The organism is Lentzea sp. NPDC036949 (assembly GCF_055608075.1).
Genome location: NZ_JBVJRA010000001.1, coordinates 1,008,296 through 1,063,783, shown reverse-complemented (window position 1 = coordinate 1,063,783; position 55,488 = coordinate 1,008,296). Strand labels below are relative to the sequence as shown.

At 70.7% G+C, this 55,488-nt stretch carries 54 protein-coding genes, 1 tRNA gene, 1 other RNA gene and 2 pseudogenes (1 of these 58 running past the window's edge); 17 read left to right on the top strand and 41 right to left on the bottom strand.

Translation table 11 applies throughout. The annotated features are described in order from the left end of the window. Nucleotides 1-233, bottom strand: the 5' portion of a protein-coding gene (locus ACZ7CD_RS05415) for a TlpA family protein disulfide reductase (RefSeq protein WP_470376063.1). 331 nt of this gene lie to the left of the window's left edge; the window shows 233 of its 564 coding nt (coding positions 1-233); it begins with the start codon at nt 231-233; its stop codon lies off the left edge, out of view. Continuing rightward, complete coding sequence (gene nth / locus ACZ7CD_RS05410) at nt 230-937, bottom strand: endonuclease III (RefSeq protein ID WP_360386595.1); 708 nt, start codon at nt 935-937, stop codon at nt 230-232. The genes ACZ7CD_RS05415 and nth overlap by 4 nt, the downstream gene beginning before the upstream one ends. A gap of 136 nt (nt 938-1,073) precedes the next feature. On the opposite strand from nth, the gene ACZ7CD_RS05405 reads away from it, so the two are divergent. The 3 genes from ACZ7CD_RS05405 (at nt 1,074) to ACZ7CD_RS05395 (ending at nt 3,788) form a co-directional block, all read left to right on the top strand. Then, entirely contained in the window at nt 1,074-1,313 is a 240-nt protein-coding gene (locus tag ACZ7CD_RS05405) for a hypothetical protein (protein WP_109630982.1), read from the top strand. A 207-nt stretch (nt 1,314-1,520) separates the two neighbouring features. Further along, the gene (locus ACZ7CD_RS05400) at nt 1,521-2,195 is read left to right on the top strand and encodes a Crp/Fnr family transcriptional regulator (RefSeq protein WP_030469453.1); all 675 of its coding nucleotides are present in this window, start codon (nt 1,521-1,523) and stop codon (nt 2,193-2,195) included. A gap of 339 nt (nt 2,196-2,534) precedes the next feature. Continuing rightward, nucleotides 2,535-3,788 (top strand): MFS transporter, encoded by a 1,254-nt coding sequence (locus tag ACZ7CD_RS05395; protein WP_360385086.1) that lies wholly within the window; start codon nt 2,535-2,537, stop codon nt 3,786-3,788. Between the two features lie 648 nt (nt 3,789-4,436). Here ACZ7CD_RS05395 and dnaN read toward each other — a convergent pair. From dnaN to ACZ7CD_RS05380, 3 genes are all read right to left on the bottom strand, one after another. Continuing rightward, the gene (dnaN, locus tag ACZ7CD_RS05390; RefSeq protein WP_470378346.1) at nt 4,437-5,531 is read right to left on the bottom strand and encodes a DNA polymerase III subunit beta; all 1,095 of its coding nucleotides are present in this window, start codon (nt 5,529-5,531) and stop codon (nt 4,437-4,439) included. A gap of 75 nt (nt 5,532-5,606) precedes the next feature. Beyond that, complete coding sequence (locus tag ACZ7CD_RS05385) at nt 5,607-6,413, bottom strand: MBL fold metallo-hydrolase (RefSeq protein WP_470378345.1); 807 nt, start codon at nt 6,411-6,413, stop codon at nt 5,607-5,609. Beyond that, complete coding sequence (locus ACZ7CD_RS05380) at nt 6,410-7,204, bottom strand: NUDIX hydrolase (protein WP_470369638.1); 795 nt, start codon at nt 7,202-7,204, stop codon at nt 6,410-6,412. The genes ACZ7CD_RS05385 and ACZ7CD_RS05380 overlap by 4 nt, the downstream gene beginning before the upstream one ends. Before the next feature lie 39 nt (nt 7,205-7,243). Here ACZ7CD_RS05380 and ACZ7CD_RS05375 point away from each other — a divergent pair, with 39 nt between their 5' ends. Both ACZ7CD_RS05375 and ACZ7CD_RS05370 read left to right on the top strand, forming a co-directional pair. Further along, nucleotides 7,244-7,600: a hypothetical protein gene (locus tag ACZ7CD_RS05375; protein ID WP_360385080.1), complete on the top strand. Its 357-nt coding sequence runs from the start codon at nt 7,244-7,246 to the stop codon at nt 7,598-7,600. Between the two features lie 14 nt (nt 7,601-7,614). Next, a complete protein-coding gene (locus ACZ7CD_RS05370) occupies nt 7,615-8,505 on the top strand; it encodes a Gfo/Idh/MocA family protein (RefSeq protein WP_458429687.1) in 891 nt (296 codons plus the stop codon). A gap of 27 nt (nt 8,506-8,532) precedes the next feature. Here the strand turns inward: ACZ7CD_RS05370 and ACZ7CD_RS05365 are convergent, their stop codons facing one another. The 4 genes from ACZ7CD_RS05365 to ACZ7CD_RS05350 are packed head-to-tail and all read right to left on the bottom strand — an operon-like array spanning nt 8,533 to nt 10,972. Beyond that, a complete protein-coding gene (locus tag ACZ7CD_RS05365; RefSeq protein ID WP_470378344.1) occupies nt 8,533-9,711 on the bottom strand; it encodes a hypothetical protein in 1,179 nt (392 codons plus the stop codon). Nucleotides 9,712-9,722: 11 nt separating this feature from the next. Further along, nucleotides 9,723-10,325: a hypothetical protein gene (locus tag ACZ7CD_RS05360; RefSeq protein WP_360385074.1), complete on the bottom strand. Its 603-nt coding sequence runs from the start codon at nt 10,323-10,325 to the stop codon at nt 9,723-9,725. A 42-nt stretch (nt 10,326-10,367) separates the two neighbouring features. After that, nucleotides 10,368-10,820 (bottom strand): RidA family protein, encoded by a 453-nt coding sequence (locus ACZ7CD_RS05355; RefSeq protein WP_360385072.1) that lies wholly within the window; start codon nt 10,818-10,820, stop codon nt 10,368-10,370. Beyond that, on the bottom strand, nt 10,817-10,972 hold the full coding sequence (locus tag ACZ7CD_RS05350; RefSeq protein ID WP_086668176.1) for a DUF4177 domain-containing protein: 156 nt from the start codon (nt 10,970-10,972) through the stop codon (nt 10,817-10,819). The genes ACZ7CD_RS05355 and ACZ7CD_RS05350 overlap by 4 nt, the downstream gene beginning before the upstream one ends. A 69-nt stretch (nt 10,973-11,041) precedes the next feature. Between ACZ7CD_RS05350 and ACZ7CD_RS05345 the strand changes: the two genes are divergently transcribed. From ACZ7CD_RS05345 to bagB, 3 genes are read left to right on the top strand one after another with little or no spacing between them, the layout of a single operon-like run. Next, nucleotides 11,042-11,293: a hypothetical protein gene (locus ACZ7CD_RS05345; protein ID WP_360385070.1), complete on the top strand. Its 252-nt coding sequence runs from the start codon at nt 11,042-11,044 to the stop codon at nt 11,291-11,293. A gap of 44 nt (nt 11,294-11,337) precedes the next feature. Then, complete coding sequence (gene bagA, locus ACZ7CD_RS05340) at nt 11,338-12,330, top strand: ATPase BagA (RefSeq protein WP_360385068.1); 993 nt, start codon at nt 11,338-11,340, stop codon at nt 12,328-12,330. After that, nucleotides 12,327-13,451, top strand: coding sequence for an ATPase BagB (gene bagB, locus ACZ7CD_RS05335; RefSeq protein ID WP_360385066.1), 1,125 nt, complete (start codon nt 12,327-12,329; stop codon nt 13,449-13,451). The genes bagA and bagB overlap by 4 nt, the downstream gene beginning before the upstream one ends. 33 nt (nt 13,452-13,484) lie before the next feature. Here the strand turns inward: bagB and ACZ7CD_RS05330 are convergent, their stop codons facing one another. After that, nucleotides 13,485-13,775 carry a WhiB family transcriptional regulator gene (locus ACZ7CD_RS05330; RefSeq protein WP_360385064.1) on the bottom strand — a complete coding sequence of 97 codons (291 nt, stop codon included), beginning with the start codon at nt 13,773-13,775 and terminating at the stop codon, nt 13,485-13,487. A 237-nt stretch (nt 13,776-14,012) separates the two neighbouring features. On the opposite strand from ACZ7CD_RS05330, the gene ACZ7CD_RS05325 reads away from it, so the two are divergent. After that, the gene (locus tag ACZ7CD_RS05325) at nt 14,013-16,454 is read left to right on the top strand and encodes a penicillin-binding protein (protein WP_360385062.1); all 2,442 of its coding nucleotides are present in this window, start codon (nt 14,013-14,015) and stop codon (nt 16,452-16,454) included. A gap of 61 nt (nt 16,455-16,515) precedes the next feature. On the opposite strand, the gene ACZ7CD_RS05320 is transcribed toward ACZ7CD_RS05325, so the two are convergent. The 3 genes from ACZ7CD_RS05320 to ACZ7CD_RS05310 all read right to left on the bottom strand — a co-directional run bounded on the left by ACZ7CD_RS05320 (nt 16,516) and on the right by ACZ7CD_RS05310 (nt 18,086). Then, nucleotides 16,516-16,992, bottom strand: a complete 477-nt coding sequence (locus ACZ7CD_RS05320) for a Dps family protein (protein ID WP_360385060.1) — start codon at nt 16,990-16,992, stop codon at nt 16,516-16,518. 16 nt (nt 16,993-17,008) lie between these two features. Then, complete coding sequence (locus ACZ7CD_RS05315; RefSeq protein WP_325512784.1) at nt 17,009-17,431, bottom strand: organic hydroperoxide resistance protein; 423 nt, start codon at nt 17,429-17,431, stop codon at nt 17,009-17,011. Between the two features lie 79 nt (nt 17,432-17,510). Beyond that, entirely contained in the window at nt 17,511-18,086 is a 576-nt protein-coding gene (locus ACZ7CD_RS05310; protein WP_360385058.1) for an NADPH-dependent FMN reductase, read from the bottom strand. A gap of 65 nt (nt 18,087-18,151) precedes the next feature. On the opposite strand from ACZ7CD_RS05310, the gene ACZ7CD_RS05305 reads away from it, so the two are divergent. Continuing rightward, nucleotides 18,152-19,204, top strand: coding sequence for an alpha/beta hydrolase (locus ACZ7CD_RS05305; protein ID WP_470369641.1), 1,053 nt, complete (start codon nt 18,152-18,154; stop codon nt 19,202-19,204). Here ACZ7CD_RS05305 and ACZ7CD_RS05300 read toward each other — a convergent pair. Beyond that, nucleotides 19,180-20,373: an MFS transporter gene (locus tag ACZ7CD_RS05300; RefSeq protein WP_470378343.1), complete on the bottom strand. Its 1,194-nt coding sequence runs from the start codon at nt 20,371-20,373 to the stop codon at nt 19,180-19,182. The genes ACZ7CD_RS05305 and ACZ7CD_RS05300 overlap by 25 nt on opposite strands. Nucleotides 20,374-20,457: 84 nt before the next feature. Beyond that, nucleotides 20,458-22,269, bottom strand: coding sequence for a prolyl oligopeptidase family serine peptidase (locus ACZ7CD_RS05295; RefSeq protein ID WP_360385051.1), 1,812 nt, complete (start codon nt 22,267-22,269; stop codon nt 20,458-20,460). Nucleotides 22,270-22,348: 79 nt separating this feature from the next. Here ACZ7CD_RS05295 and ACZ7CD_RS05290 point away from each other — a divergent pair, with 79 nt between their 5' ends. Continuing rightward, nucleotides 22,349-22,828 carry a GAF domain-containing protein gene (locus ACZ7CD_RS05290; RefSeq protein ID WP_458429695.1) on the top strand — a complete coding sequence of 160 codons (480 nt, stop codon included), beginning with the start codon at nt 22,349-22,351 and terminating at the stop codon, nt 22,826-22,828. A gap of 15 nt (nt 22,829-22,843) precedes the next feature. On the opposite strand, the gene ACZ7CD_RS05285 is transcribed toward ACZ7CD_RS05290, so the two are convergent. The 3 genes from ACZ7CD_RS05285 to ACZ7CD_RS05275 all read right to left on the bottom strand — a co-directional run bounded on the left by ACZ7CD_RS05285 (nt 22,844) and on the right by ACZ7CD_RS05275 (nt 24,534). Next, nucleotides 22,844-23,065: a hypothetical protein gene (locus tag ACZ7CD_RS05285; RefSeq protein ID WP_470378342.1), complete on the bottom strand. Its 222-nt coding sequence runs from the start codon at nt 23,063-23,065 to the stop codon at nt 22,844-22,846. Between the two features lie 423 nt (nt 23,066-23,488). Continuing rightward, nucleotides 23,489-23,562: transfer RNA gene (locus tag ACZ7CD_RS05280), tRNA-Pro, on the bottom strand. Nucleotides 23,563-23,580: 18 nt separating this feature from the next. Next, on the bottom strand, nt 23,581-24,534 hold the full coding sequence (locus ACZ7CD_RS05275) for a metallophosphoesterase (RefSeq protein WP_360385041.1): 954 nt from the start codon (nt 24,532-24,534) through the stop codon (nt 23,581-23,583). Between the two features lie 68 nt (nt 24,535-24,602). Here ACZ7CD_RS05275 and ACZ7CD_RS05270 point away from each other — a divergent pair, with 68 nt between their 5' ends. Further along, complete coding sequence (locus tag ACZ7CD_RS05270) at nt 24,603-25,073, top strand: GatB/YqeY domain-containing protein (RefSeq protein ID WP_470378341.1); 471 nt, start codon at nt 24,603-24,605, stop codon at nt 25,071-25,073. 33 nt (nt 25,074-25,106) lie between these two features. Here the strand turns inward: ACZ7CD_RS05270 and ACZ7CD_RS05265 are convergent, their stop codons facing one another. The 5 genes from ACZ7CD_RS05265 to ACZ7CD_RS05245 all read right to left on the bottom strand — a co-directional run bounded on the left by ACZ7CD_RS05265 (nt 25,107) and on the right by ACZ7CD_RS05245 (nt 30,956). Beyond that, nucleotides 25,107-26,279, bottom strand: a complete 1,173-nt coding sequence (locus ACZ7CD_RS05265; RefSeq protein ID WP_470378340.1) for an MFS transporter — start codon at nt 26,277-26,279, stop codon at nt 25,107-25,109. 61 nt (nt 26,280-26,340) lie between these two features. After that, a complete protein-coding gene (locus tag ACZ7CD_RS05260; protein ID WP_470376053.1) occupies nt 26,341-27,738 on the bottom strand; it encodes a gluconokinase in 1,398 nt (465 codons plus the stop codon). Further along, a complete protein-coding gene (locus ACZ7CD_RS05255) occupies nt 27,735-28,475 on the bottom strand; it encodes a class I SAM-dependent methyltransferase (RefSeq protein WP_470378339.1) in 741 nt (246 codons plus the stop codon). The genes ACZ7CD_RS05260 and ACZ7CD_RS05255 overlap by 4 nt, the downstream gene beginning before the upstream one ends. Nucleotides 28,476-28,629: 154 nt before the next feature. Next, nucleotides 28,630-29,694, bottom strand: a complete 1,065-nt coding sequence (locus ACZ7CD_RS05250) for an aspartate-semialdehyde dehydrogenase (RefSeq protein ID WP_360385031.1) — start codon at nt 29,692-29,694, stop codon at nt 28,630-28,632. Beyond that, nucleotides 29,691-30,956, bottom strand: coding sequence for an aspartate kinase (locus ACZ7CD_RS05245; protein ID WP_360385028.1), 1,266 nt, complete (start codon nt 30,954-30,956; stop codon nt 29,691-29,693). Before ACZ7CD_RS05245 ends, ACZ7CD_RS05250 begins: the two co-directional genes overlap by 4 nt. A 106-nt stretch (nt 30,957-31,062) precedes the next feature. Here ACZ7CD_RS05245 and ACZ7CD_RS05240 point away from each other — a divergent pair, with 106 nt between their 5' ends. Next, complete coding sequence (locus ACZ7CD_RS05240) at nt 31,063-32,283, top strand: hypothetical protein (protein ID WP_458429698.1); 1,221 nt, start codon at nt 31,063-31,065, stop codon at nt 32,281-32,283. Beyond that, a complete protein-coding gene (locus tag ACZ7CD_RS05235) occupies nt 32,283-32,843 on the top strand; it encodes a nitroreductase family protein (RefSeq protein ID WP_360385024.1) in 561 nt (186 codons plus the stop codon). Before ACZ7CD_RS05240 ends, ACZ7CD_RS05235 begins: the two co-directional genes overlap by 1 nt. On the opposite strand, the gene ACZ7CD_RS05230 is transcribed toward ACZ7CD_RS05235, so the two are convergent. From ACZ7CD_RS05230 to ACZ7CD_RS05220, 3 genes are read right to left on the bottom strand one after another with little or no spacing between them, the layout of a single operon-like run. Next, entirely contained in the window at nt 32,829-33,329 is a 501-nt protein-coding gene (locus tag ACZ7CD_RS05230; protein ID WP_470378338.1) for an NUDIX domain-containing protein, read from the bottom strand. The two genes, ACZ7CD_RS05235 and ACZ7CD_RS05230, sit on opposite strands and share 15 nt — an antisense overlap. A gap of 9 nt (nt 33,330-33,338) precedes the next feature. Further along, a complete protein-coding gene (locus ACZ7CD_RS05225) occupies nt 33,339-33,626 on the bottom strand; it encodes a hypothetical protein (protein ID WP_360385020.1) in 288 nt (95 codons plus the stop codon). Nucleotides 33,627-33,644: 18 nt separating this feature from the next. Continuing rightward, on the bottom strand, nt 33,645-33,941 hold the full coding sequence (locus tag ACZ7CD_RS05220) for a hypothetical protein (protein ID WP_360385018.1): 297 nt from the start codon (nt 33,939-33,941) through the stop codon (nt 33,645-33,647). Between the two features lie 399 nt (nt 33,942-34,340). Here ACZ7CD_RS05220 and leuA point away from each other — a divergent pair, with 399 nt between their 5' ends. After that, nucleotides 34,341-36,134: a 2-isopropylmalate synthase gene (gene leuA / locus ACZ7CD_RS05215; RefSeq protein ID WP_458429699.1), complete on the top strand. Its 1,794-nt coding sequence runs from the start codon at nt 34,341-34,343 to the stop codon at nt 36,132-36,134. Here leuA and ACZ7CD_RS05210 read toward each other — a convergent pair. The 4 genes and pseudogenes from ACZ7CD_RS05210 to ACZ7CD_RS05195 form a co-directional block, all read right to left on the bottom strand. Further along, nucleotides 36,124-36,990 carry a hypothetical protein gene (locus tag ACZ7CD_RS05210; RefSeq protein ID WP_470378399.1) on the bottom strand — a complete coding sequence of 289 codons (867 nt, stop codon included), beginning with the start codon at nt 36,988-36,990 and terminating at the stop codon, nt 36,124-36,126. The two genes, leuA and ACZ7CD_RS05210, sit on opposite strands and share 11 nt — an antisense overlap. A 6-nt stretch (nt 36,991-36,996) precedes the next feature. Then, nucleotides 36,997-38,201: pseudogene (locus tag ACZ7CD_RS05205) on the bottom strand (MFS transporter); the annotation flags it as partial. Between the two features lie 29 nt (nt 38,202-38,230). Further along, nucleotides 38,231-39,799 (bottom strand): discoidin domain-containing protein, encoded by a 1,569-nt coding sequence (locus ACZ7CD_RS05200; protein WP_470378337.1) that lies wholly within the window; start codon nt 39,797-39,799, stop codon nt 38,231-38,233. Nucleotides 39,800-39,951: 152 nt separating this feature from the next. Further along, complete coding sequence (locus ACZ7CD_RS05195) at nt 39,952-40,647, bottom strand: DUF4184 family protein (protein ID WP_470378336.1); 696 nt, start codon at nt 40,645-40,647, stop codon at nt 39,952-39,954. Between the two features lie 91 nt (nt 40,648-40,738). Here ACZ7CD_RS05195 and ACZ7CD_RS05190 point away from each other — a divergent pair. Then, nucleotides 40,739-41,161: pseudogene (locus ACZ7CD_RS05190) on the top strand (DedA family protein); the annotation flags it as partial. 20 nt (nt 41,162-41,181) lie between these two features. Here the strand turns inward: ACZ7CD_RS05190 and ACZ7CD_RS05185 are convergent. The 6 genes from ACZ7CD_RS05185 to ACZ7CD_RS05160 all read right to left on the bottom strand — a co-directional run bounded on the left by ACZ7CD_RS05185 (nt 41,182) and on the right by ACZ7CD_RS05160 (nt 47,704). After that, nucleotides 41,182-41,763: a TetR/AcrR family transcriptional regulator gene (locus tag ACZ7CD_RS05185; RefSeq protein WP_360385006.1), complete on the bottom strand. Its 582-nt coding sequence runs from the start codon at nt 41,761-41,763 to the stop codon at nt 41,182-41,184. 177 nt (nt 41,764-41,940) lie between these two features. Further along, nucleotides 41,941-43,047, bottom strand: coding sequence for an ABC transporter ATP-binding protein (locus tag ACZ7CD_RS05180; protein ID WP_360396894.1), 1,107 nt, complete (start codon nt 43,045-43,047; stop codon nt 41,941-41,943). Beyond that, nucleotides 43,044-44,042 carry an ABC transporter ATP-binding protein gene (locus ACZ7CD_RS05175; protein WP_458429703.1) on the bottom strand — a complete coding sequence of 333 codons (999 nt, stop codon included), beginning with the start codon at nt 44,040-44,042 and terminating at the stop codon, nt 43,044-43,046. Before ACZ7CD_RS05175 ends, ACZ7CD_RS05180 begins: the two co-directional genes overlap by 4 nt. A gap of 6 nt (nt 44,043-44,048) precedes the next feature. Beyond that, entirely contained in the window at nt 44,049-44,972 is a 924-nt protein-coding gene (locus tag ACZ7CD_RS05170) for an ABC transporter permease (protein ID WP_360396896.1), read from the bottom strand. 4 nt (nt 44,973-44,976) lie between these two features. Then, entirely contained in the window at nt 44,977-45,981 is a 1,005-nt protein-coding gene (locus ACZ7CD_RS05165; RefSeq protein WP_360396897.1) for an ABC transporter permease, read from the bottom strand. Nucleotides 45,982-46,024: 43 nt separating this feature from the next. Beyond that, nucleotides 46,025-47,704: an ABC transporter substrate-binding protein gene (locus tag ACZ7CD_RS05160; protein WP_360396898.1), complete on the bottom strand. Its 1,680-nt coding sequence runs from the start codon at nt 47,702-47,704 to the stop codon at nt 46,025-46,027. A gap of 216 nt (nt 47,705-47,920) precedes the next feature. Between ACZ7CD_RS05160 and ACZ7CD_RS05155 the strand changes: the two genes are divergently transcribed. Then, nucleotides 47,921-51,199: an AfsR/SARP family transcriptional regulator gene (locus ACZ7CD_RS05155; protein ID WP_360396899.1), complete on the top strand. Its 3,279-nt coding sequence runs from the start codon at nt 47,921-47,923 to the stop codon at nt 51,197-51,199. Here the strand turns inward: ACZ7CD_RS05155 and ACZ7CD_RS05150 are convergent. The 5 genes from ACZ7CD_RS05150 to ffs form a co-directional block, all read right to left on the bottom strand. Continuing rightward, nucleotides 51,178-51,651, bottom strand: a complete 474-nt coding sequence (locus ACZ7CD_RS05150; protein ID WP_458429706.1) for a uridine kinase family protein — start codon at nt 51,649-51,651, stop codon at nt 51,178-51,180. The genes ACZ7CD_RS05155 and ACZ7CD_RS05150 overlap by 22 nt on opposite strands. 41 nt (nt 51,652-51,692) lie before the next feature. Then, nucleotides 51,693-52,301, bottom strand: coding sequence for a recombination mediator RecR (gene recR / locus ACZ7CD_RS05145; RefSeq protein WP_458429707.1), 609 nt, complete (start codon nt 52,299-52,301; stop codon nt 51,693-51,695). Nucleotides 52,302-52,307: 6 nt separating this feature from the next. Further along, nucleotides 52,308-52,610: a YbaB/EbfC family nucleoid-associated protein gene (locus ACZ7CD_RS05140; RefSeq protein ID WP_360397099.1), complete on the bottom strand. Its 303-nt coding sequence runs from the start codon at nt 52,608-52,610 to the stop codon at nt 52,308-52,310. Nucleotides 52,611-53,260: 650 nt separating this feature from the next. Next, complete coding sequence (locus tag ACZ7CD_RS05135; protein WP_470378335.1) at nt 53,261-55,324, bottom strand: DNA polymerase III subunit gamma and tau; 2,064 nt, start codon at nt 55,322-55,324, stop codon at nt 53,261-53,263. A gap of 30 nt (nt 55,325-55,354) precedes the next feature. After that, an RNA gene (gene ffs, locus ACZ7CD_RS05130) (signal recognition particle sRNA small type) lies at nt 55,355-55,451 on the bottom strand. Nucleotides 55,452-55,488: the final 37 nt, after the last annotated feature.

The following is a 55,488-nucleotide window of genomic DNA, read 5'->3' as shown; positions in this document are numbered from 1 at the left end:
TTGAGCGCGAGGTCCGTCCGGGTGCCGTCGCGCAGGCACGTCACGCCGACGCCGCCCGCACCGCCCGGCACGCACGGCCGCAGCTGGGCCTGCGCGCGCAACGCCACCACGTCCTGCGGCGGGCGGTTCGACCGGACGGGCTGCTCCCGCGCGTCATCGCGCGGCCACAGCGCGACGACCCCGGCGACGCCGAGGACGAGCACGAGGACCAGCCAGCGGGTGCGGTTGTTCACCCCACCAGCTTCTCACCGGCCCGCACCCGCTCGGCGAGCTCGACCAGGTGCGGCTTCTCGTCGCCCTTCACGAGCTTCGCGGCCTTCACCGGGTCCTCGGGACCCAGGCCGTACGACGGGCAGTCCTTCATCAGCAGGCAGGCCCCGCACGCGGGGGTCTTGGCGTGGCACACGCGGCGGCCGTGGAAGACGATCCAGTGCGAGGCCATGGTCCAGTCGCGCTTCTCGATCAGCTCACCGATCGCGTACTCGACCTTGACCGCGTCCTCCTCCTCGGTCCACCCCCAGCGGCGCACGAGCCGGCCGAAGTGGGTGTCGACTGTGAGCCCCGGCACATCGAAGGCGTTGCCGAGAACCACGTTGGCCGTCTTGCGTCCTACACCGGGGAGCTTGACCAGCTCCTCCATGCTGCCGGGAACCACACCGTCGTGCTGCTCCACGAGAGCGGCACCGAGACCCAGGAGGGATGACGCCTTGTTCCGGTAGAAGCCGGTGGGGCGGATCATCTCCTCGAGTTCCACCCGGTCGGCTCCGGCGTAGTCGGCGGCCGTCGGGTACTTCGCGAAGAGCGCGGGAGTGACCTCGTTGACCTTCTTGTCGGTGCACTGCGCGGACAGCACGACTGCCACGACCAGTTCGAGCGGCGTGGTGAAGTCCAGCTCGCAGTGGGCGTCGGGATATCCCTCGGCAAGCGTGCGCACCATCCGGCGGGCCCTGCGGGTCAGGCCGAGTTTGGTTTCCGGTTTCTTGGTTGCGGGCACTGATCCAGAGTAGTCAACACGCCGCGACCACCCCCTAGATCCGTGCTCGAATCCCCCATGCGCCAGACTGCGGAGCATCATGACTGCCTGGTTTGTGATCGTCGTCCCGATCGTGATCATGTTCTTCGCGCTCTTCATGGAGCGCGTGGAAGCGAAGCTCCGGCACGTGGCCGTGCAGGAGAACGAGGTCGAGGAGTTCCTGGAGTCCGCCCGGCCCGACGAGGTCAAGGCGCTCTACGGACACGGCATCGGTCGCGCGCTGGAGCTGTTCCGCCTGCGCCGCCGCGGTCGCGGCAGCGTGCGCAAGCGCGTCCGCTAGCGGGCGGGTGCCGACCAGGCACCCGAATGGCGTAGACTGGTTCGTTGGGCTCTGGATCGAGTCAGTCGAGTTGTTCCCAGCGAGACGGCGAGCCGAACGGCGATCCACTACACAGCCCTTAGACTGCAACGCAGTGATCGGCGGCACGGCGCTGACTCCACCAAAGATGGTGGTAGGCGTGCCGTCGCGTCGATTAGGAGGGACGAGGTGGACGAGACCCTGGCGCGAGCGGGCATCTTCCAGGGAGTTGACCCGGCAGCCGCAGAGGCGCTGGCGCAGACCCTGGAGACGGTGGAGTTCCCGCGTGGCCATGTGATCTTCGCGGAGGGTGAGCCGGGCGACCGCCTATACATCATCCAGTCCGGCAAGGTGAAGATCGGCCGCAAGTCGCCGGACGGCCGCGAGAACCTGTTGGGGATCTTCGGGCCCTCCGACATGTTCGGTGAACTGTCCATTTTCGACCCCGGCCCCCGCACGTCGACCGCGACGACGGTGACCGAGGTGCGCGCGGTATCCATGGACCGCCCCGCGCTCCGTCAGTGGATCACCAACCGGCCGGAGATCGCCGAGCAGCTGCTGAGGGCACTGGCCCGCAGGCTGCGCAGGACGAACTCGATGCTGGCCGACCTGATCTTCACGGACGTGCCCGGCCGCGTCGCCAAGGCGTTGCTGCAGCTCGCGCAGCGCTTCGGCTCGCAGGAGGCCGGTCTGCTCCGCGTCACGCACGACCTGACGCAGGAGGAGATCGCCCAGTTCGTCGGCGCGTCCCGCGAGACCGTGAACAAGGCCCTGGCCGACTTCGCGCACCGCGGGTGGCTGCGGCTGGAGGGCAAGAGCGTGCTGATCCTGGACCCGGAGCGCCTGGCGCGCCGCGCACGCTAGGACTTCAGCAGTTCGACGGACAAAGGACCGGGCGCCACCCCCGACGTGGCGCACCGGTCCTTTGTGCTGCACGGCCCATCCCCCGACGAACCGTGCCTTCCCACCCTCCGGCGCGCAGGCCCCGACCCTCTGGCCGGAGGTTGGTCTTTCGATCGACGAGTCAACTTTCGCACGGCCCCTACCGTGGGACTCAAGCCTTTTCACCCTCAGGGACCTCGTTCGGGTGGTTTTGGCTGCATCTTTCACCCGGTCATCCCATTCCTGTGACCGAACCGCAACCGTGGTGACACCGCGCACCCAAACTGGTACTTCCGTACCACCTTTGTCATACTGGTACACATGTCCCACTCTGCCCGCCTGTCCGACTACCGTGCTGCCCTGACGACCCCCGGCATGCGCGGCCCCGTGGTCGCGTCCCTGCTCGCCCGCCTCCCCATCGCGATGGTCGGGCTCTCGCTGCTGCTCTACGTGGAGCGCGCCACGGGTTCGTTCGCGGTCGCCGGTCTCGTGTCGGCGGCGGCGCTGGTGGGCGTGGCGATGGGCTCGGTCGTGCAGGGCCGGTTGATGGACCGCTTCGGTCCCACCCGCCCGCTGATGACCGTGACCGCGCTCTTCACCCTCTTCGTGACCGCCTCCGTGATCGCTGTCGAGGCCGGCCTGCCGGTGCTCCTGCTGGTCCCGCTGGCCCTCGGCGTCGGCGCGACCGAGCCGATGGTGGGCTCGGCGTCGCGGGCGCTGTGGGAGCGGATGGTCCCCGCCGGCCCGACGCGGATGGCGGGCTACGCCTACGAGGCCATCTCGATGGAGGTCTTCTTCATCCTCGGACCGGGTCTCGCGGGCCTGCTGCTGGCGGCGCCCTGGGCGGGCACCGGCGTGGTCGTCGGCTCGGTGCTGATGGTCGTCGGCGCCCTGTGGTTCGCGACCAACCCGGTCGTGCGCGAGTGGGGCCCAGTCGTCCAGGCCCCGCGGCCGCTGCTCGGTGCGTTCGCCTACCCCGGCATGCGCACGGTGGCGCTGGCCGCGCTCGGCTTCGGCGTGACCATCGGTTTCGTCGAGGTGGCGGTGCCGGCCTTCGCGAAGGCGACGGGCCACGCCGCGATGGGCGGCCTGATGCTGTCGCTGTGGTCGATCAGCTCGGTGATCTTCGGCGTGCTCTACGGCATGCGCCCGTGGCCGCGCCCGATGCACCTGCGCCTGCCGGTGCTGCTCGGCGGCTTCGGCCTGCTGTCGCTGCTGCTCGCGATCCCCGCGTCGCTGGTGGGGCTGGGCCTGGCGCTGTTCGTGGTCGGCACCCTGATCACGCCCCAGTCGACCGCGCACTCCGCCGCGATCGAGCAGGTCACGCCCAGCGGCATGGCTGCGGAGGCGTTCGGCTGGGTGATCACCTCGGTGACCGTCGGCCTTGCCATCGGACAGGGCCTGTCCGGTCAGCTGATCGAGCACTTCGGCACGCGGCCCGCGTTCCTCGCCTCCGGCGTGGCCGGTCTGCTGATCGCCGCGGCCGTGTGGGCGCTGCGCGAGACCGTGCGGCGCGGGGTTCCGGCCGGGGATGCGCTGCCGGCGCGGTCGGAAATGGAGCTCGTGGCCCGCTGAGGGGTGGACGGGTCCCCGGAGTGGGGGCCGGAGGTTGTGGTTGAGAGGCACGCCGGGGACGGCGTGCCTTTCGGCATTTCGGGGGTTGTTGGGGGCGGCTGGTGGCCGGGTGAGGGTGCGGGCCTGCCGCGCGGGGGCGGGCAGGGCCGGGGGGGCAGGGCAGGCCGAGGCCGGGGACGGCCCAGGGACGGGGACGGCCCGGGACGGGCGAGCCAGGCCGGGGACGGGCGGGCCGGAGCGGGCCGAGCGAGGCGGGGCAAGGCGGGGCAAGGCGGGGCAGAGCGAGAAGGGGGCGGGCAGGCCAGGCCGGGGACGGGCGGGCGGAGCGGGCCGAGCGAGGCGGGGCAGGGCGGGAAGGGGGCGGGCGGGCCGCCACCGAGGGTGGGCAGGCCGCACTCCAGGGCGAGCGCGCCGCACCCCAGGACGAGCAGAGCGCGTCCCAGGACGCGCTGAGTGGCGCCGACCCTGGACTGCAGGCCCGCAGCGTCGCACGACCGCCAACGGGCCAGGCTCGTCGTGCCCTGCCCCTACGCCCGCGCCTCCACGCCCCCGCGCTCGCGCCCCCGTGCCCGCGCTCACGCCCCGCGCTCAGACCCCACGCTCAGACCCCACGCTCAAGCCCCTGCGCTCGGTGGCCTGACGGCGCCGTCAGGCCACCGAGCGCATCGGCACGACCAGGTAGGTGAGCTCCACGCCGTCCTCGCCGGGCGGGGAGGTCAGGACGGTGGAGCGGAGGCCGTCCTGGATGCGGAGTTCGATGCGGCGGCCCGCGAAGGCCTTCAGGGCGTCGGCGAGGTAGCGGGCCTGGAAGGTCTTGGTGAGGCGGTCGCCCTCGACGGTGGCCTTGACGAACTCCTCGGCCTCGCCGGAGGTCGGGTCGCTGCTCTTGACGCGCAGCTCGCTGTCCTCGACCTGGATGGTGACGGCCTGGTGGGGGCCGCCGTAGGGGGTGGCGCGGCGCACGGCGCGGGACAGGGCGTCGGCGTCGACCAGGACGGTGCTGTCGATGGTGGTCTCCAGGAGTCGGCGCGCTCGGTCGTCCGGGAACGGGGCGGCCAGGAGTGCGGTGGAGAGGGAGTTTTGGTGCCAGGCGAGGCCGATGCGATCCGCGTCGGCGTGCAGGGCGACGGGGCCCTCCGCCTGGCGGGTGGCTTCGGCGAGGGCCTTGGCGGGGACCAGGACGTCGACGGAGCCGGCGGACTGCCACGGGAGCTTGGCGTAGGCCATGCGGTAGCGGTCGGTGGCCATGACGTGCAGGTGCTCGGCGTCGGACTGGACGCGGATGCCGGTGAAGATCGGCAGTGCGTCGTCCTTCGAGGCGGCACCGGCCACGGCGGCGACGACGCGCAGGTGCTCGGCGGCCGCGGTGCCCTGCAACGGGGGCAGGGCCGGGATGCCGGGGTGGTCGTGCAGGTCGAGCAACGGCAGGGCGAAGCGGGCCTGGCCGGTGCGGACCGCGAGCCGGGAGCCCTCGACGCGCAGGCGGACCTGCGGCTCGTCGAGGGCCTGGAGGGTGGCGGCGAGCGCCTTCGCGGGCACCAGCACCTCCCCCTCGGTGTGCGCGGACGCGGGCTTCGTCAGGCTCACCGCGTGTTCGTGGTCGCTGCCCGCCACCTCCACCCCCGTCGCGGAGGCCCGCAGCCGGACGCCGGCGAGGACGGGGTCGAGCACGCGGGTGGGCAGCAGCCGCGCCACCTCGGCGACGGCGCCGGCGAGCTCGGCTGTGGTGGCGGTGAGGTCCATGGCAGGGACGTTAGCGAGCACCCCTGACAATTTTCGCGAGCACGAGCGCGGCCAGGACGCATGAGCACCGGCGTCTCACCCGGTGCGCAGGTACTCCAGCTGGGCCCGCACCGACCACTCCGCGGCCGGCCAGAGCACCCGGTCGACGTCGGCGTAGACGACCTCGACGACCTGCCGGGGCGTGGGCGAGCCGCCCAGCGACTCCACGGCCCGGCGCACCTGCTCCAGGCGCTGGGTCCGGTGCGCCAGGTAGGCCCGCGCGGCCTCGCCGGCGTCGGCGAGCTCGGGGCCGTGGCCGGGCAGCACCGCGGTGTCCGGCGGCAGGTCCGCCAGCACCTTCAGCGACTCGAAGTAGTCGCCGAGCTTCCCGTCGGGGTGGGCGACGATCGTGGTGCCGCGGCCCAGCACCGTGTCCCCGGTCAGCACGGCCTCGCCGTCGAGCACGAAGCACAGCGAGTCGCTGGTGTGCCCCGGTGTGCCGAGCACCCGCAGCTCCAGACCGGAGCTGGTGACGACGTCACCGTCCACCAGGCCCTCGGACCCGAAGACGAACGTCGGGTCGAGCGCGCGCACCGGTGCCCCGACGAACTCTCCGAACGAGCGCGCCCCCTCGGAGTGGTCGGGGTGACCGTGGGTCAGCAGGACCTCGGAGACCGGCCCGACCGCCGCGATGCGCTCCAGGTGCGCGGGGTCGAGCGGACCGGGGTCGACCACGACGTACGACCCGGCGTCCGGCGCCTTGAGCAGCCACGTGTTGGTGCCGTCGAGCGTCATCGGCGACGGGTTGTCCGCCAGCAGCACGGCCGCGTGCGCGGTGACCTGGCGCAGCTGCCCGTACAGCGGGTGCTCGGCACGGGCCCCGATCAACGGCGACCCGCTCATCCGAGCACCACCCTGACCACGTCACCGTCGCGGATCAGCTTGGGGATGATCTTCTCGACGCTGCGCTCCTCGGCCATGACCGCGGCGACCGAGCCGAGCGCACCGATCTCGTCCAGCGTCCGCCAGGTCGGCGGCATGAGCATGCGGCGCCCCTCCTGGGCGTCCTGGACCGCTTCCGCGGGCGTCTGCCAGGCCGCGTCGGACGCCTCGGTCGTGGCGCCGTCGGCGTGCTGACCGGTCGGCAGGGCCGCGACGAAGAACCGCGTGTCGTAGCGGCGCGGCTCCTCGCGCGGAGTCACCCAGTTGGCCCACGGCCGCAGCAGGTCCGCCCGCAGCACCAGCCCGGCGGCCGCCAGGAACTCCGCCAGCGACACCTTCCGGTCGACCAGGTCCTGCCGGGCCTGCGCGTACACCGAGGCGTCCGCGACGACCGTCGACGGGGACGGCCCCGCCAGCAGCACACCGGACTCCTCGAACGTCTCCCGCACCGCCGCGCACACGAACGCGCGGGCGAGCGACTCGTCCACCCCGAACACCGACCCCCACCACGACGGCGGCGGACCGGCCCACGCGACCGACGTGTCCGCGTCGCGCGGGTCCACGCCACCACCGGGGAACACGGTCATGCCGCCCGCGAACGCCATCCCCTTCACCCGCCGCAGCAGGAACGCCTCCACCCCGGCCGCACCGTCGCGCAGCAGCACCACGGTGACCGCGTCACGGGGTTCGACGGGTTGGGCAACCGGCGCCGCGGGTACCAGGTTTCCCGGCAAGGTCATGTCCTCGGGCATCCTCCGAGCGTACGACCGCGCTGACGTGAGGATGGTGTGATGGCGACGAAGGTCTCCGGCTGCCTGGTGAAGATGCTGCTGGTCCTGTTCGGCGTGGTGGTGGGAACGGGGCTGACGGCGGTGACGGCCGTCCTGCTGTTCCTGCCCGACCGCACGACCGTGATCAGCGTCGACCCGACCGCCGAGTCCCCCGGCGTGTACGTGAAGAAGGTCGAGCGCGTGGTCGGCGGCACCGGCTACGAGATCTGGCTCGGGCCCACGCCCGACCGCGGTCACGTGGTGACCGTTCCCGCCGGGTGGGAACACGACCCCGACCGCGAGAGCACGCCCGACGGCCTGCGGCTCAAGTTCGACAACGGGGGCGAGATCTTCGTCCCCAGGGCCAGCTACCTCTGAGGCAGGATGGGCGAGTGGACGAACAGCTGCGCGTAGGACTCGTCGGTGCCGGACCGTGGGCGGAGATGGTCCACGCCCCCGGTCTCGCCAACCACCCCGGCACCCGGCTCGCCGGCGTCTGGGCCCGCAGGCCCGAGGCGGCGCAGCGGCTCGCGAACGCCCACGGCACCGAGGCGTTCGAGTCCTACGAGGACATGTTGTCCACTGTGGACGCCGTCGCGTTCTGCGTGCCGCCGGGCGTGCAGGCGCCGATGGCGATCACGGCGGCGAACGCGGGCAAGCACGTCGTCCTGGAGAAGCCGATCGCCGAGTCCGCGGACGTGGCCGAGCGGCTCGCGCAGGCCGTGAGCGACGCGGACGTGGCGTCGCTCGTCGTGCTGACCCGCCGCTACGCCCCGGAGACCAAGGAGCTGCTCAGGCAGCTGCACCGCACCGGCGGCTGGACCGGCGCGGACGGCCGCTGGCTGACCGGCGCGCTGCTCGACGGGCCGTTCTCGAACTCGCCGTGGCGGCACGAGAGGGGCGCGCTCGACGACATCGGCCCGCACGCGTTCGACCTGCTGGACGCGGCACTGGGCGAGATCACCGACGTGCTCGCGGCGAACGTGTCGGAGACCGGGCTGTGGCAGCTGATCCTGCAGCACGCGGGCGGTGCGACGAGCACGCTGACGCTCACCCTGTCGTTGCCGTTGCAGCCGCCGTTCACGGACTTCACCGTGTTCGGGCCGAACGGCCACCGCACGCTGAACGGCCGCGACACGTCCACTTCCGACTGCTACACGAACCTGCTCGACGACTTCGTGGCGATGGTGCACAGCGGCACCACCACCCACGAGTGCGACGTGCGCCGCGGCCTGCACCTGCAGAAGGTCATCGACCTGGCGCGGCGCAAGGCCGGGGCGTGACGTCCGCCCCGGGAGCACGAGTCGCCCTCACTGCTGCTGGTGCCCGTTGTTCGTGGCCCCGAACGCCGACTGACGCGCCGATGACCGGTCGATCTGCCAGCGACCGGCGTCGGACGTCTTCGCGCCGGACTGCTCGCGCTGCGCCAGCTCCTCGTGCAGCTGCTGCAGCAACGCGCGTTCGCGTTCGCTGAGGTTCGCGTCCACACCGGACGACTCCGCGGGCGGTTCGGCCAGCGCGGCCTGCAGGGCCGCCAGCTCGTCGCCGCGCAGTTCCATGGTGACCTCGGCCCGGTTGATCGGGGTGGGCTCCGGCAACGCCTCCGGCACCGGCTCCAGCTCCACCACCGGTTCCGGCTCCGGTTCGGGCTCCGGCTCTGCCGGGGCCACGGAGATCCGCTTCACGGGCTTGGGCGGGAAGGGCTGCGACCCCTCCAGGGACGGCGTGCGGGCAAAACGTGAGCCGGACTCCTCCACCACTGGCTCCGGCGCCGGTGTCGGCTCGGCCACCGGCGCCGGAGCGGGAAGTTCTTCCGACTGGTCGAACCAGGTGGGCTCGTGCCCCACGCCCGCGGGTGCCGGTGGTGGCATCGACGCCACCTGCGCCCCGGAGATGGGCACCGGACGCGAGGACGTCACGGCGGAGGCGTGGTAGTCGCCCAGCTGCGTGCCGACGGCCAGCACCTCGACCGCGGCCCGGATGCCCGCCTTGCGCAGCACCGTGTCGACCCGGTACGCGGTCGCGGGCGCGAAGCCCTGCGGACCCACGTCCACGAGCACGACCCGTTGCGGCAGCGGCCCGGGGGTGGCCCCGGCCGGCGAGGAACGCCAGACGCAGCGCACCGCGCGCACGTCCGGCAGCACCGACACCGCGCGCGACAGCAGCGGGCCGAGGTCCGCCGCCGGGTCGGAGTCGGAGGTGAAGCGGTGCCGGATGAACGGCAGCACCTCGACGACCGGCATGCGGTCGGTCAGGCTCGCGTCGGAACGCACCTCGTGCAGCGCCCACGTGATGGCGGCCCGCTCGTCGGGCAGCACGGGGATGCCGCCTGCCAGGAGCGTGCCGACGAGGAGCTCGACCGCGCGGTCCAGCTCTCCGACGGCGAGGAACTCGCGCGCCTTCGACAGGGCGTCGTCGTCGACGCGCCCGGCCATCGACAGCAGGAGATCGTGCAGACGGACCGGCAGGCCGACACCGTCGTTCGTCACGGCAACTCTCCTTAGCTGAGCACCAGGTGCTCCTCGGACTCGGCGCCGGCGCACACCAGCTCCGATGCCGCCAGCGCCGCCCGGTGGTAGGGCGGCAGGTCCAGACCGGACGGCACGACCTCGACGCACGGGTCGGGCTCGCCCAGCGCCCGCAGCACGCGCTGCAGCTCGCCGGTCAGCCTCGCGTGACCGGTGGTGGCCGCCACCAGCAGGACGCGGTTGACCCCCTCGGGGCCGATGCGCCAGCAGGAACGGACCTCACCGACCCCGTGGCGGCCTCGCAGCGTGGCACCGAGCACGACGGTCGCGGAATCCCCCATCGGCACCCGATCGGGTGATTCCGGGGAGAAGGTGTAGTCGGTGGGGGGCAGTTCGTCCAGCCCTTTGACCGAACTGACGGCCCCCGGCTCGGCCCCGTAGGGCACGAGCGCGTCCTGAAGGAGGCGCATCTCGTGGTCGGTCAGCGGGATGCGCCCGTGCAGCAGGGTGCGCGGCAACGACCGCGCGAGCACCGCGTACGCGTCCGAGGCCGCCCAGTCCCGGTACCGCCAGAGCAGGTCGTCCGGAATGCGTCCGGCGAGCCGCAGCAGCAGTTCGTGGCACGTGTCCGACATGTCACACCCTTCAGCGGAAACCCGGGACGGGGACCGGGAGACTCAGACCTCGACGACCAGTTCGACCTCGACCGGCGCACCGATCGGCAGCTCGGCGACGCCCACGGCGGAACGGGCGTGCTTGCCCGCGTCACCGAAGATCTCCCCCAGCAGCTCGGACGCCCCGTTCACGACACCGGGCTGACCGGTGAAGCCCTCCGCGGAGGCGACGAAGCCAACAACCTTCACGATCCGCTTGATCGAGTCAACGCCCACGAGGTCGTGGACCGCCGCCAGCGCGTTCAGGACGCACGTCCGGGCGTAGGCCTTGGCCTCCTCCGGGGAGACGTCGGCGCCGACCTTGCCGGTGGCCGGGAGCTGGCCGTCGACGAACGGCAGCTGGCCCGAGGTGAACACCCAGGACCCGCTCTGCACGGCCGGGACGTAGGCGGCGAGCGGTGCGGCGACGCCGGGGAGCTCGATGCCGAGCTCGTCGAGGCGAGCGGACCAGGTCATGCCTTCACCCGCTTCAGGTACGCGACGTGCTGCTCACCGGTGGGGTTGGTCAGCACGGTGACCAGCTCCCAGCCGTCCTCGCCCCACTGGTCGAGGATCTGCTTGGTGGCGTGGATCAACAGCGGAACGGTCGCGTACTCCCACTTCGTCATGCGCGGAAGCCTAACCCGCCACCCGAACGACCTCTGCGCGGTTCCGGCCGATCGGGCTACCTTGATCACATGGAGACCTGGCGCGTCATCGCCACCGGCGCGTTCGCGGTGGGCGGGCTGGTGCTGGTGCTCGTCGCCATGGCCCAGGTGCGGGACCGCAAGCACAGCCAGCGGGTGCAGGTCCGGCAGGCCGGGCTGATCGGGCTCGTGGTCGTGGCCCTCGTCACGCTGGGCATCGCGTTCTTCCTGCCGTCGGTCGTGGCGTGGGCGTTGGTCGCGGCGACCGCCATGGCCGTTCTCTTCCTCACCCTGGTCGATTGACCGACCGATCCACGTCCGGCCGGATTCACACATAGTCTGGACGGGTGACGTCGTGGACCGAGGAGCTGACCAGAGCCCGTCTGCACGTGGTCTCCGGCAAGGGCGGCACCGGGAAGACCACGGTCGCGGCCGCGCTGGCGCTCGCGCTCGCCACCGGGGGCCGCCGGGTGCTGCTGGTGGAGGTGGAGGGCAGGCAGGGCATCGCCCAGCTCTTCGACCGGGCCCCGCTGCCCTACTCCGAGGAGCGCATCGCGTCCGCGCCGGGCGGCGGTGAGGTGCACGCGCTCGCCGTGGACGCCGAGGCCGCGCTGCTGGAGTACCTGGCGATGTTCTACAACCTCGGCTTCGCCGGCCGGACGCTGCGCAAGATGGGCGCGATCGAGTTCGCGACCACCCTCGCCCCCGGCCTGCGGGACGTGCTGCTCACCGGCAAGGTGAAGGAGACGGTCAACCGCACCGGCGACGGCGGCAGGCACTGCTACGACGCGGTGGTGCTGGACGCGCCGCCGACCGGCCGGGTGGTGAAGTTCCTGGACGTCACGAAGGCCATGGCCGACCTCGCGAAGGTCGGGCCGATCAAGGGGCAGAGCGAGGGCGTGGTGCGGCTGCTGCACTCCGGTGACACGGCGGTGCACCTGGTCGCGCTGCTGGAGGAGATGCCGGTGCGCGAGACGCTCGACGCGGTCGCCGAGCTGGACGCCGCGGACCTGCGGCCCGGCGCGGTGCTGGTGAACCGGGTGCAGCCGACGCGGCTGCCGGCCAGGTCGCTGCCCGCGGCGGCGGACGGCAGGGTGGACGCGGCACGGGTGCGCGCCGGGCTCGTGGCGGCGGGGCTGGACCTCGCGGAGGAGACGCTGGACGACCTGGTGGACGAGACCGTCGAGCACGCCATCCGGGTGCGCTCGCAGCAGGAGGCGATGGAGCTGCTGCGCGAGTCGGACCTGCCGACGCTCGACCTGCCGGAGCTGACCGACGGGGTGGACGTGGCCGCGCTCTACGAGCTGGCCGAGGTGCTGGTCGCGGCGGGTGTGCGGTGAACAGGCTCGACTTCGACCCGCTGCTCGACGACCCGGCCACGCGCGTGCTCGTGTGCTGCGGGTCGGGTGGTGTCGGCAAGACGACGACGGCGGCGGCGCTGGCGCTGCGGGCGGCCGAACGGGGCCGGCGCGTGGTGGTGCTGACGATCGACCCGGCACGCCGGCTGGCCCAGTCGCTCGGGCTGCGGGAGCTCGACAACCACCCGCGCGAGGTCGTCGTCGACGGCTTCGAGCCCAAGGGCGAGCTGTTCGCGATGATGCTGGACATGCGCCGGACGTTCGACGACATGGTGCTGACCCACGCCGGGCGCGACCGGGCCGACCAGATCCTGTCGAACCCCTTCTACCAGACCATCTCGTCGTCGTTCTCCGGCACGCAGGAGTACATGGCGATGGAGAAGCTGGGCCAGCTGGTGGCCGCGGACGAGTGGGACCTGATCGTCGTCGACACCCCGCCGAGCCGGTCGGCGCTCGACTTCCTGGACGCGCCGCAGCGGCTGTCCACTGTGCTCGACGGCAGGTTCATCCGCATGCTCTCGGCACCGGCGCGCGCCAGCGGCCGGGGCCTGTTGAAGATCGTCGGCACCGGTTTCAGCCTGTTCACGCGCGCGGTGTCGACGATCGTCGGCGGCCAGCTGCTGCAGGACGCGTCGACGTTCGTGCAGGCCTTCGACAGCATGTTCGGCGGGTTCCGCGAACGGGCCCAGCGCACGTACGAGCTGCTCCGCTCGCCGGGCACCGGTTTCGTGGTGGTGGCGGCGGCGGAGCCGGACGCGCTGCGCGAGGCCAGCTACTTCGTGGAGCGGCTCAGCGCGGAGAACATGCCGTTGTGCGGGCTCGTCGCGAACAGGACCCACCCCGTGCTGGCGGCGGACCTGCCCGCGGCGAAGGCCCACGCCGCGGCGGACGACCTCGACCGTTCCGGTGAGGCGCCGCTCGCGGCGGCGGTGCTCCGGCTGCACGCGGACCGGGTGGCGGTCGCCGATCGGGAGAAGCGGCTGCTGGCCCGGTTCACGCGTGCCCACCCCGGTGTCGCCCTGGTCGGCGTGCCCGCGTTGCCCGCGGACGTGCACGACCTCGACGGCCTGCGCGAGATCGGCCGCCGGCTCGCCGGGGAGTAGAGCCTCGTTGATCTTCCGTGCGGAGCCGCGGAACTAGCCGACCCGCGTGTCCTCGTGGTGTTCCTGGCGCGCATTGTCGAGCAATTCGTACCAGGACGTCACGTCGGGACGGCGACGCAGGAGAGCGCGTCGTTCACGCTCCGTCATGCCGCCCCAGACACCGAACTCGATCCTGTTGTCGAGCGCTTCGGCCAGGCATTCCATGCGCACCGGACAACCGAGGCACACGAGCTTCGCCTTGCGCTGCTCCGCACCGCGCACGAAGAGCTGATCCGGCTCCTCATCACGACACGAAGCGTTGATACGCCAATCCCCCTGGTTCATATCCCCCACTCCTCAGTGCTGTCCAAATGTGGAAATCCGCCACACCCCTGCCACGGATGCCGTAGCGTTCGAGCTACGACTGCATTCCTTGGACGTTGACGGACTGTAGTGCCGTTCGGTTCCCCTTCCAAGCCTGGGTCACCCGACTGTTACCTGTCTTGCGTATGTCTACTCATGCTGAGTAACGGCCCTTACTGATCACCTTCACCCGTTCGTGTACGGCGTACGCTGAGGCGCGTGCGAGTCAGGAATGGCGTGCTCAAGATGCTCGGCCTGTGCCTGCTGGCTGGGGTTCTCCTCGCCGGCATGCTGTTCCCAGTCGTGGGCGCGACCGGTCTGGTGTCGAACCGGGCCAGCGACACCGTGGACAGCATCTCCGCCGACCTCGTGACCACGGACCCACCGCTGATCACGACGGTCACCGACAGGGAGGGCGCCCCGATCGCCTACCTGTACGACCAGTACAGAGTCCTGACACCGCCCGAGAAGATCTCGCCGACCATGAAGGCGGCGCTGATCTCGGTCGAGGACCGCCGGTTCTACGAGCACCAGGGCGTGGACTGGAAGGGCACCATCCGCGCCGGTCTGACGAACCAGGTCAGCGGCGCCGTGACGCAGGGCGCGTCCACGCTGACCCAGCAGTACGTCAAGAACTACCTGGTCCACGTCGTGGCGCGGAACAACAAGCTGGAGCAGGCCAAGGCGCAGGAGCAGACCATCGCGCGCAAGATGCGCGAGGCCCGGATCTCCCTGCAGCTGGAGCGGAAGCTGGGCAAGGAGGAGATCCTCGCCCGCTACCTCAACGTCGTCCCATTTGGTTCGACCATTTACGGGATCGCGGCGGCCGCCCAGGCCTACTTCAACACCACGCCCGACAAGTTGACGGTTCCCCAGGCCGCGATGCTCGCCGGAATGGTCAACAGCCCGTCAGCACTCGACCCCGAAGCGTATCCGGACAAAGCGCTGGAGCGGCGCAACAAAGTGATCGACAGGATGGTCGAGAACGACAAGCTGTCGCGCGACGCGGGTGAGGCGGCGAAGAAGGAAGGCCTCGGCCTGGCGAACCCGGTGCGCACCCCGCCGAACGGTTGTGTGGGCGCCGGACCGGAAAACGGCTTCTTCTGTTCCTACGTCGTGAACTACCTGCAACGCGCGGGTTTCAGCGAAGAACAGCTGCGCACCGGCGGCTACACCGTCCAGACCACTTTGGACAGAGGGATCACCGCGCAGGCCAAGGCGGCGGCGGAGGCGGGAGTCGCCAAGGGCACGCCCGGGATCGCGAACACCATGGCCGTCGTGAAGCCCGGCAAGGAACGCCACGACGTGCTCGCGCTGGTGGCCAACCGCGACTACGGCCTGAAGGCCGACCTGAACCAGACGACGTTCGACCTGCCCAGCGGCGTGGAGAACAAGTTCGGCGCCGGCTCCGTCTACAAGGTCTTCACCGCCGCCGCGGCGCTGGAGAAGGGCCTGGGCATCGAGAACACCATCGCGACGCCGACGTCCTACACCTCGCGGGTCTTCAAGGGCGGTGCCCAGCGCTGCCCGAGCACCGGTGAGCCCAGCACCCGCTGGTACTGCCTGTCGAACTTCGACTCGAGCTACCCGTCGTCGATGTCGTTGCAGCAGGCGTTGCAGACCTCGCCGAACACGGGCTTCGTGATCCTCGAGGAGCAGACCGGCATGGACGCCGTGGTCGACATGGCGTCGCGGCTGGGCATGCGCGACACGATGGCGACGAACCTGCAGGGCATGCGGCCGGACCCGAAGGCCAAGGACAAGCAGAACCGCATCTCGCAGACCGAGTTCTACAAGCAGAACGGCGGCAACGCCTCGTTCACCCTCTCGCCCGCCCCGGTGTCCACCCTGGAGCTCGCGAACGTCGCCGCGACCATCGTGTCCGGCGGCAAGTGGTGCCCGCCGACCCCGCTCGCGAAGGTGCTCGACCGCAACGGCAAGCCCGTGCCGGTCAACGAGGCGCCGTGCGAGCAGGTCGTCAACGAGGGCCTGGCCAACGGCCTGGCGATGGGCATGAGCAAGGACGACCTGGGCAACGGCACGGCCGCGGCCGCCGCCCGCGCGTTCAAGTGGACCCGCCCGATGATCGGCAAGACCGGCACCACCGAGGAGTACAAGTCGGCCGCGTTCATCGGCGCGACCCCGGACTTCGCCGGTGCGGTGCAGACGTTCAACGACGGCACCGCGCCGCGCCCGATCTGCGTCGGCGGCGCACCCCGCCTGTGCGGCAACGGCAACATCTTCGGCGGCACCGTCCCGGCCCGCACGTGGTTCGACACGATGTCGAAGGTTCACGGCGACCTGCCGGTGTCGCAGCTCGCACCGGTCGAGCAGCGCTACCTCAAGGGCGGCCGCGAGATCCAGATCCCGGACGTCGTCGGCCGCCAGGTCAACGACGCGGTGCGGGTGCTGGAGCAGGCGGGCTACAAGACGAGCCAGCAGACCGTCAACTCCGAGCAGTCCAAGGGCACCGTCGTCAGCCAGTCGCCGCGCGGCAACGCGTTGCGCGGCACGGTGATCACGTTGTCGGTCTCGTCCGGCTACGTGCCGCCGCCGGTGCCGACCGAACCGACGAGCGGTCAGCCGCCGAGTCCCGGTGACCCGAACCCGGGGCCGCCGATCACCCTGCCCACCGAGCCGGGTGGACCACCCCGCAGGTAGCCGACAGGGCCCTCCCGCCGTTCGAGCGGGAGGGCCCTGGTCGTCTTCGTCCGGCTGCGTCCTAGGCGGACTGGGCCTGCCACATCCAGTGCGCCTGCTCCAGCTCCTGCGTGATGCCGATCAGCAGGTCCTGGGTGACGAGGTCCGGCTTGTCGGTCTCGTCGATGCGGGAGCGCATGCGGGCGATGAGCTTGCCCAGGGAGTTGGTGATCGCCGTGACGACCTGGTCCTCCTTCAGCCAGCCGGTCTCGATCTCGGGCACGCCGGACGACTCGGCGATGGTCCTCGCCGTGCCGTTCGGGGTGACGCCGAGAGCGGCCGCGCGTTCGGCGACCTGGTCCGCGGCGGTGCGCGCCGCGGTGACCAGCTCGTCGAGCTGCAGGTGGACGCTGCGGAAGTTCTTGCCGATCACGTTCCAGTGCGCCTGCTTCCCGATCAGGGACAGGTCGACGAGGTCGACGAGCGTTGCCTGCAGCACTGCCCCCACGGCGTCACGGTCGGCGTCGGGGAGCGGGCTGGTGATCGGGTTCTTGGCCATTGTTGAACGCGCCTCCTCAGACGGTGACGGTGAGCGCCACCTCGATGTTGCCGCGCGTCGCGTTCGAGTACGGGCAGACCTGGTGGGCCTGCTCGACGAGCTTCTCCGCGACCGCCTGGTCGAGTCCGGGGATCTTCACCGCGAGCTCGACGGCGAGCTGGAAGCCGCCGGCCCCGTTGGATCCGATACCCACCTTGGCGGTTACCTCGGAGGACGCAACTTGAACCTTCCCGGCGCGCGCGACGGCTGCGATGGCGGAGTTGAAGCACGCCGAGTACCCGGCCGCGAAGAGCTGCTCCGGGTTGGTCGCGTCCCCGCCGGGGCCGCCCATCTCCTTCGGGACCGACAGGACCTCGTCGATCACACCGTCGGAGGAGCGCACCTCGCCGTTGCGGCCTTCGCCGTAAGCAGTCGCCTCAGCCGTGTACAGCGCTTCCATTCCGCTCTCCCTTGAGTCAGTGGACGTTGCTTCCACCGGGGAGAACGCATCGCGCACGACTTATCTGCCCGATGGTGACTCAGTTCACGTCAACGGGTGACGCGTGGCGCAGCGCGAACTCGACGACCTGGCGGCCGATGACCCGCAGGTTCCGGTCGACGTCGGAGTCCGAGCAGGAGCCGTCGCCGTCGAACTTGACCTGCGCGGAGTTGATCGCGGCACCCAGCGGCGTGGGCCACCCGCGCAGCGCGTGCACGATCGAGCGGACCGCCGCGAGCGTGTTGACCGCGGCCTGCCAGCCGTAGGCGGCGGTGATCGTGCCGACCGCGCGGCCGTCGAGGTAGGGGCGGTCGTCGTCGCGCAGGTCCTCGATGTAGTCGAGGGCGTTCTTGACCAGGCCGGAGACCGTGCCGTGGTAGCCGGGCGACACGAGGATCACGCCGTCGGCCCTGCGCAGGTCCTCGACCATCTTCCTCGCGATGTCCGTGCGTTCCGGCACGGACGGGTCGTAGAACGGCAGCACCAGCTCGGGGCCGCTGTACTGGATGGTCCGCGCGCCGAGCTCGCGGGCACCCTCGAGTGCGACCCTCAGCGCCCGCTCGGACTGCGAGTCGGACCTGATCGAGCCGCCGATGCCCACCACCGTCACCGTCATGACGTCGATCCTTCCACCTCCAGATACCTGGAGATCCAGCACTACTCGCGAGTAACGTGCACCACATGTCGAACTTCCGGGCCGGCGTCCTGGCCGGCGCCCTGCGCTTCGCGTTCGGTCTGCCCGCTCCCGTGCGCCGCCTGATCGCCGGCCGCCCGATCCGGCTGGACGGTCAGGACCTGCACCCCGAAGCCCAGTTGCTGCTGCGCCTCCAGCAGCTGTCCGGCACCGGATGGCGCACGAGGACAGCATCGGAGAGCCGACTAGACCTGGAGTTGAGTTCGAAGCTCGTCTCAGGGCAGAAGATCACCGGTGTGGGTACCCGCGACCTCGCGATCGGGGAGTTCGCCGGGCGGCTCTACACGCCGGACGGGCTGGCTCCCGGCTCCGCGTTGTTGATCTTCTACCACGGTGGCGGCTGGGTGACCGGCAGCCTGGAGAGCCACGACAACCTGTGCCGGTTCCTCGCGCGGGAGGCGGGCGTGCGGGTGCTGGCCGCGGACTACCGGCTCGCGCCGGAGCACCCGTTCCCCGCGGCGGCCGACGACGCGGCCGAGGTGCTGCGCTACGCCGTGGCCAAGGCGGAGGACCTGGGCGTCGACCCGCGCCGGATCGCGCTCGGCGGGGACAGCGCGGGTGGCAACCTGGCCGCGGTGACCGCGCACGGCGCCGAGGTCGACGTGGCGTTCCTGCTGCTCTTCTACCCCGGCGTGGACGCGTCGGTGCGGCGCCGGTCGCGGGAGGTCTTCGGCAACGGGTTCTTCCTGACCGACGAGAAGATGGACTGGTTCCTCGACCAGTACAGCTCCGGCGGCCGCGACCGGCACGACCCGCGCCTGTCGATCATGCTGGCCGACGACCTGTCCGGGCTGCCGCCGACCTACGTCGCGACCGCGGGCTACGACCCGTTGCGCGACGAGGGCGAGGCGTTCGCCGAACGACTGGCCGCCGAGGGCGTTCCGGTGGTCCTGCGCCGGCACGAGGGGTTGTTCCACGGCTTCGCGAACGTGCTCGGCGTCGGCGGGATCTTCCGCGAGGCCGTGTCGGAGGCCGTCGGAGCGCTGCGGACCGGCCTGGCCCTCGCGAACTCCGCTCAGGACGTGGCCGAGACGGCCTGACCGCGGTCGCCGGTCCGCTGCCTGCTCAGCAGCCAGCCGACACCGGCGACCACCAGTCCGGCCAGCCCCGCGACGACGAACCCGAGCGCGGGCCCGCTGTGGTCCACGGCGAGGCCCGCGAGCGGTTGTCCCGCCGCGACCCCGAACGTGAACGCCGAGCCCTGCAGGCCGAGTGCCACGCCGCGCGCCGACGGGGGCGCGAGCTTGCTGATCTGCTCGCTCGACGCGGCGATCGTGGGCGCGCACAACAGGTTCATCGGGACCAGCGCGAGGGCCAGCAGCGCCACGTTGCCGTCGCCGAGGCCCACCGGCAGCTCCAGCACCGCCATGCCCGCGAGCAGGACCACGCCTCCCGGCACGCGCCGCAGACCGCCGTAGACGAGCCCGCCGAACGCCGACGCCGCGCACATCACCACGAAGAGCACGCCGAGCCAGCCCTGCCGGCCGGCGTGCTCCAGGCTGGCGATGGCGGCGAGCTCCATGCCCGACAGCACCATCGTCGCCCCGAACGGGATGATCAGCGCCGCGACCATCGGCCCGCTCAGCCACTCCTGCCAGCGCGGCGCCGGCTCCGCGCTCACCTCGTCCTCGTGCACCAGCGGCGGGTTCACCACGTACAGCAGCACGCAGGCCAGCACGATCGCCACGCCGACGGAGACGAGCGCCAGGCCGGTCGAGAACTTCGTCGCGAGCAGCACGCCCGCCGCCGGCCCGACCATGAACGACAGCTCGACGGAGATCGAGTCGAGGGAGAACGCGGGCCTGCGCTGCGGTTCCGGCACCAGTGCCGTGAGGGCCTGCCGGCCGATCGACATCACCGGCACCGAGAACAACCCGTTGGCGAACGCCAGCGGCAGCAGCAGGGAGTAGCTCATCATCGGCGCGGTCAGCCAGAACGCGCCCTCGACGACCGCGCTGACGGCCAGGGTGGTCCGCAGACCCCTCAGGTCGATCAACCGCCCCATCAGCGGCGACCCGAGCCCGATGCCGACCATGGTCGCGAACCCGACGGCACCCGCCGCCGCGTACCCCTTGTCGAGCGAGGTCACGACGTGCAGCGTCACCGTGACGCCCGCCGCCGTCGGGGCGATCCGCGCGAGCAGCACCAGCAGCATCAGCGACCGCACACCGGGCAGCGCGAGGACGGTCCGGAAGGGGGCGAGGTTCACCCCCACATCGTCACTCCGCGGGCAAGGTGATTTCCCGGCCCGGGCGGGGCCCTCCCACCGTGGCGGGAGGGCCCCGTTCCGCGACTACCCCGCCAGGTGGCGGCGGGCGAAGTCCACCTCAGCGGCCGTCTGGCGCATGGTCTCGGCGACCACCAGCGAGCCGTGGCCCGCGTCGTAGCGGTACATCTCGTAGGTGTGGCCGCGCTCCGCGAGGGCGTCGAGGTAGTTGTCGATCTGCCTGATCGGACAGCGGGGGTCGTTCTCGCCCGCGAGGACCAGCACCGGTGCGGTGACCCGGTCGACGTAGGTGAGCGGCGAGCACTCGCGGTACAGGTCGGGCAGGTCCTCCGGGGAGCCGCCGAAGAGCGCGCGGTCGAAGGCGCGCAGCGGTTCCATCTCGTCCTCGTAGGCGGCGAGGTAGTCGGCCACCGGGACGCCCGCGATGCCGACGGCCCAGCGCTCCGGCTGGGTGCCGAGGCCGAGCAGCGTCAGGTAGCCGCCCCAGGAGGCGCCGTTCAGCACGACCCGCGCCGGGTCGGCCAGACCGGACTCGACGGCCCAGTCGTGGACGGCGGCGATGTCCTCCAGCTCGGTGAGACCGGGGCGGCCCTCGATGGCGTCGCGCCACTTCGAGCCGTACCCGGTGGAGCCGCGGTAGTTCACGTGGACGATCGCGAAGCCCGCGTCGAGCCACACGGCCCGGTAGGCGGAGAAGCGGTCCTCGTCGGAGGAGTGCGGGCCGCCGTGGACCATGAAGACGGTCGGGAACGGGCCCTCCCCCGCCGGGCGCGAGACCAGCGCGTGGACGTCGCCGACGAACACGTCCTCCAGCGGCTGCGACGTGGCCGGGCGGGAGCCGGCGGGTTCGACGAGGACGCGTTCGGTGCCGTCGGCCGACAGCGCGCGGATCACGGTCGAGTTCGACGCGGACGACCAGGAGTACTCGACGGTGCCGTCGGGACGTACGCCGGCCGAGCCGATCACACCGGGCGCGGTGTCCAGGGTGGACAGCTCACCGGTCGTGAGGTCATAGCGGTGCACGGTGTTGCGCGCGTGGTGCGTGTGGACGATCAGCAACGCCGAGGCGTCCGGGTACCAGTCGGCCGCGACCTCGCCCGGCAGGTCGAGGACGATCTCCTGCTCGGTGTCGGCGGCGACGTCCCACACGAGCAGCTCCTCGCGACCGCGGCGCTCGTGCAGCACGAGCAGGCGCTGGTCGCCGCGGACCGGGCTGAACGAGACGGCGTCGAGGCCCTTGCCCTTGCCGTCCCACTTCTCGGCCGCGGTGGAACCGTCCGCGGTGGAGAGCACGCGCAACGCCATGTGCCGGTTGTCGCCGTGCTCGGAGTGCGCGATGGCGACCAGCGACTCGTCCTTGGCGAGCGCGGTGACACCGGCGTCGTTCTCGTTGCGGTAGACCACCTCGGTGCGGTCGCCGCGGGCCAGCCAGACGGTGGTGCCGTCGTCGGTCGATGCGGCGACGGCCGTGAGCTCGCGGCCGATCTCCAGCCCCGCCGGGTAGCCGGCGGTCACGCCCTCCACGGCGGGCTCGGCCTTGCTGCCGTCGGCGTGGAACGGCTCGCGCACCCAGACGCCGAACTCGTCGCCGTCGTGGTCGTCGAACCACCAGATCTCGGTGCCGTCCGGGTTCAGCGTGCCGTGCGACGTGCCGTTCGGGCGGTCGGTGACCCTGCGGTGCTCGTCGGTGGCGCGGTCCCAGCAGTAGATCTCCCACACCCCGCTCGCGTTGGACAGGTACAGCGCGCGGTCGGGTGCGTCATCGGCCCAGCCGGGCAGGCTCATCCGGGGTGCGGTGAACCGTTCGCGCCACGTGGTCTCCGCGGCGGGGTCGTCGAAGAGCTGGTCCGGAACCTCTGGAGCGGGGTGCGTCGTCACAACCCAACACTAGGTCAGGGGCGGTCCGGCGGGACCGGAATCCCTGGCTGCGCGGCTTCGTGCGCGTTAACGTTGACGAATGCCCGACACGACGGAACTGCTCGACCAGGCGACCTCGTTGGAGGAAGTGCAGCGGATCGTCCGCACGACGGCCCGTTCGCTGCTGCGCTCCCACGGCGCGACCCTCGTGCTGCTGGACGGCGACCTCTGCTACTACGCGGACGAGGACTCGATGAGCCCGTTGTGGAAGGGCCAGCGCTTCCCCGCCGCGAACTGCATCAGCGGCTGGGCGATGCTGAACCGCAAGACCGTCGTGATCACCGACATCCGGTTCGACGCGCGCATCCCGCAGGAGGCGTACCGGCCGACGTTCGTGCGGAGCCTGGTCGTGACGCCGATCCTGCGGCCGCTGCCCATCGGGGCGATCGGGTGCTACTGGGCGGTGCCGCACACCGCGTCCGAGTCGGAGACGTCGGCACTGGAGGCGCTGGCCGCCGCGGCGGGCGTGGCGCTGGAGCGGTTCCCCGAGGGACTGCCCGCGCGGGGGTTCCTCAGCTAGCGCCGGTCCCACGGCTCAGCCGAGCTCTTCCTCGAAGATCCGGTCGACCTGCTTCGACGCCCGGCCGAGCGCCTTGACCGCCGCGAACACGACGACGACAGCGGCGACGACGGCGACGGTCACCCACACCGACGTCAGCAGGTACACGATCGCCAGCGCTTGCAGCACGACAACGGTCTTGGCGGCTACGACGAGCCACGACTTGTGAAGGGGTTTCGCAGCGGCGGCGGAGTTCATGGAGCGTCTCCCGATTTGTTCAACAAGTGCCGAACACGTCGTCCAGCTTGTCGCGTCGATCTTGGCGCCTGTTACGCAACGTGACTTGAATCGTCAACCTTCACTCGTAGGGGCTAACGCTACGTGGCCGTTCCGCATGTTTGACCTGGAACGATGGCGCTGTGACCGTGAACTCACGGTGACTGCTGCGGCCGTCCGTGTCGATACGTGTCGCCCGATCGTGTGATGTTTGAGCGTGGATTCACTACTTTTTCCGGGAAGTGCGGGACCTTCGACTCTGCGCATCAGACCGTGTCCCAGCGAGACCCGCAGCAGCCGCCGGCGACCACCGCCGAGGCGCGGCCCGAGCGGGCGGAAATCGTTCCGCACAAACAAAAATCGGGCCTGGCACCATCGCATGATGGAACCAGGCCCGATTCTCAATCGGGGTGACAGGATTTGAACCTGCGACCTCTTCGTCCCGAACGAAGCGCGCTACCAAGCTGCGCCACACCCCGGTGGGAACGAGTAGAACTCTACATCATGTTCTTCCCAGCTCCGAATCGGACCCCCTCATTACGGCCCTGACCAGGCATGACCGGCCTCGGAACGAGGGTCAGCAGCGAGGCTTCCGGAGGGCAGCAGAAACGCACCGGGGCGTAGGGCGAGGTGCCCATGCCGGCCGACACGTTCATCCACATGTGGGAGCCCCAGCGGGAGACGCCGCGGGCGCGGCCGCGGTCGAGCTCGCAGTTCGTGACCAGGGCGCCGTAGAACGGGACGCGGAGCTGGCCGCCGTGGGTGTGGCCCGCCATCACGAAGTCGTAGCCGTCGGCCGCGAACGGGTCGAGGACGCGGGGTTCCGGGGAGTGCGTGACGCCGAGGCGCAGGGCGGCCCTGGGGTCCGGGGTGCCGGCGATGTCGGCGTAGCGGTCGCGCTTGAGGTGCGGGTCGTCGAGGCCCGCGGCGAACACGGTCTGGCCTGCGACCTCGATGGAGCGGCGGACGTGGGTGAGGTCGTGCCAGCCGCGTTCGATCATCCCGGCGCGCAGGTCGCGCCACGGGAGGGTGACGCCGTGGATGCGCTTGGTCTTGGCCGAGGGCAGCAGGTAGCGGACCGGGTTCTTCATCCGCGGGGCGTAGTAGTCGTTGCTGCCGAAGACGAAGAGGCCGGGGCGGTCCAGCAGGGGGCCCAGTGCGCGCAGGACGGCGGGGACGGCGTCCTTGTGGGCGAGGTTGTCGCCGGTGTTCACGACCAGGTCCGGGTCCAGGTCGTTCAGCGCGGCGACCCAGCGCTGCTTGGAGACCTGGTTCGGGGTCATGTGCAGGTCTGAGATGTGCAACACCCTCATCGGCTTGGCGCCGGGGGCGAGAACGGGGACCGTCGCGGTGCGCAGGGTCCAGTGCCTTCTCTCGATTCCCGCCGCGTACGCGATGGTCGCGGTGCCGAGGGCGGTCGTGGCGAGGAGCGCGCGGCCGAGCTTGTTCACGTGTCAAGGGTACGGAAGACGGATAACTCGATCGGCGCCGCATCCGGCGGGCGGTACCGTTCTGCGCCATGGCGGAGTTGAAGACGCGGCTGCAGAACGACCTGACTGCGGCCATGAAGGCCAGGGAGACGGTCACGGCCGGCGCTCTGCGCATGGCCCTCACGGCGGTGACGAACGAGGAGGTCGCGGGCGAGCAGGCCCGTGTGCTCAGCGACGACGAGGTCGTGAAGGTGCTGATGCGCGAGGCCAAGAAGCGCAAGGAGGCCGCGGAGGCCTTCGCGGGTGCGGGGCGCGCGGAGAAGGCCGAGCTGGAGCGGGCCGAGCTCGCCGTTCTGGAGGCGTACCTGCCGAAGCAGCTCGACGACGCCGAGATCGCGTCCATTGTGGACAGGGCGGTGGCCGCGCTGGCCGAGCAGTCCGGTGAGACGCCCGGCCTGAAGCAGATGGGTCAGGTCATGAAGGCCGTCAACGCCGAGGTGGCCGGTCGCGCCGAGGGTGGCCGGGTGGCCGCCGCGGTGAAGGCGAAGCTGACCTCCTGAGAACGGGAAGGCCCCTCCGCGGAGGGGCCTTCGTCAGGCCGGCACGCGGTCGCGCCGCCGGGCGAGCAGCCAGCCGATCCCCGCCACCGCCAGCCCGCCCGCGCCGACCACCACGTACCCGAGCGGTGCGCCGCCGTGGTCGATCGCCACGCCGGCGAGCGGTGAGCCGATCGCGCTGCCGATGGTGAACGCCGAGCCCTGCAACCCCATGGCGAGCCCGCGTGCCGTGGCCGGGGCGAGCCGGCTGATGTGCTCGCCGGACGCCGCGATCAGCGGCGCGCACATGAGGTTCATCGGGATGAGCAGCAGGCACAGCCACAGCACGCTGCCGTCGCCCAGTCCCACCGGCATCTCGAACAGCCCCATCAACGCCAGCAGCACGAGCACGCTCGGCGTCCGCTTCACCCCGCCGTAGACCAGGCCGCCGGTGATCGACGACGCGCACATGGCGAAGAACGCGATCCCGAGCCAGCTCTGCTTGCCGGCGTGCTCCAGGCTCGCGATCGTCGAGACCTCCATGCCCACCAGGCAGAGCGTCGCTCCCGCGCACACCACGAACACCCCGACGACCGGACCGCGCAGCCATTCCCGCACCCGCGGCTTCTGGCCGTCGAGGACCTCGTCCTGGTGCACCATCGGCGGGTTCGCCGCGTACAGCAGGACACCCGCGACCAGGATCGAGATGCCGATGGAGACCAGCGCCGCGCTGGTGGAGAACCGGGTCGCCACGAACACCCCGAGCGCGGGACCGGCCATGAACGACAGCTCGACGGAGATCGAGTCGAGCGACAGCGCGACCCGGCGCTGCGCCACCGGCACCAGCGCGGTGACGATCTGCCGGCCGACCGACATCATCGGCACGCTGAGCAGGCCCACGGCGAACGACGCCGCCAGCAGCACCCAGTACGACATCAACGGCGCGACCAGCCAGAACGTGCCCGACGCCGTGACGCTCAGCGCGAGCATCGTGCGCAGGCCGCGCTCGTCGATCAGCTTGCCCATCAGCGGGGCGCCCAGCCCCATGCCGACGGTGCCGGCCGCGCCGACCAGCCCGGCCGCGCCGTAGCCCTTGTCCAGCGTGACGGCGACGTGCAGCGTGAGGATCACGCCGGTCGCCGCCGACGGCATCCGCGCAAACAACATCAACAGCACCAGCGGGCGGACCCTGGGCAGCGCGAGGACGTGTTTGAACGGGGCGAGGTTCACACCCCATGCTTACTTTGCCTGGCTAATGATTTAACAGCGCGTTTTCTTGATGTACTCAAGATCACACGGAGTAGAGGTCCTCCAGCGCCCGGTAGGCCTTCGCCACGAACGGCCGGGCCATCGCGTACCGCGTGATCGCGTCCGGGTCCGGCGTGATCGTCCTGATCGGCCGCACGAGGTCGACGGTCAGCGACTCGATCACGCCCAGCGACCGCCACGCCAGCAGCGCGGCGCCCACGGCCGAGCCGCCGCTGTCCTCGGTGAGGTGCAACGGCATCCCGAGCGCGTTCGCCAGCACCTGAGCCCAGACCTGCGCGCGGAACGCCCCGCCGGTGATCCGGATCGACTCGACCAGCGGAACGGCGTCGAGCACGAGCGCGAGCTGCTGGCAGGCGCCCTCGACGAGGGCCTTGGTGATCTGCGCCGGCGTGTGTTCGCGGCGCAGGCCGAGCAACGCGGCGTGCGCGGTCGGGTCCCACCACGGCGCGCGCTCGCCGAGCAGGTACGGCAGCGCCACCAGCCCGTCGGAGTCGGCGTGCAGCGCCTGGTCGAGCAGGTCGCCGACCGGGACGCCGAACGTCTCGGACGCCCACTGCGCGACCACGCCGCCGTTGCTGATCGCCCCGCCCCGCACCCACAGCCCCTCGGCGATGGCGTAGCTGAACGTGCGGCCCTGGTCGTCGATGCCCGGTCCCAGCTGGGCCACCCGCAGCGCACCCGAGGTGCCGAGCGACACCGCCCCCGCGCCGGGCGTGGCCGCGCCGACGCCGAGGTTGCCCAACGGCCCGTCGCCACCGCCGACGACGACCGGAATCCCCTTGCGCAGCCCCGGGATCTCCGCGGTCAACGGCGTGGCGTGCGTGGGGTCGACGAGCGGCGGGAGCTGGTCCGCGGTGACCCCGGCGAACTCCAGCGACGGCGCGTGCCACTGCAGCGAGTGGATGTCCATCAGGCCCGTGCCGGAGCCGGACGAGTGCTCGTTCAGCAGCACGCCGGTCAGGTGCAGGTGCACGAAGTCCTTGATCTCGCACCACTTCGCGGCCCGCACGCCGTTCTCGTGGAACCAGGCGAGCTTCATCAGCGGCGTGAACGAGTGGATCGGCGCGCCGGTCATCCGGTGCAGCTCGCGCCCCTCCTCGGTGCCGCGCAACCGTTCCGTCTGCTCGACCGCGCGGTTGTCGGCCCAGCTGAGCGACTCGGTGACGGGCCTGAGGTCCGCGTCCAGCCCCATGATCGTGTGCATCGCGCCGGTCAATGCGATGGCGCGCACGTCGTCGGAGGCCAGCTCGCGCAGCGCGTCGAACGCTGCCGCGAGCACCACCAGCGGGTCGTGCGTCGCCTCAAGACCGCTGGTGCGCATGGGATATCTGCGCTCGGTCGAGGCGACCACGCGCGCCTGCTCGTCCACCGCGACCACCTTCGTGGCCGTGGTGCCCAGGTCGACCGCCAGGACGATCACGACTCGCCCCTCGCCGCGCTGAAGACCGCGAAGCTCGGCGAGGTCCGCAGCGGTTCCCAGAACTCGGCGCCGCGGTCGTCGTCCGGCAGCACGACGGGGTGGCGCGTCACGTCCGCGAGCCCAGCACGCCGCAACGCCTCGTCGAACACGCCGCGCTCCCAGAAGAAGGAGTCGAAGTCGAACGGCGGGTCGCCCAGCACGTGCACGCGGACCGGCTGCTTGACGTCCATCGGCCCGGTGCGGGTGATCTCGTAGCCGTAGCGGCCGTACTGCGCGAACAGGTCCCAGTCGCCGTCCGGGTTCGGCACCACGACGACGATCCGCCCGCCGGGCGCGAGGTTCGCGGTCAGGTTGCCGATCATGACGTCGAGCGCGCGCACGTCGTCGGCGTACCCGAGCAGCCACACGGCCGTGACGACGTCGAACTCGCCGAGCACCGGCAGGTTCGTGGCGTCGTGCTGGGCGTAGGTGATGCCGCGCGGCTCGCGGTCCTCGACGTACCGGGCGTAGCCGACCATCTCACCGGCCGAGTCGACGCCCACGACCCGCGTCGCACCGAGGTCGTGGAAGAGCCGCGGGTAGAACCCGGTGCCGCAGGCCACGTCCAGCACGCTCCGGCCGCGCACGTCCCCGACTGCCGACAGCAGCGTGGCGCGTTCGGCCAGTCCGGTCGGGATGTGCTTGGCGCGCTCGTAGACCGCCCCCAGCGCGTCGTACTGCTCGTCGCTCTCCGCCATGCCGACCACCCTAGGTGGGCGGGTGGCGGCGGAACCACTCCCCGGCCGCCTGCGCGGTGGGTCCGGGTCGTTGCAGCGGCTCAGGTCCCGTTCGGACAGCAGAAGGCCCCTGTCACCGGAGTCGGCTCGGGTGACAGGGGCCCTCCACGTCGGCTCAGAGGCGCTTCGCGAGCTCTTCCGCGACCTCGTAGGTGTTCAGCGCGGCGCCCTTGCGCAGGTTGTCGCCGCACACGAAGAAGTCGAGCGTGTTCGGGAAGTCCAGCGCCTGCCGCACGCGGCCCACGTACGTGGGGTCGCCGCCCACGACCTCGGCGGGCGTCGGGAACTTGCCCGCCGCCGGGTCGTCGACGAGGACGATGGTCGGCTGCTCGGAGAAGATCTTGTGCGCCGCCTCGACGGTGACCTCACGGGCGAACGTCGCGTGGACGGCCAGCGAGTGCGTGGTCACGACGGGAACGCGCACGCAGGTGGCGGAGACCTTCAGGTCGGGGATGCCGAGGATCTTGCGGGCCTCGTTGCGGACCTTCAGCTCCTCCGACGACCAGCCGTCGTCCTTCACCGAACCCGCCCACGGCACCACGTTCAGCACCAGCGGGGCCGGGAACGGCGAGTCCTCGGCGGACAGACCGGCGGCGGACAGCGCCTGCGCCACGTCACCCGCGACGACCCCCGCCTCCTTGCCGGCCAGCGCGCTGATCTCGGCGTACAGGCGGTCGATGCCGGACTGGCCCGCGCCGGACGCCGCCTGGTAGGAGGCGACGACGAGTTCCTTGAGCTCGAACTCGCGGTGCAGGGCACCGAGCGCCGCCATCATCGACAGCGTCGTGCAGTTCGGGTTCGCGATGATGCCGCGCGGGCGGTTGTCGATCTGGTCCGCGTTGACCTCGGGCACGACCAGCGGCACGTCCGCGTCCATGCGGAACGCGCCGGAGTTGTCGATCGCGATGGCACCGCGCTCGGCGGCGATCGGGGCCCACTCGGCCGAGACCTCGTCCGGCACGTCGAACATCGCGATGTCGACGCCGTCGAAGGCCTCCGGCGAGAGCGCGACGACCGTGAGCTCCTGGCCGCGCACGTTGATCTTCTTGCCCGCCGAGCGCGCGGACGCGATCAGCCGGATCTCGCCCCACGGCACGGAGGAGCGGGTGTTCATGATGTCGATCATCACGGTGCCCACGGCACCGGTCGCGCCCACCAGCGCGAGCACGGGGGCGGTCATCGGCCAGTCCCTGCGTAGACGACGGCCTCTTCGTCGGTGCCCAGGTCGAACGCGTCGTGCAGGGCGCGCACGGCGTCGTCGAGCTGGGTGTCGCGGCAGATGACCGAGATGCGGATCTCCGAGGTGGAGATGATGTCGATGTTGACGCCGGCCGTGGCCAGCGCCTCGCAGAACGTGGCCGTGACACCGGGGTGCGAGCGCATGCCCGCGCCGATCAGCGACACCTTGCCGACGTGCTCGTCGTAGAGGACCTGGTCGAACCCGATCTCGCCGCGGGCCTTCTCCAGTGCGGCCACCGCACGCGGGCCGTCGTCCTTCGACAGCGTGAACGTGATGTCGGTGCGGCCGGAGGCGGCCTGCGAGACGTTCTGCACGACCATGTCGATGTCGAGCTCCGCCTGCGCCACCACCCGGAAGATCTTGGCCGCGATGCCGGGGTGGTCGGGGACGGCGGTAACGGTGATCTTGGCTTCGGACCGGTCGTGCGCGACGCCGGTGATCATCGCCTGTTCCACGGAAGCGTCCTCCACTGAACCGGACACGATGGTTCCGGTCTTGTTGCTGAACGACGAACGGACGTGCACGGGGACGCCGTAGCGGCGGGCGTACTCCACACAGCGGAGCATCAGCACCTTCGCGCCGCAGGCGGCCATCTCGAGCATTTCCTCGTAGGTGATCGTGTCGAGCTTCCTCGCGTTCGGCACGATGCGCGGGTCGGCGGTGTAGACGCCGTCCACGTCGGTGTAGATCTCGCACACGTCGGCCTTCGTCGCCGCCGCGAGCGCCACCGCCGTGGTGTCGCTGCCGCCGCGACCGAGCGTGGTGATCTCCTTGGAGTCCTGGCTCACGCCCTGGAACCCGGCGACGATCGCGATCGCCCCGTCCGAGAGCGCGTCCTGGATCCGGCTCGGCGTCACGTCGATGATCCGGGCCTTGCCGTGCACGGACGTCGTGATCACGCCGGCCTGCGAGCCCGTGTAGGACCGCGCCTCGGCACCCAGCGTGTTGATCGCCATGGCGAGCAGCGACATCGAGATCCGCTCACCCGAGGTGAGCAGCATGTCGAGCTCGCGCACCGGCGGCACCGGGGCGACCTGGTGGGCGAGGTCGAGCAGCTCGTCGGTCGTGTCGCCCATGGCCGACACGACGACAACGACGTCGTTGCCCGCCTTCTTGGTCGCGACGATGCGCTCGGCCACGCGTTTGATCCGCTCGGCACTTCCCACCGATGAACCGCCGTACTTCTGGACGACGAGCGCCACCGACCCAACCTCCCTCACACGCGACTAAAACCGCACGTCGTAGGCAGCCTACCCGGACCACCTGGTGAGACTCTGGAGCCGTGATGCGCGTGACTACTCTGTCCGGGTGTCGTCAGTCGATGTGGTGGAGGCTTCTCCCTCGATGCCCGAACGCGCTCCGCGACCCCGCGTCGGCGAGCTGCTGAGACACCCCGCCGCGCTGTGGGTCGCCCCGGCGCTCATCTACCTCTTCGTGCGCCAGCTCGGCCTGGTCGTGCTCGGCTGGATGGTCGACCACCAGAACAGCCGCGGCGGCACGCGGATGACCGTGGCCGGCGAGCTGGGCTCGTGGGACGGCGAGTGGTTCCTGGCGATCGCCGAGCACGGCTACAACGGCGTGCCGATGCGCCTGGTCGACGCGGCGGGCAAGCGGTCGGCGGAGACCCCGCTCGCGTTCTTCCCCGGCTACCCGGCGCTGGTCAGGTGGGTCGACGGCCTGCCGGGCGTGAGCGTGCAGGGCGCGGCGTTCGCGGTGAGCCTGATCAGCGGCCTGTTCTGCGCGTACGGCCTGTTCGTGCTCGGCCGCGCGGTCCGCACCGGCTCCTCGCGTGCCGGTCTGGTGCTGGTCACGCTGTTCGCCGCCTCCCCCATGGGCATCGTGCTGTCGATGACCTACTCCGAGGCCACATTCTGCGCGTTCGCCGTGTGGGCGCTGGTCGGCGTGGTGCGCAGGCAGTGGGTCGTGGCGGGTGTCTGCTGCGCGGCCGCGGGTCTGGTCCGCCCGACCGCGGGCGCGCTGATCGCGGCGGTCTGCCTGGCCGCCCTGGTCGCGGTCCTCGGCGACCGGCGCGACTGGCGGGCGTGGGCCGGTGGCCTGGTCGCCCCGGTCGGCCTGCTGGGCTACCTCGGCTGGGTGGCCGTCCGCACCGGCGACCTCGCCGGCTGGTTCGGCGTGCAGCAACGCGGCTGGGGCTCGAAGTTCGACGGCGGCGAGGCGACCTGGACGTTCGCCCTGCAACACCTCGGCGAACCGCGCTCGGCGCTGGAGATCGGCACGGTCTGGCTGCTGGTGCTGGCCATCGCCCTGGTCGTCTACGCCTTCCAGCGCCGCCTGGAGTGGCCGCTGGTCGTCTACGGCATCGGCGTGCTGGTCATGGACCTCGGCTCGAACGGCCTGATGAACTCGAAGGCCCGCCTGCTGCTGCCGGCGTTCACGCTGCTGGTGCCGCTGGCCCTGGTCCTCGCGCGCCGCCGGCTGTCCACCCTCGTGACCGTGCTCGGCGTGACCGTCCTGTTCAGCGCCTGGTTCGGTGCGTACGCGCTCGCCGTTTGGGACTATGCGATCTGATGAACGAGCTGATCTCGCAGCGCTGGAGCCCTCGCGCCTTCTCCGCTGACGCCACCGTGTCCGACGACGAGCTGCGCGTGCTGCTGGAGGCCGCCCGCTGGGCCCCGTCGCACGGCAACAGCCAACCCGCCCGGTTCGTCGTGGGCCACCGCGGCACCCCGACGTTCGACAAGGTCTTCGACACCCTGCGCCCCGGCAACCAGACGTGGGCGGTGCGCGCCTCCGTGCTGCTCGTCGGCTGCGTGCTCACGACCGACGACCGCGGACCGATCCCGAACGCCGAGTTCGGCCTGGGTCTCGCGATGGAGAACATCGCCCTGCAGGCCGTCGACCTGGGCCTGGTCACGCACATGATGGGCGGCTTCGACAGGGAAGCCACCCACACCGCGTTCGCGATGCCCGCCGACGTGCGCCCGCTGGTGGCGATGGCCGTGGGCCGGATCGGGGACCTCGCGGACCTGCCGGAGGACCTCCAGGCTCGCGAACAGCGGGAACGCCAGCGGTTGCCGTTGTCCGAGACGGTGTTCACCGGCACCTGGGGCGAGTCACTGTTCGGTTGAGAAGTACTTCGTGGCGACCTCGTTGTGCAGCGGGAACGCCAACGGCTCGCACTCGAAGATGACCTTCCGCTCGGACGCCTCCTCGTTCGGCACGAACGGCGGCATGTCCTCGGCGTTGATGGCGGGCGCGGTGGCGAACAACAGCACCGTGCCGCCGTCCGGCGTGGACACGAAGTGCAACGGCCGCAGCTCACCGGGGTCGACGCTGACGCCGGCCTCCTCTTCGAGCTCGCGCGCCGCACTGCGCTGCCACGACTCGCCGCGCTCCATGAACCCGCTGACGAACGCCAGCTGCCCGACCGGCGGGATGGCGCGCCGCACCGTGAGCAACCCGGTCCTGGGCCCGTCCTTGACCGGCACGAGCAGCACGACGACCGGCGACGGGTTCGCCCACACCATGTGCGCACAGCGGGGGCACTTGCGGGGGTATGCGGACGTGTCCGCGTACGCGGTGCCGCAGTTGTCGCAGAAGTCGTCGCGCGCCATGGCCGAACGCTAGCCGAGACGCCTCACGAGTTTGAGGACGATCGCTCGAACGGCCAGCCAGAAGATCGCCGCCAACCCGAAGTTGACGATGGTCCGCAGCTTCGCATCGCTCGGCTCGAACAGGTTCCTGAACGCCAAGGACACCGGCTCGGCAATCGCCTTGACGGTGCTGGTGATGGGATTTTCCGGGTTGGCCCCGCCGACGGTGAGCACGACGTGAACGACGAGCACCACCGCCAGCGCGAGGCCGACCCAGCTCAAGATCCCTGCGACGATTCCGACCACGCGCGTACGCATGGGTCAGGAATCTACTCTTCAGTAGCGTGACACCGCGCGGGCGAGCAGGCCGGTGACGACCAGCCAGAACACGGCGGCGAGTCCGTAGTTGAGCAGGACATCGACGTTGTAGTTGCCCGTGGCGAACAGACCGGGGAAGAACAGGGCGAGCGGTTCCGCGAGGGAGCCGACAAACCGGAAGAACGCGTTGGCCTGGTTCGCGCCGAGCACGATCATGAGGATGTACAGGACCTCGATGATCGCGAAGACCGCACCGATGCCGCTGATCACGCGTGAAGCCGTGCCGCGGCCACTAGTCGTACGTAATCTGGACATACCTGAAAACTTCCCGGGTTTGTGTTGCTTCAAACCGCAGGCTTGCGCAGGGGTCCCCTTTGTTTTCGGCGCCCCTGCGTTCGACCGTACTCGCTGCACCGACAGGGTCATTGCGCTGAGCTGGACGGACGCACGGGCCGACCGGCGCGGGCTTTGGTCGAGCCGGAGCCCCGGGAACAGCCGCCTCGCCAGGCTGGAAGTACGCCGCGCCGAACAGCCACGTCCCACGATCCGGTCGTCGAGTTCCATCTCCCCCTCCCCTATGGCTACTCTGTTCGGCGTGTGGCGTTCCCTCCTGCTTCGCTGCCGTGACGGGGTCTGATCCAGACCGGCCCCCCGTCGCGGGACTCAGCGTTGCCGCCGGTCGTCTGATTCACGACCAGCAGGAGCTACCCCGAAATGTCTGCCTCACCTGACGCGTACACCTCCGGTTCGAGCCGCATCCGCCAGCCCGCGCGCCCGGCCCCGTCGACGCAGCCCCCCTGGAACCCGCAGCTGGGCAGCAGCATGCCGTTCCACCGCTACCGCCCGTTCCACGAGGTGGTGGAGGTCGTCGACGTACCCGACCGCACCTGGCCGGCCAAGCGCGTCGAGAAGGCGCCGCTGTGGTGCGCGGTCGACCTGCGCGACGGCAACCAGGCGCTGATCGACCCCATGTCGCCCGCGCGCAAGCGGAAGATGTTCGACCTGCTGGTGCGGATGGGCTTCAAGGAGATCGAGGTCGGGTTCCCGGCGGCCAGCCAGACCGACTTCGACTTCGTCCGGGAGATCATCGAGGACGGCGCGGTGCCGGACGACGTGACGATCCAGGTGCTGACGCAGTGCCGCGAGGAGCTGATCGCGCGGACGTTCGAGTCGCTGCGCGGGGCTCGCAAGGCGATCGTGCACTTCTACAACTCGACGTCGATCCTGCAGCGGCGGGTGGTGTTCCGCAGCGACCGCGAGGGCATCAAGAAGATCGCCGTGGACGCCGCGAAGTTCGCGAAGGCGCAGGAGGCGGGCTACCCGGAGACCGAGTTCCGCTACGAGTACTCGCCCGAGTCCTACACCGGCACCGAGCTGTCCTACGCGCTCGAGGTCTGCAACGCGGTCACCGCGGTCATCCAGCCGACGCCGGAGCGGCCGCTGATCATCAACCTGCCCGCCACCGTCGAGATGGCCACGCCGAACGTCTACGCGGACAGCATCGAGTGGATGTCGCGCAACCTGGACAGCCGCGACTCGATCATCCTGAGCCTGCACCCGCACAACGACCGCGGCACCGGCGTCGCCGCTGCGGAGCTGGGGTACCTGGCCGGTGCTGACCGGATCGAGGGCTGCCTGTTCGGCAACGGCGAGCGGACCGGCAACGTGTGCCTGGTGACGCTGGCGATGAACATGTTCAGCCAGGGCATCGACCCGCAGCTCGACTTCAGCGACATCGACGAGGTCCGCAGGACCGTCGAGTACTGCAACCAGCTGCCGGTGGCCGAGCGGCACCCGTACGGCGGTGACCTGGTGTTCACCGCGTTCTCCGGCTCGCACCAGGACGCCATCAAGAAGGGCCTGGAGGCGCTGGAGGCCGACGCGAAGGACGCGGGCCAGCACGTCGACGAGTACCCGTGGGAGGTCCCGTACCTGCCGATCGACCCGAAGGACGTGGGCCGCAACTACGAGGCCGTCATCCGGGTCAACTCGCAGTCCGGCAAGGGCGGTGTGGCGTACCTGATGAAGCAGGAGCACCACCTGGACCTGCCGCGCCGGCTGCAGATCGAGTTCTCGCGGGTGATCCAGGAGGTCACCGACACGCAGGGCGGCGAGATCGGCCCGAAGGAGATGTGGGACGCCTTCGCGGAGGAGTACCTGCACGGCAAGGTCCCGCTGCACCTGCTGCGGCACCGGGCGTCGTCGGACGGCAGCGGGCGCGAGGAGATCACCGCCGTGCTGCTGATCGACGGCGAGGAGCACGAGATCACCGGGGCGGGCAACGGCCCGATCGCCGCGTTCGTCGACGCGCTCGCGTCCATCGGGTACGACGTGCGGGTCATGGACTACGCCGAGCACGCGCTGTCCGCCGGTGACGACGCCCGCGCGGCCGCCTACGTGGAGTGCGCCGTGGGCGACCGCGTGCTGTGGGGCGTGGGCATCGACTCGTCGACCGTCGCGGCGTCGTTCCGCGCGATCGTCAGCGCCGTCAACCGCGCTAACCGGTAGCGACGGACGGGGAGGACGCGTGCGGCACCAGCTGCCGCGGCGCGCCCTCCCCGTTCGCCGGCACGGCCCAGATGCCCTCGCCGGGCAGGCCGTAGGCGATGGTGTCGTCGTCGAGCCACACGACCTGGTCGTCGATCCCGCGGGTCTCGGCCAGCGGTGTCTCCACCATCGTGGTCAGGTCGAGCACGTGCTGGCGCCACGGTCGCGCGCCGTCGCCGGGCACGCGCTTCTTGAACGCCACCTTCTTGCCGTCCGGTGACAGCGACGGGCATTCCGCGTTCTCCCGCAGCGTTGTCGCGGACTCGTCGGTCGAGTCGCCGCGCACCAGGTAGGTCTTGCCGGCGGTGCTCATCGTGGCGAAGTAGGTGCGGTCGTCGGCGGCGAACGTGACGCCCCACCAGTTCATGTCGTTGGTCGTCTTCATGCCGGCGACGCTCGTGCCCTCGACGTTGCTGGCGTACACCTCGGTCTCCTGGTCGAAGATCGCGGTGCGGGTGGAGAACGTGCCGGCCTGCGCGTACGAGTCGCCGGTGACGAACGTCGTCCACGACGCCATCCGCCCGTCCGCGGACAGCTTGGCGCGGTTGGGCACGCCGTCGACCTCCACTCGCCGGCGCTCGGTCAGGCCGCGGTCGACGAACACCGCGGTCGCACCGGGCAACGGGCCCGCGGCGTCCGCGAGGCACAGCCCCCGGCCGCCGGAGGTGTAGAAGCGCTTGCAGGACAACGAGCTGACCCGTCGTGGACCGGACGGGTCGGTCAGCGGCACGGACGCCACCTTGCCGCTCGCCTCGTCCACGAACAGCAGCCGGCCGGACGAGAGCTCGACCGGACCCCGTTCCACGGCAACGGAGATCTCGCCGGGAGTGCGCAGGGCGTAGGCGGTGGCACCGGCGCCGAGCACGACCACGGCGGCGATGACGATCAGGACCCTCCTCACGCGAACCACGTCCACAGTGCACCGAAGAGGACGGAGGAGGCGGCACGGGCGAGGACCTGGCCGGTCTGCAGGAGGGCCAGACCGGAGGTGCGCAGCTCGTCGGGGACCATCGGCCCGGCGACGGCCATCAGCACCCCGTCCGTGCACGCGTAGAACACCCCGTGCAGCAGCAGGACGCCGACCAGCAGGGTGATCCCGGACGCGCCCGCGAGCAGCGCGTACGCACCGAGCAGGGCGAGGTGGCCGGCGAGGAAGATCCGCCACCGCCCGACCCGGTCGGCCAGCGACCCCAGTGGCACGGCGGCGAGCAGGTACACGCCGGCCGTGCCGAGGGGCAGCAACGCGATGTAGGCGAGCTCGACGTCGAGCTTCTTCTGCAGCAACAGGTAGACGAAACCGTCGCCGAGCGTCAGGAACCCGAGCCCGCACGCGACCAGGCAGACCCGCCGGAACGGCCTGGACCGCAACAGCCCGAAGGCGTTCCGCAGCGACACCGCCACGCGGGGCAGCACGTCGCGGTGGTCGCGGACGAAGAGCACGAGCACCAGGAAACCCAGTGCGGCGAAGCAGAAGCTGACGACGAACACCACGTCGTAGCGCGCGGGCAGCGTCCACAGCAGGCAGAACGCGACCAGCGGGCCGAGGAACGCGCCGACGGTGTCCATGGCGCGGTGGACGCCGAAGGCGCGGCCGAGCGCCGAGGGCTCGCTGCTCAACGTGATCAGCGCGTCCCGCGGCGCGGTGCGCAGGCCCTTGCCGGTGCGGTCACCGGCGAGCACGAGCCCCATCGCGGTGGCCGAGGTCCCGGCGGCGAGCAGGCCGAGCTTGCCCAGCGCCGAGATCCCGTAGCCGAGGCCCGCGACGAACTTGCGGCGTTGCCAGCGGTCAGCCGCATGACCGCCGACGACGCGCACCAGTGCGGTCACACCGGTGTAGATGCCGTCGAGCACACCGAACTGCAGCGGGGAGAACCCCAGTCCCAGCACGAGGTAGAGCGGCAGGATCGCGGTGACCATCTCGGACGAGACGTCCGTGAGCAGGGACACCGCGCCCAGCGCGAGGACGTTCCCCGCGATCCTGCCGGTGCCGCCCGAAGCCGGGGCTTGTCTTGCGGTTGCGATGTACACGACGGCCTCCGATCAACAGCCAGGTGCGACTAGCGACAGGTGAAGGGACCGGCCTTGTCGCGCACCCGGCCCGCCGTGTCGATGACCTCCCACGAGTAGGAGCGACCGGACAGGGTGAACTTCACGACGCCGTGGGTGTCGGCGAACCACTTCTCGACCCCGGTGCGCGGCTTGACCGCGTCGTACAGGTAGTCGCCGCCGATGCCGATGATCGCCGAGCGCAGGCCGTTGGCCTCGTCGACCGCACCGCTCTTGTTGAGCGGCTTCAACCGCTCGTAGTGGTGGTCGTGCCCGCTGAGCACCAGGTCGGCCTTGGCGTCGGCGAAGACGTTCCACAGCGCCGACATCTTGGACTTGTCGCCGTACTCGCCGGAGTTGAACCGCGGGTGGTGCCAGTACCCGACGACGCACGCCTTGGTGTTCGCGGCGAGGTCGGCCTTCAGCCAGTCGAGCTGCGTCGAGTCGGCACCGGTGTCGTACATCTTCTGGGAGTCGAACGACACGAAGTGGAAGTCGCCGGCCTCCCAGCTGTAGTACGGCTTGCCGGCCGGGTAGGCCTGAGCGCCGAAGTACGACTTGTAACCGTTGAGGTTGTCCTCCCACTCGTGGTTGCCGGTCGCCGGGTGGGTGATGCTCTTGTAGCGGCCCCACGACTTGTCGTAGTGGTTGCGGAACTCGGTGAGCGTGCCGCTGTCGTACTGGTTGTCGCCGACCGTGAGGATGTGGTTCGGCTTGATCTGGTCGATGAGCTTCGCGGTCTCGTAGTGCTCGGTGTTCGTCAACGACGCGATGTCACCGGCGGCGACGACCGTGATGGTGTCGCCGGGTGCCGGCGGCCGGGTGGTCGCCTGCACCGCGTTGCTCGCGGCACTGAGGTTGCCGGCGGCGTCGCGCGCCTTGACGGTGTAGGTGAACGCCGTGCCGGAGGCCAGCCCGGTGTCGGTGAACGTGGTGCCGGTGGGCGTGCCGACGACGCTGCCGTTGCGCAGCACCTCGTAGCCGGTCACACCGACGTTGTCGGTCGCCGCGGTCCACTGCAGGCCGACCGAGCTGGACGTGGTGCCGGTGCTGGTCAGCCCGGACGGCGCGGTCGGCGCGGTCACGTCGCCGTTCGCCGAGCTGCCGTAGACCTCGAGCTCGAACAGCGAGTAGCCGTAGGCCGTGCCGCGTTTCGTGCCGTAGATCCGCACGTACCGGCCGGACGCGCTCAGCGCCGTCTCGTCGACGCCGCCGTTCTGCCCGGTCAGGGTCTTCTTGGTGCTCCACGACGAGCCGTCGCTCGACGTCTGGATCTTGTACTCGGAGGCGTACGCGGCCTCCCAGGTGAGCTTGACCTTGGAGATGGTGGCGGCGCCACCCAGGTCGACGGCGACCCACTGCGGGTCGACGCCTTCGAGGCTCGCCCACCGGGTGGTCGGATCTCCGTCGACGGCGTTGGCTCCGCCGAAGGTCTCGGCCTCGGTGGAGGAGGTGGTGGTGGGTTTGTTCGCCGAGAGCAGCGAGTCGGCCGCCTGCGCCGGTCCTGATGCCGCCAGAGGCGGAATCACCAGCGCCAGCACTGCGACGGCGACACCTGTTCTGGTGTGCTTTCTGATCACTTCGTCCTCCTGGGCAAGGGTGGCGGCGAAGGATTGGTAAACAAGCTTTCCTATTAAGGTCGGAGGTTAGACGTGCTCGAAGACACAGGTCAACGGCAGAAGTGCCGGATGAACGCGTGACAGATCAGCGCTTCACCGGCGGAACCGAGCAGTCATCGCCTGTCATGCGATGACTCGGCGAACCGCCACGCCGCGGCGTTGAGCAGCAGACCGGCGCCCAGCCCCTGCATACCGCCCACCAGCAGCGCGCGCACCCAGTCATACGCGCTGACCTGGCTGACCGGATCGGACAACGACCAGCCCGCGCCGACCACGACTGCGACGGCGATCAGCGCCCGGAACATGGACCGGGAAATCCCGGACCATGCCCGCCAGTCATGCCCCTTCGGACACCGTGCCGCCATCCAGCCCAACAGCAGCATGCCCCCTGCGGAGGACACGTAGCCGATCACGTTGTAGAGCCGATGGGGGCCGACGACCGACGTGGTCAACCAGTCCCACCGCTGCACGAACCACCCGTCGGTCTGCGTGACCGCGTCCCACACCAGGTGCGTCAGCACACCGGCCACCACGGAAAGCCCGCACCGCAGTGGCCGGCGCAACGGGCCGGGGTGCGGCACCCTCGTGCGCACGGGCTCCGGCGACAACGCCAGCACCGACGGCAGCAGCAAATGCCCGACCAGCAGCAACACCACCGCCGCCAGCGAGCCGCCCGGGACGTCGTGCATCGGCAGCACCGGCAGGTAGTAGCCCAGGTCGGGCGCGACCGCCCCCGCCACCAGCCCCGGGAACCACAGGAACCGGCGCAACGGCAGGACGGCGGCGGGATGGGCGAGGGTGAAGGGCACGCGAGAGTGTAGATCGACTTCCACCCTGTGGGCGGGCTGAAGAAACACCCAGGTCGGGATTGTTCAGCCGCGTCACGTACGTTCACAGATCATGAGCACCGCAGCCGCCAGTCTCGTCGTGCTGTTCCTGGTCGCCGTCGTGCCGCTGGCACCGACGGAGGCCGTGCTCATCGGCGCCGGTGTCCTGGCCGCGTCCGGTGAGGTTCCGCTGTACCTGGTGATCGCCGTGGCCGCCGCGGGCTGCCTGGCCAGCGACATGATCAACTTTACCGCAGGCCGCCGGATGGGCATGAGGGCCCTCGACAAGGTGAACAAGAACGCCAAGGCGCGGGCGATGGTGGTGTGGACCGCCGACCAGCTGGCGACCAGGGGCGAGACGATCCTGGTCGTGGCGCGGTTCCTGCCGGCGGGCGGCATCGTCGGCGCGATGCTCGCCGGGGCCCTGAAGTGGCCGCTGCGGCGCTTCCTGCCGGTCGCGACCGTCGGGTCCGTGGTGTGGAGCCTCTACCCCGCCACCGTGGGCTACATCGGCGGTCAGATCATCGACGAGGCCTGGCTCGCGATGCTGCTGTCCCTGGGCGTCGCGATGCTGATCTCCGTGCCGATCGGCATGGTGTGGCGTGCGCGCAACGCCAACCGCACCCTCTCGTACGCCGAGGCGTCGTCGTAGAGCACCGCGAACCGGTCGGCGGCCGTCAGCAGCGCGTCGACCTCGAACGCCAGCTGCGCGTCACCGCACAGCCGTTCCAGCAGTGACACCCAGCGCAGGTGGAACAGCATCAGCGCGTCGCGCACGCGGCCGGGTCTGGCCGCGAACTCCGAGCGCGTGACCACGAAGAAGCAGCCGCCGGGGAAGACGCGCCGCTTCGAGTAGTCGAGCCAGCGCCCGCACAGGTCGAGGACCGAGCCGCCGGCGACCACGACCTCGTGCGCGAAGATCTCCGACGCCGTGTGCACGGTCGCGAGCTGCAGCTCCTCCTTGGAGCCGAAGTGCGAGAACACCCCGCTCTTGCTCATGCCGAGCTCGACCGCGAGCCGCCCGATCGTGACTCCTTCGAGCCCGTCGACGGACGCGATCTCCGCCGCCCTCAGCAGGATCGCCGCACGACTGTCCATCCGCCCACGACAGCGGACCCCCCTCAAGCCCCACCCGCACTCCCCTCGAAACGAGTGCACGCGGGGAGCTTTCGTACTCTCCTGGAGCACGAAAGGTCCCCGCGTGCCCCTCGAAACGGCACGCGGGGGCCCCGCGTTCCCCGGAAGGGAACGCGGGGCCCCCGCGTGACATCGGAGCTACGGGTTGAGCGCCTCTGTGACGGAGGCCGGTCCGACCAGGGGGACGTCCGGGGAGAGGCCGTCGCCCTCCTCGACCAGGACCGGCTTCACCTCGTGCGGCTGGATCTCGCCGGAGCGGATCTGCTCGGCCCAGTGGCACGCGACCTTGTGACCGGGCTTGAGCTCGCGCAGCACCGGGCGTTCGGTGTCGCAGCGGGTCTGCTGCCGCCACGGGCACCGGGTGTGGAACCGGCAGCCGGTGGGCGGGTTCGCGGGCGACGGGAGGTCACCCGCGAGCAGGATCCGTTCACGCCGGTCCTCGATGACCGGGTCGGGCACCGGGATCGCCGACAGCAGCGCCCGCGTGTACGGGTGCAGCGGCTCGGCGTAGAGGTCCTCGGAGTCGGCCTCCTCGACCAGCCCGCCGAGGTACATCACGCCGACCCGGTCGGAGATGTGCTTCACGACCGCCAGGTCGTGCGCGATCACCAGGTAGGTCAGGCCGAACTGCTCCTGCAGGTCCTCCAGGAGGTTCACGACCTGCGCCTGCACCGACACGTCCAGCGCGGACACCGGCTCGTCGGCGACGATCAGGTCCGGCTCCAGCGCCAGCGCCCGCGCGATGCCGATGCGCTGCCGCTGACCGCCGGAGAACTCGTGCGGGTACTTGCGCAGGGCCGACGTCGGCAGGCCGACCGCGGTGAGCAGCTCGCGCAAGCGCTTGGCGGTCTCCTCCTTGCCCTTGTCCAGGCCGTGCGCCCGCAGGCCCTCGACCAGGATCGACTCCACGGACTGGCGCGGGTCGAGCGAGGACAGCGGGTCCTGGAACACCATCTGGATCCGGCGCCGCATCTTGCGCAGCTCCTCGCCCTTGAGGGCCGAGAAGTCCTGCCCGTCGAAGACCATCTTGCCCGCGGTCGGCTCGTTCAGCCGCAGCATCGCCCGCCCGAGGGTGGACTTGCCGCAACCGGACTCGCCGACCAGGCCGTAGGTCTCGCCGCGCCGGATCTCCAGGTCCACGCCGTCGACGGCGTAGACGTGGCCGACCGTGCGGTCGAAGAAGACACCGCGCTTGATCGGGAAGTGCACCTTCATGTCCTGCACGGACACCAGGGTCTCGCTCATACCGACACCTCCTCGGCGGCCGGGGTGCCCGGGACCACCGGGTTGTGGCAGCGGAGCAGGCGACCGAGCTTGTCGACCTCCGCGGGCGTCTCCGCACGGCAGACGTCGAGCGCGTTCGGGCACCGGGGGGCGAACGCGCAGGCGCTCGTCCACGGGATGTTGTCGGCGACCGAGCCCCTGATCGGCGTCAGCTTCTCGCCGCGCGGGGCGTCGAGCCGCGGGATCGACGCCAGCAGGCCGTGCGTGTACGGGTGGCGCGGCTCGGAGAAGAGCTTGTGCCGCATGGCCTTCTCGACCACCTTGCCGCCGTACAGCACGTTGACCTCGTCGCACAGGCCGGCGACGACACCCAGGTCGTGGGTGATCATCACGAGCGCGGTGCCGAGGTCCTGCACCAGTTCCTTCATCAGCGTGAGGATCTGGGCCTGGATGGTCACGTCCAGCGCCGTCGTCGGCTCGTCCGCGATCAGCAGCTTCGGCCGGCACGCCAGCGCGATCGCGATGAGCGCGCGCTGCCGCATGCCGCCGGAGAGCTGGTGCGGGTACTCCTTGAGCCGCCGGTTCGGGTCCGGGATGCCGACCTTGTCCAGCAGGTCCTTCGCCTCGATCATCGCTTCCTTGCGGGCCAGGCCGCGGTGCCGTTCGAGCACCTCGGTGACCTGCAGGCCGATCGGGACGACGGGGTTGAGCGACGACAGCGGGTCCTGGAAGACCATGCCGAGGTCGCGGCCGCGGCGGTCGCGCATCTCCCTGTCGGAGAGCTTGAGCAGGTCGGTGCCGTCGTAGTGCACCGAACCGGTGATCTTGGCGCCGCGCTTGGGCAGCAGTCTCATGATCGCCAGCGAGGTCACCGACTTGCCGCAGCCCGACTCGCCGACGAGCCCGACCGTCTGACCGGGTTCGACGTCGAAGCTGACGCCGTCGACCGCGGTGAACGGCTGTTCGCCCTTGCGCTGGAACACGACGGAGAGGTCACGAACTTCGAGCAGTGCCACGACGACTCACCGCCTGTTCTTCGGGTCGAGGGCTTCGCGCAGCGTCTCGCCCATGAGGGTGAAACCGAGCGCGACGATGATGATGCAGACCGCGGGCCACGCGGCGAGGTGCGGGTGGGTGTCGAACACCTTCTGCACGTCGCCGAGCATCTGGCCCCACTCCGGCACCCGGTCGTCCGGGTTGCCGAGGCCGAGGAACGACAGCGCCGCCGCCTCGATGATCGCGGTGGCCAGCACGAGCGTGGACTGCACGATCACGGGACCGAGCGAGTTCGGCAGCATGTGCCGGAACACGATCGCGCCCTTCTTCACGCCCAGCGCCGTCGCCGCGAGCACGTGATCGCTGTGCCGTTGCGCCAGCATCGAACCGCGCAGCAACCGGGCGAACACCGGGATCTGCACGATCGCGACCGCGAGGATCACGGTGAACTGGCTGGGCCGCGCGAACATCGCCGCGATGGAGAACGCGAGCAGCAGCGACGGCAGGGACAGCATGACGTCGACGACGCGCATGACGAGCGAGTCGACCCAGCCGCCGAGCGCGCCCGCGAGCGTGCCCAGGATCAGGCCGCCGGTCAGGCCGATGACCGTCGCGCCGATGCCGACGATCAGCGTCTGCTGCGAGCCGATCAGCAGGCGCGACAGGAAGTCGCGGCCCTGCAGGTCGCCGCCGAGCGGGTGGCCCGGCTGGGCGGGCGGGATCTCGTTGCGCGCCTTGACGACCTGGTCGATCAGCATCGGGTCGGCCGGGTTGTGCGGCGCGAGCCACGGCGAGAGCAGCGACACCGCGATGAAGATGCCGATGATCACCGCGCCGGTGAGGAACACCGGGCTGCGGCGCAGCCTCTTCCACGCGCTGGCGGCGAGCGAGGTGCCCGAGCTCTCCGCGAGACCGTCGATCTTTTCCTTCTTGGTCACTCCCAGTGCCACGGTCTCACCTCGTCCTGATGCGCGGGTCGATGAGCGCGTACGAGAGGTCGACCAGCAGGTTGACCACGACGTAGACGCTCGTGGCCATGATGATCAACAGCAGCAGCACCGGGTAGTCGCGCCGTTCGAACCCGATGGCGAGCGCCTCGCCGACACCGGGGAACGAGAACACCTTCTCGGTGAGCACCGCACCCGACAGCAGCGCACCGGTCTGCAGGCCGATCGTGGTGACGACCGGCAGCATCGCGTTGCGCAGCACGTGCCGGCGGCGGATCACCGGAGCGGTGAGGCCCTTCGACTCGGCCGTGCGCACGAAGTCCTCGTCGAGCACGTCGAGGACGGCGGCGCGGGTGATCCGGAAGATCACCGCGAACGGGATCGTCGCCAGCGCGACGGCCGGCAGGATCAGGTGTTCCAGCGCGTTGAACGTCGCGTCCCACTCGCCGGTGAGGATTCCGTCGAGGGTGAAGAAGCCGGTGACGCGGGTGGCGTCGATGGCGTCCTGGCGGCCGCTGGACGGCAGGCCGAGCGTGGACGACGCCACGCCCTTGAGCACGTAGGCCAGGAAGAACACCGGAACGGCGACACCGATGAGGGAGCCGACGACGCTGAGGTTGTCGAACCAGCCGCCGCGGCGCTTCGCGGCGAGGTAACCGAGCGGGACGCCGACCGCGATCGCGATGAGGATCGCGAAGAAGCTCAGTTCGAGCGTGGCGGGGAACCGCTGGAGGAAGATGTCGAGCGCCGAGTCACCGGGTTGGACACCGGTGGAGACGCCGAAGTCGCCGGTCGCCGCGCGACCGAGAAACTTGAAGTACTGCACGAAAATCGGTTGGTCGAGGCCGAGCTGCTTGGTGAGCTCCGCCGCCTTCTCCGGTGTGGAGCGGTCTCCCAGGAGGGCCGAGACCGGCCCTCCTGGGAGTACGCGCAGCCACGCGAAGAGCAGCAGCGAGAGCACCAGCACCACGCCGACCAGCTGGACCAGCCGTCGAATGGTGTAGCGGAGCACTGTGAGCTACCCCGTTGTTCTCTTGTGGTGGGAGCTGGTCGACTCAGCCCTTGGAGGCCGAACCGAACCTCTCGTCGGTCAACGGGCTCGGGACGACACCCTTGATGTCCGACTTGAACACCAGAGCGGGCGGGGAGTACGAGATCGGGATCGCGGGGAGGTACTCCTCCATGATCTTCTTGTTGACCTCTTCGTACAGCTTGGTGCGGTTGCCCTCGTTCGGCTCGGAGTTCGCCTTGGCGAGGTCGGAGGCGAGCGAGGCGCCCCACGCCGACACACCGGTGTTGAAGCGGTTGTCGGTGCGGCCGAAGAACGTGCCGACCCAGTTGTGGGCGGTGCCGTTGTCACCGGTCCAGCCGAGCAGGAACACGTCCGGGATGCCGTTGTCGACGTCGGTCAGGTAGCCGCCGTTCCACGGCTTGGTGACGACGTCCAGCTTGATGCCGGCCTTCTGCAGGTCGCCGGCGATGGCGCCCCACAGGTCCTTCGGGGACGGCATGTACGGGCGGGTGACCTCGGACGGCCAGTAGGCCTTCAGGGTCAGGTCGGTGGCACCGGCCTCGGCGAGCAGCGCCTTCGCCTTCTCGACGTCGTACTTCACCTCGGGGATCGACTTGTTGTAGCCGTTCACCGTGTCCGGCATGAACTGCGTCGCGACCTTGGCGCCCTCGGGCAGCTGCGACTTGACCAGCTGCTCGCGGTTGATCGCGTACATCAGGGCCTGGCGGACCTTGAGGTCGGCGAGCTTCGGGTTGTTCTTCTGGTTGATGCCCAGGTAGAACACGTTGAACGCCGGGCGGATCGCCACGTTGAAGCCGTCGGTCTTCAGACCGGCCCAGTCCGCCGCGTTCGGCAGGTCGTAGCCGTCGATGTCGCCGGCCTTGAGCGCCTGCTTGCGGGCGGTCTCGTCCGGGATGATCTTGAAGACGATCTTGTCCAGCTTGGCCTTGGTGCCGTGGTAGTCGTCGTTGCGGACCAGTTCGACGGTGTTGTTGGCCTTGTCGTACTTGCTGAACTTGAACGGGCCCGTGCCGGTCGGGTGCTCCGTGGCGTAGGCCGGGTAGGTGAACGAGTCACCTGCGGCCTGGACGTTGTCGGCGTCGTACTTCTTCAGCGCGTCGGGGCTGGAGATCGAGAACGACGTGAAGCCGAGGACCGACGGGAACTGCGAGGTGACCTCGTTCAGCTCGATGACCGCGGTCTTGGCGTCCTTGGCCGTGCAGGACTTGTACAGCGAGGGCTTGTCCGGCGTGCCCTTGAACCCGCCGAAGTTGTCCAGCCAGTACTGGGAGACGGCGTCGGACTGGCCGGCGCCCTTCTGGTTGTACCAGCGCTCGAAGTTGAAGCAGACCGCCTCGGCGTTGAACGCGGTGCCGTCGTGGAACTTCACGTTCTCCTTGAGGGTGAACGTCCACGTCTTGCCGTCAGCGGAGGGCTCGTACTTCTCGGCGAGCGCGGGCTCGACCTCGGCGGTGCCGGGCTTGAAGCCGACCAGACCCTCGTACATCTGACGGGCGACCCGGAAGGTCTCGCCGTCGGTCGCGTAGAACGGGTCGAACAGCTTCGGCGCGCCTGCGGCACCGAAGGTCAGCGTGCCGCCCTGCTGGCCGCCGCCCCCTGAGTCGCGCTGGGATTGCGCGCAACCGGACAGGGCCAGCGCGCTGACGCTGAGGAAGCCGATCGCGGCTACCCAACGGCGGCGAGCCGTTACTGAGTGGACCATCAAACACCCCTTGGACAATCCGCACATCTCACGGTGTGGTCGCCGACCATAACCGTTGTTCATACCCCTCCCGAGGTAGCTCAGGTCACGATCCGGCCACTAGACCAGGCATTCTGATACGTCCGGCGCATGCGCGCTGACCCAACGTGAGCACGCCAGATGCGTCGAACGCTCTCCTAGGCTGTAGAAACAACAGCGACACGCGGAGGAGGGCGCATGAGCAGGCACGTCGAGTTCCGCGTGCTCGGCCCTCTGCAAGTGCTCGTCGACTCCGAACCTTTGCTGGTGAGAGCGGGTAGGCAGCGCGCGTTGCTGGTGTCGCTGCTGCTGCGCGCGGGCACGTCGGTGTCGGTCGACGAGCTCGCCGGGAACGTGTGGGGCGACGAGCCGCCGGCCAGGGCCCGCGCGACGCTCCAGACGTACGTGATGAGGCTGCGGCAGCTGCTCGGTCCGTCCGTGCCCATTCGGACCGTGCCAGACGGATACCTGATCGACGTGGACGAGAAGACCATCGACCTGATGCGCTTCGAACCGCTGATCGAGCAGGGTGAGCAGGAGCGCGCCGCGGGGAACCTGCCGGCCGCCTCGGCCGCGTTCACCGCCGCACTGGGTCTGTGGCGAGGTCCGGCGCTGGTCGACGTGCCGTCGGAGATCCTGCACCGCGACGAGGTGCCGCGGCTGAACGAACGCCGCCTGCACGTGCTGGAACGCCGGGTCGAGGTCGACCTGGAGCTGGGCAGGCACGGCGAGCTGGTGGCGGAGCTGTCCCGGCTGACCAGCGAGCACCCGTTGCGCGAGCGGTTCTGGGCGCAGCTGATGGTGGCGCTGTACCGCTCCGGCCGGCAGAGCGAGGCGCTGGCCGCCTACCAGCGGGTGTCCCGGCTGCTCGGTGACGAGCTGGGCATCGACCCCGGTGACGAGCTGCGGCGGGTGCACGGCCAGGTGCTCTCCGGCTCGATCGACGCGGTGGCGCCCGCCGTCTCCGGTGCCGCGGTCGTGGCGGCGAAGCCCGAACGGGTGGTGCCGTCGCAGCTGCCCGCCGACATCCCCGACTTCGTGGGCCGCGACGAGGCCGTGGCGTTGATCATCGCCCTGCTCCGGACCGCCCAGGGCGTGCCGGTCGTCACACTTGCCGGTCCGCCGGGTGTGGGCAAGACGGCGCTGGCCGTGCACGCGGCGCACCGGATGCGGTCGGACTTCCCGGACGGCCAGCTGTACGTGAACCTGCGCGGGTACGCCCCCGGTCCGCCGTTGAGCGCGGTCGACGTGCTGCCGCGGTTCCTGCGGGCACTGGGCACCGAACCCGACCAGGTGCCGCTGGACCAGGACGAGCAGGAGGCGATGTTCCGCTCGACGCTGACCGGTCAGCGGGTGCTGCTGCTGCTCGACAACGCGTCGTCGGCCGAGCAGATCCGGCCGCTGCTGCCGGGGTCGCCGGGCTGTGCGGTGCTGGTGACCTCGCGGGACACCCTGCGCGGGCTCGCGGTGTCGCACGCGGCCTCGAACGTGCGGCTCGACGTGCTCGACTGGCCGGAGACCAGGGCGTTGCTCGCGGGCATCGTGGGCGCCGCCGAGGTGGACGCGCAGGAGGACGCGGCCGCGGAGCTGGCTGCGCTGTGCGCGCACCTGCCGCTGGCGTTGCGGATCGCGGCGGCGAACCTGGTGTCGCGGCCGGAGCTGTCGATCGCGGACTACGTCGAGGAGCTGCGCGCGGGCAACCGGCTCGCCGCGCTGGCCGTGGAGGGCGACGAGCGGGTCGCGGTGCACGCGGCGTTCGACCTCTCCTACACGGCGCTGAAGCCGGAGCTGGCGCAGATGTTCCGCCTGCTGTCGCTGGTGCCCGGTACCGACTTCACACCGGAGATGGCGGCCGCGCTGTCCGGGCTGACCCCGCAGGACGCCCGCCGTCGGCTGGACCGCCTGGCCACGGCCAACCTGATCGCGAACCACGCGCCGTCCCGCTACCAGTTCCACGACCTGCTGCGCGACTACGCGGCCGAGCGGCTGGCGTTCGAGGAGGGCAAGGTCGACGCGCGCCTGGCGTTGCGGCGGCTGGTGGACTGGGCGGTGCGGTCGGTCGACAACGCGACGGCCGCGCTCAAGTCGACGCTGTTCCGCTTCCCCCGCCCCGACCCGCTCGACGGAGTGGTGCCGCGGGCGTTCAGCACCTCGACCGAGGCGTTGAGCTGGCTCGACGTGGAACGCGGCAACCTGGTGGCGCTGGTCGCGCACGCCGTGGAACGCGACCCGGAGAACTCGCCGTGGCTGCTGGCGGACGCGTTGCGCGGCTACTTCCACACGCAGGGCCTGGCCGCGGAGTGGCGGGAGACGGCGAAGGCGGGCCTGCTGGGCGCCCGCGCACCCCGCGACGAGCTCGGCCAGCTCGCGATGCTGTCGTCGCTGGGCACGCTCTACTGGGTGACCGGCCAGCTCCGCAACGCCCTCGGCTACTACCAGCAGGCCATCGCGCTGGTGCCGCGCATCTCGCTGCCGCAGGCGGAGGCCGCGGTCCTGTCGAACGCGGGCGGCGTCTACATCGACCTCGGCGAGCTGGAGCACGCCGCCGACCACCTGGAACGCGCGCTGGTGATCACCAGGCGGGTCCAGGCAGACCAGCTGCAGGCCACCGCGTTGTTCAACCTCGGCGGCATCTACATGCAGCTCGGCCAGCTCGACCGGGCCGCAGCGAACTTCGAGGAGGCCCTCGAAGCCGGCACGCGGCTCGACTCGTGGATCACCCAGGCGCACGTCATGCGCGCGTTGGGCGAGGTGTACGCGATGCGCGGCCAAGCCGACCTCGGCGCCGACTACTTCGTGCGCGCGGGCGAGCTGTACGAACGTTCCGCGGCCCGCACGTTCGGACACACGCTGCACGAAGGCATGGCCATCACCCTGCTGATGCGCGGCCGGTACGAAGAAGCGGCGACGCACGCCCGTGCGGCCATCGAGATCGCCGCTGACCTGGAGAACGTCAAGAGCTCGTGCGACGCCACGAACCTGCTGGGCCGCGCGCTCGAAGGTGCCAAGCGCTACGAGGAGGCGCTGACGCAGTTCTCGGCGGCATTGGCGAGCGCGACCGAGACCGGTTACTCGTGGGGCATGATCCTCGCCCGCCGCGGTCTGGCCGCCGCGTACCGCGGGGTCGGCCGCTACGAGGAGGCGCTGGCGCAGGCGACCTCGGCGCTGGTGGAGGCGGGCCGGTCGCAGTTCCGCAGCGCCGAGATGGAGGTGCTGCTCGTGCTGGGCCGCATCCACCTCGACACGGGCGACGCCCCCCAGGCCCTCGAATGCGCCCTGCGCGCGTCCGCACTCGGCGAGTCGTCCGGCCACCGCTGGGTCTTCGCACGGGCGCTCGGCCTGGCCGGTGACGCGGCACTGGCGTCGGGATCCGTTGCGGCAGCCAGGAAGTACTGGGAGTCGGCGCTTGAGGTGTTCAACGCGATCGGCTCACCGGAGGCCGACGTGGTGCGCGATCAGCTCGCCGTGACCACGTAATCGGCCCTGTCCCGCGTCTCGTCGACGGCGAACCAGCCGCGCTCGAACTGCTGCCACCGCCGGAAGTGCTCCCGGTGCCGCTCACCGTCCCGCGCGACCGCGCGTTCCAGCCGGGCCTCCTCGGTGCCGTGGTCGACGAAGATCGCGGTGCTGGCGCGGTGGTTCGCCTTCCTGGCGGCGGAGAACCCCTCCAGGACCAGCACCGGTCGTGGCTCGACCTCGACCCACTCCCCCTGCTCCGGCCGCGCGAACCCCTGCGACCAGTCGGTCGTGCGGTAACGACCGGTCCTGCCCTCCGCGACCTCGTCGAGCGCCCGCACGAGCCGCGGCCACCACCTCGTGACGGGATCGTCCCAGGTGGCGAAGTGGTCGGTGCGGATGAGCTGAGCCCCGAGCTGCTCGGCGAGCCGCTCCGCGAAGGTGGACTTCCCCGCGCCGGAAGGACCATCCACCGCGATCAGCCTGGTGCTGCCCAACCGCAGTGGATGGTTCGTCACATGCTCCGGCGCCCAGATAGCGCACGCCCCAGCGTGAGCTCGTCCGCGAACTCCAGGTCGCCACCCATCGGCAACCCGCTCGCCAGCCTGGTGACCGTGAGCCCCGGGAAGTCCCGCAGCATCCGCACCAGGTAGGTGGCCGTCGCCTCACCCTCGGTGTTCGGGTCCGTGGCGATGATCACCTCGGAGATGTCGACCCCGTTGGTCGGCGTGCCGATCCGCGTGAGCAGCTGCCTGATCCGCAACTGGTCCGGCCCCACCCCGCTGAGCGGGTCGAGCGCCCCGCCGAGCACGTGGTAGCGCCCCTTGAACTCCCTGGTCCGCTCGACCGCGAGCACGTCCTTGGGTTCCTCGACCACGCACACCAGCGTCAGGTCCCGCTTCGGGTCCCGGCAGATGCGGCAGGTGGTCTCCGCACTCACGTTGCCGCAGACGTCGCAGAACACAACGCCTTCCTTCACCTTCTGCAACGCGCTCTGCAGCCGCTCGATGTCCGCGGGCTCCGTCGCGAGCAGGTGGAAGGCGATGCGCTGCGCACTCTTCGGGCCGACACCGGGCAGCCGGCCCAGCTCGTCGATGAGGTCCTGAACCGGCCCCTCGTACATCGCGACTTACCCGAGCAATCCGCCGAGGCCGCCCTGCGCGAGCGGACCGAGCTTCTGCTCCACCAACTGCTGGGCCTTCGTGTTCGCGTCCTTGATGGCGGCGATCACCAGGTCCTGCAACGTCTCGACGTCCTCGGGGTCGACGATCTTCGGGTCGATGGTGAGGTTCATGAGCTCACCGCCACCGGTGACGGTCGCGGTGACGAGGCCGTTGCCCGCGGAACCGGCGACCTCGGTTTCGGCCAGCTCCTGCTGGGCGGTGGCCATCTGCTGCTGCATGTTCTGGGCCTGCTGGAGCAGTGCCTGCATGTCGAAACCGGGTTGCACCTGCTGGTCCTCTCGGGTGGGTTGGGAGTGGGGTCCAGCGTACGGCGCGCAGCGTCGGTGGGTGGGGCTCGCCCCTCGTGGGGGTTGGGTGGGGTGGGGGCCTGGTGGGGTGGGCGGCGCGTGGAATCGGGCGGCGTGTGGGGTGGCGGCGCATGGGCGGCGTGTGAAGTGGGCGGCGCGCGGCACATGCGGTGGCCCCACGCGCGGTGAGGCGGCGGCACGCGCGGTGCGGTGCGCGGCGCGTGGGGCGGCGGCGCGTGCGGTGCGGTGAGCGGCGCGTGCGGTGGCGGCACGTGCGGTGGCCACGGTGCCAGCGTGGGTGCGCGGGTGGTCCAGGTGCCGGGAACGCTGGTGCGCGGTGCCGCGCGGGCCACCGCTCCCGCGGCCTACCCCCCAGCCACCACACCGGGTGCGCACGCCGGCCGCCCCCATGGGCTGTCCTCACCCACGACACCGGCTGAGCACCGCGGCCTCACCGATGCCGCCGCCCCGGCTCGACCACGAGCATCGCCCCCTCCGCGCGCTTCCATACCTGCGGGCGCCGGAGCAGGTGTGATCCGGACACCTACAAGACGAGCCCAGGCGTGGATCAGGACAAGCTTCACCCGGTCGGGTGGCGCGTGCGGGACCCGTCAGGCCTTTTTCAGCGGGCGGGCGCCCAGTTCGTCGGCCAGGAGCTGGAACATCTTGGCCTCCGGGTCCAGGGCCGCGACCGGCGTTGCGTTGGGGTCGGCTGGGCGGGCGGCCTCGGCGAGCATTGCCTCTTCGTCGTACGGCTCTGGCGGGAGGGGCTCGTCGGGCTCCGGGGGTTCCGGTGGGGGTGGGACGTCGTCGACCGGTGGGCGCGGGGCCGGGCGGGACTGGGGTTCTGGCTGCGGGCGGGCCGGGGGTTGCGGCGGTGCGGACGACTGGCTCGGGCGGGTCGGGGCGGGACGGGGGGCCTTGGCCGGGCCGGAGGCCTGGGTGGTGGCGCCGGGGGTGCCGTGGATGCAGCGGACCTGCCAGGTGCCGCCGAGCACGGCGGACAGGGCTGCGGCGATGGCCTCGGTGTTGCGGGGTTCGGCCAGGCGGCGGGCCAGCGGGGCGGAGGTGTGGGCAATGGTGACGACGTTGCCGTCGACCTCGCTGACCATCGCGTTCGTCAGCATCGCCTCGGTGCTGCGGCTGCTGGACCGGACCGCGGCCAGCAGTTCGGACCAGATGCGGCGCACGGCCGGCGCGTCCATCGCGCCGGTGCTGGGAGCGGTGGAGAGTTCCGATGGAGCAGGAACCGCCGCGGCAGCGGGAGCAGCGACAGGTTCTGGCTGAACAGCGACGGGCTGAGCGGCAACGGGCGGAGCAACCGGTTGGGCAACGGCCTGGACAACGGGCTGAGCGGGCTCGACAACGGGAGGAGCGGGCTGAGCAACCGGCGGCGCAACCGCCGCGACCGGCGCGGGTGCCGCAGGTGGAGTGGCGGCCTGCTGGGACCTGCGGGTGAACACCGGACCGCCGGCCGGAGCAGCCGACGGGTCGCCGGGACCGGCCGCGATGGCGGCGGGTGGGCGGCGTTCGAGTTGTTCGAGGCGTTGCAGGAGTGCGGCCTCGGACTGGGAGACCGAGGGCAGCAGCATGCGGGAGCAGAGCAGCTCCAGCAGCAGGCGGGGGGCGGTGGCGCCGCGCATCTCGACCAGGCCGGTGTGGACGATCTCGGCGTAACGCGTGAGTGCGGCGGGGCCGATGCGTTCGGCCTGGGACGACATGGTCGCCAGCTCGTCGGCCGGAGCGGAGACGAGGTTGCGGTCGGCCGCGTCGGGCACCGCGCAGAGCAGGACGAGGTCGCGGAGGCGGTCGAGGAGGTCGGAGGCGAAGCGGCGGGGGTCGTGGCCCGCTTCGACCAGGCTGTCGATGGTGCCGAAGACCGCGGCGCCGTCGCCGGCCGCGAGGCCCTCGACCACGTCGTTGATCAGGGCCGAGTCGGTGACGCCGAGCAGGGTGATGGCACGGTCGTACCGCACGCCCTCGGGGCCCGCGCCGGCGAGGAGCTGGTCCATCACGGACTGGGTGTCGCGGGCTGAGCCGCCGCCCGCGCGGATCACCAGGGGGAACACCGCGGGCTCGACGGCGACGCCCTCGGCGGCGCAGTTGCGTTCGAGGAGGCTGCGCATCACGCCGGGCGGGATCAGGCGGAACGGGTAGTGGTGCGTGCGCGAGCGGATGGTCGGGAGGACCTTGTCCGGCTCGGTCGTGGCGAAGATGAAGATCAGGTGGTCCGGCGGCTCTTCGACGATCTTCAGCAGGGCGTTGAAGCCCTGCGTGGTGACCATGTGCGCCTCGTCGATGATGAAGACGCGGTACTTGGCCTCCGCCGGGGCGTAGAAGGCCTTGTCGCGCAGGTCGCGGGCGTCCTCCACACCACCGTGGGACGCGGCGTCGAGCTCGACCACGTCGACGCTGCCGGTGCCGTTCGGCGCGAGGCCGATGCACGAGTTGCACTCGCCGCACGGGTCGGGTGTCGGGCCCTTCACGCAGTTCAGCGAGCGGGCCAGGATGCGGGCCGACGAGGTCTTGCCGCAGCCGCGTGGACCGCTGAACAGGTACGCGTGGTTCACCCGGCCCGCCGACAGTGCGACACGCAGCGGATCGGTCACGTGCTCCTGGCCGACGACCTCGGAGAACGTGGCCGGACGGTACTTGCGATACAGAGCGAGCGCCACGCCGCAGACAGTACCGGGGAGCACCGACACAAAAAGGGGACCCCGTGCACCCACCAGAGCCCGCTTATCCTTGCTGCCTTCCGGCCCTGGGGAGGTTCGCGAGATGTGTGCCGCACGAGGTCCGACGCAAGTGTAACCGATCTAGTTCTTCGAACGCATGTTCG

Bases quoted from the DNA above. Each gene is read 5' to 3' on its own strand.
- nth (WP_360386595.1), bottom strand. From the start codon at position 937: ATGGTGCGCACGCTTGCCGAGGGATATCCCGACGCCCACTGCGAGCTG.
- ACZ7CD_RS05405 (WP_109630982.1), top strand. From the start codon at position 1,074: ATGACTGCCTGGTTTGTGATCGTCGTCCCGATCGTGATCATGTTCTTC.
- ACZ7CD_RS05395 (WP_360385086.1), top strand. From the start codon at position 2,535: ATGTCCCACTCTGCCCGCCTGTCCGACTACCGTGCTGCCCTGACGACC.
- dnaN (WP_470378346.1), bottom strand. From the start codon at position 5,531: ATGGACCTCACCGCCACCACAGCCGAGCTCGCCGGCGCCGTCGCCGAG.
- ACZ7CD_RS05385 (WP_470378345.1), bottom strand. From the start codon at position 6,413: ATGAGCGGGTCGCCGTTGATCGGGGCCCGTGCCGAGCACCCGCTGTAC.
- ACZ7CD_RS05380 (WP_470369638.1), bottom strand. From the start codon at position 7,204: ATGCCCGAGGACATGACCTTGCCGGGAAACCTGGTACCCGCGGCGCCG.
- ACZ7CD_RS05375 (WP_360385080.1), top strand. From the start codon at position 7,244: ATGGCGACGAAGGTCTCCGGCTGCCTGGTGAAGATGCTGCTGGTCCTG.
- ACZ7CD_RS05360 (WP_360385074.1), bottom strand. From the start codon at position 10,325: ATGTCGGACACGTGCCACGAACTGCTGCTGCGGCTCGCCGGACGCATT.
- ACZ7CD_RS05355 (WP_360385072.1), bottom strand. From the start codon at position 10,820: ATGACCTGGTCCGCTCGCCTCGACGAGCTCGGCATCGAGCTCCCCGGC.
- ACZ7CD_RS05350 (WP_086668176.1), bottom strand. From the start codon at position 10,972: ATGACGAAGTGGGAGTACGCGACCGTTCCGCTGTTGATCCACGCCACC.
- ACZ7CD_RS05345 (WP_360385070.1), top strand. From the start codon at position 11,042: ATGGAGACCTGGCGCGTCATCGCCACCGGCGCGTTCGCGGTGGGCGGG.
- ACZ7CD_RS05330 (WP_360385064.1), bottom strand. From the start codon at position 13,775: ATGAACCAGGGGGATTGGCGTATCAACGCTTCGTGTCGTGATGAGGAG.
- ACZ7CD_RS05320 (WP_360385060.1), bottom strand. From the start codon at position 16,992: ATGGCCAAGAACCCGATCACCAGCCCGCTCCCCGACGCCGACCGTGAC.
- ACZ7CD_RS05315 (WP_325512784.1), bottom strand. From the start codon at position 17,431: ATGGAAGCGCTGTACACGGCTGAGGCGACTGCTTACGGCGAAGGCCGC.
- ACZ7CD_RS05310 (WP_360385058.1), bottom strand. From the start codon at position 18,086: ATGACGGTGACGGTGGTGGGCATCGGCGGCTCGATCAGGTCCGACTCG.
- ACZ7CD_RS05305 (WP_470369641.1), top strand. From the start codon at position 18,152: ATGTCGAACTTCCGGGCCGGCGTCCTGGCCGGCGCCCTGCGCTTCGCG.
- ACZ7CD_RS05290 (WP_458429695.1), top strand. From the start codon at position 22,349: ATGCCCGACACGACGGAACTGCTCGACCAGGCGACCTCGTTGGAGGAA.
- ACZ7CD_RS05285 (WP_470378342.1), bottom strand. From the start codon at position 23,065: ATGAACTCCGCCGCCGCTGCGAAACCCCTTCACAAGTCGTGGCTCGTC.
- ACZ7CD_RS05270 (WP_470378341.1), top strand. From the start codon at position 24,603: ATGGCGGAGTTGAAGACGCGGCTGCAGAACGACCTGACTGCGGCCATG.
- ACZ7CD_RS05255 (WP_470378339.1), bottom strand. From the start codon at position 28,475: ATGGCGGAGAGCGACGAGCAGTACGACGCGCTGGGGGCGGTCTACGAG.
- ACZ7CD_RS05250 (WP_360385031.1), bottom strand. From the start codon at position 29,694: ATGACCGCCCCCGTGCTCGCGCTGGTGGGCGCGACCGGTGCCGTGGGC.
- ACZ7CD_RS05235 (WP_360385024.1), top strand. From the start codon at position 32,283: ATGAACGAGCTGATCTCGCAGCGCTGGAGCCCTCGCGCCTTCTCCGCT.
- ACZ7CD_RS05230 (WP_470378338.1), bottom strand. From the start codon at position 33,329: ATGGCGCGCGACGACTTCTGCGACAACTGCGGCACCGCGTACGCGGAC.
- ACZ7CD_RS05225 (WP_360385020.1), bottom strand. From the start codon at position 33,626: ATGCGTACGCGCGTGGTCGGAATCGTCGCAGGGATCTTGAGCTGGGTC.
- ACZ7CD_RS05220 (WP_360385018.1), bottom strand. From the start codon at position 33,941: ATGTCCAGATTACGTACGACTAGTGGCCGCGGCACGGCTTCACGCGTG.
- leuA (WP_458429699.1), top strand. From the start codon at position 34,341: ATGTCTGCCTCACCTGACGCGTACACCTCCGGTTCGAGCCGCATCCGC.
- ACZ7CD_RS05185 (WP_360385006.1), bottom strand. From the start codon at position 41,763: ATGGACAGTCGTGCGGCGATCCTGCTGAGGGCGGCGGAGATCGCGTCC.
- ACZ7CD_RS05180 (WP_360396894.1), bottom strand. From the start codon at position 43,047: ATGAGCGAGACCCTGGTGTCCGTGCAGGACATGAAGGTGCACTTCCCG.
- ACZ7CD_RS05160 (WP_360396898.1), bottom strand. From the start codon at position 47,704: ATGGTCCACTCAGTAACGGCTCGCCGCCGTTGGGTAGCCGCGATCGGC.
- ACZ7CD_RS05155 (WP_360396899.1), top strand. From the start codon at position 47,921: ATGAGCAGGCACGTCGAGTTCCGCGTGCTCGGCCCTCTGCAAGTGCTC.
- recR (WP_458429707.1), bottom strand. From the start codon at position 52,301: ATGTACGAGGGGCCGGTTCAGGACCTCATCGACGAGCTGGGCCGGCTG.
- ACZ7CD_RS05140 (WP_360397099.1), bottom strand. From the start codon at position 52,610: ATGCAGGCACTGCTCCAGCAGGCCCAGAACATGCAGCAGCAGATGGCC.